This is a genomic window from Rhizobium leguminosarum, assembly GCF_010668065.1.
Taxonomy (GTDB): domain Bacteria; phylum Pseudomonadota; class Alphaproteobacteria; order Rhizobiales; family Rhizobiaceae; genus Rhizobium; species Rhizobium leguminosarum_S.
Map to the genome: position 1 here is coordinate 1 of NZ_WUEN01000016.1, position 57,671 is coordinate 57,671.

Annotated in this window: 49 protein-coding genes (1 of these 49 running past the window's edge); 32 read left to right on the top strand and 17 right to left on the bottom strand. The window is 62.1% G+C overall.

Annotated elements, in window-relative coordinates; genetic code table 11:
- Positions 1–161: 161 nt before the first annotated feature.
- From GR198_RS30145 to GR198_RS30170, 6 genes are all read left to right on the top strand, one after another.
- Positions 162–1,373: a cell wall hydrolase gene (locus GR198_RS30145; protein WP_164070114.1), complete on the top strand. Its 1,212-nt coding sequence runs from the start codon at positions 162–164 to the stop codon at positions 1,371–1,373.
- A 271-nt stretch (positions 1,374–1,644) separates the two neighbouring features.
- Positions 1,645–1,983, top strand: a complete 339-nt coding sequence (locus GR198_RS30150) for an AtpZ/AtpI family protein (RefSeq protein WP_025393373.1) — start codon at positions 1,645–1,647, stop codon at positions 1,981–1,983.
- Positions 1,984–2,045: 62 nt separating this feature from the next.
- Positions 2,046–2,798 carry a F0F1 ATP synthase subunit A gene (locus tag GR198_RS30155; protein WP_029872626.1) on the top strand — a complete coding sequence of 251 codons (753 nt, stop codon included), beginning with the start codon at positions 2,046–2,048 and terminating at the stop codon, positions 2,796–2,798.
- A gap of 67 nt (positions 2,799–2,865) precedes the next feature.
- On the top strand, positions 2,866–3,093 hold the full coding sequence (locus tag GR198_RS30160; protein WP_003545854.1) for a F0F1 ATP synthase subunit C: 228 nt from the start codon (positions 2,866–2,868) through the stop codon (positions 3,091–3,093).
- Positions 3,094–3,170: 77 nt separating this feature from the next.
- Positions 3,171–3,794, top strand: coding sequence for a F0F1 ATP synthase subunit B (locus tag GR198_RS30165; protein WP_029872627.1), 624 nt, complete (start codon positions 3,171–3,173; stop codon positions 3,792–3,794).
- A gap of 3 nt (positions 3,795–3,797) precedes the next feature.
- Entirely contained in the window at positions 3,798–4,289 is a 492-nt protein-coding gene (locus tag GR198_RS30170) for a F0F1 ATP synthase subunit B (protein WP_029872628.1), read from the top strand.
- Positions 4,290–4,676: 387 nt separating this feature from the next.
- Here the strand turns inward: GR198_RS30170 and GR198_RS30175 are convergent, their stop codons facing one another.
- Positions 4,677–5,366 (bottom strand): ribonuclease HII, encoded by a 690-nt coding sequence (locus GR198_RS30175; RefSeq protein WP_029872629.1) that lies wholly within the window; start codon positions 5,364–5,366, stop codon positions 4,677–4,679.
- Positions 5,367–5,621: 255 nt separating this feature from the next.
- Positions 5,622–6,779 carry a PA0069 family radical SAM protein gene (locus tag GR198_RS30180; protein WP_164070116.1) on the bottom strand — a complete coding sequence of 386 codons (1,158 nt, stop codon included), beginning with the start codon at positions 6,777–6,779 and terminating at the stop codon, positions 5,622–5,624.
- Positions 6,780–6,918: 139 nt separating this feature from the next.
- On the opposite strand from GR198_RS30180, the gene GR198_RS30185 reads away from it, so the two are divergent.
- Positions 6,919–7,437 (top strand): glycosyltransferase family A protein, encoded by a 519-nt coding sequence (locus GR198_RS30185; protein ID WP_029872631.1) that lies wholly within the window; start codon positions 6,919–6,921, stop codon positions 7,435–7,437.
- 181 nt (positions 7,438–7,618) lie between these two features.
- Complete coding sequence (locus GR198_RS30190) at positions 7,619–7,933, top strand: hypothetical protein (RefSeq protein ID WP_029872632.1); 315 nt, start codon at positions 7,619–7,621, stop codon at positions 7,931–7,933.
- A gap of 30 nt (positions 7,934–7,963) precedes the next feature.
- Here GR198_RS30190 and moaB read toward each other — a convergent pair whose 3' ends face one another.
- The 4 genes from moaB to GR198_RS30210 all read right to left on the bottom strand — a co-directional run bounded on the left by moaB (position 7,964) and on the right by GR198_RS30210 (position 12,461).
- Positions 7,964–8,515 (bottom strand): molybdenum cofactor biosynthesis protein B, encoded by a 552-nt coding sequence (gene moaB, locus GR198_RS30195; protein ID WP_029872633.1) that lies wholly within the window; start codon positions 8,513–8,515, stop codon positions 7,964–7,966.
- Complete coding sequence (locus tag GR198_RS30200) at positions 8,515–9,426, bottom strand: 4-(cytidine 5'-diphospho)-2-C-methyl-D-erythritol kinase (RefSeq protein ID WP_164070118.1); 912 nt, start codon at positions 9,424–9,426, stop codon at positions 8,515–8,517. The genes moaB and GR198_RS30200 overlap by 1 nt, the downstream gene beginning before the upstream one ends.
- Positions 9,427–9,477: 51 nt before the next feature.
- Positions 9,478–11,310 (bottom strand): tetratricopeptide repeat protein, encoded by a 1,833-nt coding sequence (locus GR198_RS30205; RefSeq protein WP_029872635.1) that lies wholly within the window; start codon positions 11,308–11,310, stop codon positions 9,478–9,480.
- A 134-nt stretch (positions 11,311–11,444) separates the two neighbouring features.
- Positions 11,445–12,461 (bottom strand): polyprenyl synthetase family protein, encoded by a 1,017-nt coding sequence (locus GR198_RS30210; protein ID WP_029872636.1) that lies wholly within the window; start codon positions 12,459–12,461, stop codon positions 11,445–11,447.
- Between the two features lie 108 nt (positions 12,462–12,569).
- Between GR198_RS30210 and GR198_RS30215 the strand changes: the two genes are divergently transcribed.
- Together GR198_RS30215 and GR198_RS30220 are read left to right on the top strand one after the other, a co-directional pair.
- A complete protein-coding gene (locus GR198_RS30215; protein WP_003545870.1) occupies positions 12,570–12,797 on the top strand; it encodes a putative signal transducing protein in 228 nt (75 codons plus the stop codon).
- 6 nt (positions 12,798–12,803) lie between these two features.
- Complete coding sequence (locus GR198_RS30220) at positions 12,804–13,574, top strand: tRNA1(Val) (adenine(37)-N6)-methyltransferase (RefSeq protein WP_029872637.1); 771 nt, start codon at positions 12,804–12,806, stop codon at positions 13,572–13,574.
- Positions 13,575–13,631: 57 nt separating this feature from the next.
- On the opposite strand, the gene GR198_RS30225 is transcribed toward GR198_RS30220, so the two are convergent.
- Positions 13,632–14,972 carry an Nramp family divalent metal transporter gene (locus GR198_RS30225; RefSeq protein WP_164070120.1) on the bottom strand — a complete coding sequence of 447 codons (1,341 nt, stop codon included), beginning with the start codon at positions 14,970–14,972 and terminating at the stop codon, positions 13,632–13,634.
- A 185-nt stretch (positions 14,973–15,157) separates the two neighbouring features.
- On the opposite strand from GR198_RS30225, the gene GR198_RS30230 reads away from it, so the two are divergent.
- The 11 genes from GR198_RS30230 to GR198_RS30280 all read left to right on the top strand — a co-directional run bounded on the left by GR198_RS30230 (position 15,158) and on the right by GR198_RS30280 (position 30,107).
- A complete protein-coding gene (locus GR198_RS30230) occupies positions 15,158–16,018 on the top strand; it encodes a S49 family peptidase (protein WP_029872639.1) in 861 nt (286 codons plus the stop codon).
- A gap of 18 nt (positions 16,019–16,036) precedes the next feature.
- Complete coding sequence (locus GR198_RS30235) at positions 16,037–16,228, top strand: membrane protein (protein ID WP_003556931.1); 192 nt, start codon at positions 16,037–16,039, stop codon at positions 16,226–16,228.
- 553 nt (positions 16,229–16,781) lie between these two features.
- Positions 16,782–18,644: an adenylate/guanylate cyclase domain-containing protein gene (locus GR198_RS30240; RefSeq protein WP_164070122.1), complete on the top strand. Its 1,863-nt coding sequence runs from the start codon at positions 16,782–16,784 to the stop codon at positions 18,642–18,644.
- A gap of 190 nt (positions 18,645–18,834) precedes the next feature.
- Complete coding sequence (locus GR198_RS30245; RefSeq protein WP_029872641.1) at positions 18,835–19,791, top strand: glycine--tRNA ligase subunit alpha; 957 nt, start codon at positions 18,835–18,837, stop codon at positions 19,789–19,791.
- Between the two features lie 139 nt (positions 19,792–19,930).
- Positions 19,931–20,482 (top strand): LemA family protein, encoded by a 552-nt coding sequence (locus GR198_RS30250; protein WP_029872642.1) that lies wholly within the window; start codon positions 19,931–19,933, stop codon positions 20,480–20,482.
- Between the two features lie 88 nt (positions 20,483–20,570).
- A complete protein-coding gene (aroA, locus tag GR198_RS30255; RefSeq protein ID WP_029872643.1) occupies positions 20,571–21,833 on the top strand; it encodes a 3-phosphoshikimate 1-carboxyvinyltransferase in 1,263 nt (420 codons plus the stop codon).
- A 38-nt stretch (positions 21,834–21,871) separates the two neighbouring features.
- Positions 21,872–23,806 carry a DUF2207 domain-containing protein gene (locus tag GR198_RS30260; protein ID WP_029872644.1) on the top strand — a complete coding sequence of 645 codons (1,935 nt, stop codon included), beginning with the start codon at positions 21,872–21,874 and terminating at the stop codon, positions 23,804–23,806.
- A 65-nt stretch (positions 23,807–23,871) separates the two neighbouring features.
- Complete coding sequence (gene purD, locus GR198_RS30265) at positions 23,872–25,149, top strand: phosphoribosylamine--glycine ligase (RefSeq protein ID WP_029872645.1); 1,278 nt, start codon at positions 23,872–23,874, stop codon at positions 25,147–25,149.
- A gap of 99 nt (positions 25,150–25,248) precedes the next feature.
- Positions 25,249–25,710 (top strand): plant virulence effector HPE1-like domain-containing protein, encoded by a 462-nt coding sequence (locus GR198_RS30270; protein ID WP_029872646.1) that lies wholly within the window; start codon positions 25,249–25,251, stop codon positions 25,708–25,710.
- 492 nt (positions 25,711–26,202) lie between these two features.
- Entirely contained in the window at positions 26,203–28,023 is a 1,821-nt protein-coding gene (locus tag GR198_RS30275; protein WP_164070123.1) for a methyl-accepting chemotaxis protein, read from the top strand.
- A 260-nt stretch (positions 28,024–28,283) separates the two neighbouring features.
- The gene (locus tag GR198_RS30280; RefSeq protein WP_029872648.1) at positions 28,284–30,107 is read left to right on the top strand and encodes a methyl-accepting chemotaxis protein; all 1,824 of its coding nucleotides are present in this window, start codon (positions 28,284–28,286) and stop codon (positions 30,105–30,107) included.
- Positions 30,108–30,185: 78 nt separating this feature from the next.
- On the opposite strand, the gene GR198_RS30285 is transcribed toward GR198_RS30280, so the two are convergent.
- Positions 30,186–30,674 carry a DUF523 domain-containing protein gene (locus GR198_RS30285; protein ID WP_164070125.1) on the bottom strand — a complete coding sequence of 163 codons (489 nt, stop codon included), beginning with the start codon at positions 30,672–30,674 and terminating at the stop codon, positions 30,186–30,188.
- A 294-nt stretch (positions 30,675–30,968) separates the two neighbouring features.
- Complete coding sequence (gene glyS, locus GR198_RS30290) at positions 30,969–33,083, bottom strand: glycine--tRNA ligase subunit beta (protein ID WP_164070127.1); 2,115 nt, start codon at positions 33,081–33,083, stop codon at positions 30,969–30,971.
- A gap of 219 nt (positions 33,084–33,302) precedes the next feature.
- On the opposite strand from glyS, the gene GR198_RS30295 reads away from it, so the two are divergent.
- The 5 genes from GR198_RS30295 (at position 33,303) to ubiA (ending at position 39,974) form a co-directional block, all read left to right on the top strand.
- Complete coding sequence (locus GR198_RS30295; RefSeq protein WP_164070129.1) at positions 33,303–35,612, top strand: Tex family protein; 2,310 nt, start codon at positions 33,303–33,305, stop codon at positions 35,610–35,612.
- A 133-nt stretch (positions 35,613–35,745) separates the two neighbouring features.
- Positions 35,746–37,005, top strand: a complete 1,260-nt coding sequence (locus GR198_RS30300) for an SAM-dependent methyltransferase (protein WP_164027060.1) — start codon at positions 35,746–35,748, stop codon at positions 37,003–37,005.
- Between the two features lie 67 nt (positions 37,006–37,072).
- Complete coding sequence (locus GR198_RS30305; RefSeq protein ID WP_131630207.1) at positions 37,073–37,654, top strand: histidine phosphatase family protein; 582 nt, start codon at positions 37,073–37,075, stop codon at positions 37,652–37,654.
- A 388-nt stretch (positions 37,655–38,042) separates the two neighbouring features.
- Complete coding sequence (locus GR198_RS30310; RefSeq protein ID WP_164070130.1) at positions 38,043–38,855, top strand: MipA/OmpV family protein; 813 nt, start codon at positions 38,043–38,045, stop codon at positions 38,853–38,855.
- A gap of 159 nt (positions 38,856–39,014) precedes the next feature.
- Positions 39,015–39,974, top strand: a complete 960-nt coding sequence (gene ubiA / locus GR198_RS30315; RefSeq protein ID WP_164070133.1) for a 4-hydroxybenzoate octaprenyltransferase — start codon at positions 39,015–39,017, stop codon at positions 39,972–39,974.
- Between the two features lie 97 nt (positions 39,975–40,071).
- Here the strand turns inward: ubiA and GR198_RS30320 are convergent, their stop codons facing one another.
- Positions 40,072–40,638 (bottom strand): DUF6101 family protein, encoded by a 567-nt coding sequence (locus GR198_RS30320; RefSeq protein WP_018486292.1) that lies wholly within the window; start codon positions 40,636–40,638, stop codon positions 40,072–40,074.
- A gap of 300 nt (positions 40,639–40,938) precedes the next feature.
- Between GR198_RS30320 and GR198_RS30325 the strand changes: the two genes are divergently transcribed.
- On the top strand, positions 40,939–44,268 hold the full coding sequence (locus tag GR198_RS30325) for a DUF1217 domain-containing protein (protein WP_164070134.1): 3,330 nt from the start codon (positions 40,939–40,941) through the stop codon (positions 44,266–44,268).
- Positions 44,269–44,286: 18 nt separating this feature from the next.
- Here the strand turns inward: GR198_RS30325 and GR198_RS30330 are convergent, their stop codons facing one another.
- The 3 genes from GR198_RS30330 to GR198_RS30340 form a co-directional block, all read right to left on the bottom strand.
- Positions 44,287–45,717 (bottom strand): FAD-binding oxidoreductase, encoded by a 1,431-nt coding sequence (locus GR198_RS30330; protein WP_164070136.1) that lies wholly within the window; start codon positions 45,715–45,717, stop codon positions 44,287–44,289.
- Between the two features lie 32 nt (positions 45,718–45,749).
- Positions 45,750–46,724, bottom strand: coding sequence for an L-threonylcarbamoyladenylate synthase (locus GR198_RS30335; protein ID WP_164070138.1), 975 nt, complete (start codon positions 46,722–46,724; stop codon positions 45,750–45,752).
- A 206-nt stretch (positions 46,725–46,930) separates the two neighbouring features.
- Positions 46,931–47,539: a DUF6656 family protein gene (locus tag GR198_RS30340; RefSeq protein WP_164027056.1), complete on the bottom strand. Its 609-nt coding sequence runs from the start codon at positions 47,537–47,539 to the stop codon at positions 46,931–46,933.
- Between the two features lie 403 nt (positions 47,540–47,942).
- Here GR198_RS30340 and GR198_RS30345 point away from each other — a divergent pair, with 403 nt between their 5' ends.
- A complete protein-coding gene (locus GR198_RS30345) occupies positions 47,943–49,187 on the top strand; it encodes an aromatic ring-hydroxylating oxygenase subunit alpha (RefSeq protein WP_029872660.1) in 1,245 nt (414 codons plus the stop codon).
- Between the two features lie 220 nt (positions 49,188–49,407).
- Complete coding sequence (locus GR198_RS30350) at positions 49,408–49,887, top strand: BA14K family protein (RefSeq protein WP_029872661.1); 480 nt, start codon at positions 49,408–49,410, stop codon at positions 49,885–49,887.
- A gap of 160 nt (positions 49,888–50,047) precedes the next feature.
- On the opposite strand, the gene GR198_RS30355 is transcribed toward GR198_RS30350, so the two are convergent.
- Positions 50,048–51,043, bottom strand: coding sequence for a transporter (locus GR198_RS30355; protein ID WP_164070139.1), 996 nt, complete (start codon positions 51,041–51,043; stop codon positions 50,048–50,050).
- Positions 51,044–51,252: 209 nt separating this feature from the next.
- Here GR198_RS30355 and GR198_RS30360 point away from each other — a divergent pair, with 209 nt between their 5' ends.
- Complete coding sequence (locus GR198_RS30360) at positions 51,253–53,031, top strand: acyl-CoA dehydrogenase (protein ID WP_164070141.1); 1,779 nt, start codon at positions 51,253–51,255, stop codon at positions 53,029–53,031.
- A gap of 9 nt (positions 53,032–53,040) precedes the next feature.
- On the top strand, positions 53,041–53,796 hold the full coding sequence (locus GR198_RS30365) for a crotonase/enoyl-CoA hydratase family protein (RefSeq protein ID WP_164070143.1): 756 nt from the start codon (positions 53,041–53,043) through the stop codon (positions 53,794–53,796).
- A 38-nt stretch (positions 53,797–53,834) separates the two neighbouring features.
- Here GR198_RS30365 and GR198_RS30370 read toward each other — a convergent pair whose 3' ends face one another.
- The 3 genes from GR198_RS30370 to GR198_RS30380 are packed head-to-tail and all read right to left on the bottom strand — an operon-like array spanning position 53,835 to position 56,880.
- The gene (locus GR198_RS30370) at positions 53,835–54,845 is read right to left on the bottom strand and encodes an MBL fold metallo-hydrolase (protein WP_164070145.1); all 1,011 of its coding nucleotides are present in this window, start codon (positions 54,843–54,845) and stop codon (positions 53,835–53,837) included.
- A 2-nt stretch (positions 54,846–54,847) separates the two neighbouring features.
- Positions 54,848–56,098, bottom strand: coding sequence for a class I SAM-dependent RNA methyltransferase (locus tag GR198_RS30375; RefSeq protein ID WP_164070146.1), 1,251 nt, complete (start codon positions 56,096–56,098; stop codon positions 54,848–54,850).
- Complete coding sequence (locus GR198_RS30380; protein WP_246706294.1) at positions 56,095–56,880, bottom strand: TlyA family RNA methyltransferase; 786 nt, start codon at positions 56,878–56,880, stop codon at positions 56,095–56,097. The genes GR198_RS30375 and GR198_RS30380 overlap by 4 nt, the downstream gene beginning before the upstream one ends.
- A 93-nt stretch (positions 56,881–56,973) precedes the next feature.
- Here GR198_RS30380 and GR198_RS30385 point away from each other — a divergent pair, with 93 nt between their 5' ends.
- On the top strand, positions 56,974–57,671 hold the 5' portion of the coding sequence (locus GR198_RS30385) for a DUF4424 domain-containing protein (protein WP_164070148.1). The gene runs 298 nt beyond the window's last position; 698 of the gene's 996 nt are visible here — the first part of the coding sequence; its start codon is at positions 56,974–56,976; its stop codon lies off the right edge, out of view.

Sequence of the window (57,671 nt, forward strand, 5' to 3'; positions counted from 1 at the left end):
CCCTCCCCCTTGTGGGGAGGGGTTGGGGAGGGGCCTTTTGCGAGGCTACGACACATCTCATCCCCCCAAAAATTCCGGCACATTAGAATATACAAAAATTCTCATGGGCACATTTCGGCACAGCCTGTTAACCGGACATCAAGGTTAATGCGGGATTTTTAATGGAATGTTCCCGCGTTCCATGCCCGGAGTCCGTGTTGCGTCGAAAGAGCCCTTCCCGTAGCAAGCTGCGTCTCATTCCCGAGAATTGGGTGTCGCCCGTAATCTTCGGTCTCGCCGGCTGGCTGATTTTCCCGAGCGTCGCATCCCATGCCGATCTCGCCGCCATGCTCGCCGGCCTCGATCATGAGGGGGAGAACTGGCGCATGGTGCTGACCAATTCGCCGGCCGGCTCCATCCACCAGGCCGAGCTCGCCTTCGCAGAGCCGATGGTGACGGGTTCGATCTCTGCCGGTGCCGGCATGGTGCTGCCCGATGGCCGCAAGGTCGCCTTTGCCGCCAAGGATAAGGGCCACGAAGACACGCCGGACGAGGATCGCGTCAACCGCGGCAGCAAGAAGGGCCGTGTCGTCGCCGTCGAGAAGATGCAGCCGCCGAAGGATTTTTCCGCCGGCTCGATCCTTGAGCGCACCAAGATGCTCTTTACCCCGAGCTTCGATCTCAAGGACAGGTCGGCCTTCGTCAAACCGAAGATCCAGGGCAAGGAAATCGAGATCGCCACTTCTTTCTATAAGAAGCAGCCTGTCGTGACCGATAGTGGCGTGCCGGCCATGCTCGCAAGCCTCGTCACCAGCAGCAAGGCCGACGTGCTGGCCACCGCCTATGCGCCGGCAGCACCTGACTATGCCCGCCAATCGCCCTTCGATTCCATCCTGGCCGAACAGGACAGCGGACGCTTCGTTCCGGAGATCGGCCCGCGCGATCATGCTTGGGCCGCAAGCGTGCTGGCGCCGAGCGTCTTTTCCGCCCGCGAACAGCAGTGCCTTGCCTCCGGCATCTATTTCGAGGCGCGTGGAGAATCGGTGAAGGGGCAGGCGGCCGTCGCCCAGGTCATCCTCAACCGCGTCCGCAACCCTTCCTATCCGAAGACCATCTGCGGCGTCGTCTACCAGAACGAGGATTGGCGCAACCGCTGCCAGTTTTCCTTCGCCTGCGACAGCATCAAGGACAGGGTGAACTCGGAATATCACTGGCGAGTCGCCCGCGATGTGGCGATGGCGGTGACATCAGGCAAGATCTGGCTGCCGCAGGTGGGCTCGGCGACGCATTACCATGCCGTCTATGTCAGACCGAAATGGGCAAAGACCATGGAAAAGGTCGGCCGCATCGGTCTTCATGTCTTCTACCGCACCTATGGCGGCGGCTGGAGCTGAGATAAATCGCCGGGGCAAGCCGATTTCCGGCCCGGAAAAGCGGATTCTTTCCGTCGAATTTGCGCGATCGACCCGGAGTCGATTTATCTCTTTGATTTGATGGAATTATTTTCTCGCTGGACAGAAGCTGTCTACGCCTTGACTATGCTAATCCCTAAAACTATGTTGCGCGCGACTTCAGAACGGGCCGGAAGGGTCTCAACCTTCGCGTCCGGGGTCCGAATGACCGGGGTAGCGGGAGTGCGGGCGACGGACAGGCGAGGAGAGATCCATGGCGGATGACCGCGAGGAAAGTCTTGAAAAGCGCCGTGCGCAATTGGGAGCGAAACTCGCGACCAAGCGCGTCGAGACGGGACAGGACGAGGCTAGGGAAGCCCGCGCCGAGGTAAGCCGCAAAGGTTATGCCCAGGCGATGAAGCTTTCCAGCGAGTTCATTTCCGCAATCGTCGTCGGTGCTCTGCTTGGCTATGTCCTCGACCGTTTTGTTGGCACGGCGCCTTGGGGTTTGATTGTTCTTCTGCTTCTCGGATTTTGTGCCGGCGTTCTGAACGTGCTGCGTTCTGCGGGGGTGGTGGCCCATCCCCTGGACGACAAGGACGACAAGAAATAAGGACCGGTTCCGGTCCAGTGCAATGACCCCGCGTCCTGCGGGCCAAAGAGAGAGAACAAGCGGTGTCTAACGATCCGACTCATCAGTTCCTGATCCAGAAGATTGTGCCGATCGAAATCGGCGGAATTGATTTTTCGTTCACCAATGCATCGCTCTTCATGGCCGCTTCGGCTGCCGTTGCCGCAGGCTTCCTCTATTTCGCGACCTCGAACCGCGCCATCGTGCCGGGCCGCTCGCAGTCGGTCGCGGAAATGTCCTATGAATTCATCGCCAACATGCTGAAGGAAGGCGCTGGCAAGCAGGGAATGAAGTTCTTCCCGCTGGTCTTCTCGCTCTTCATGTTCGTCCTGACGGCCAACCTGCTCGGCATGTTCCCGTATTTCTTCACGGTGACGAGCCAGATCATCGTCACCTTCGCGCTCGCGCTCTTGGTTATCGGTACGGTTCTCGTCTACGGTTTCTACAAGCACGGCTTCCACTTCCTGAATGTCTTCGTGCCCTCGGGCGTGCCGGGCCTTCTGCTGCCGCTGGTCATCTCGATCGAAATCATCTCCTTCCTGTCGCGACCGATTTCACTCTCGGTTCGTCTCTTCGCCAACATGCTCGCCGGTCACATCACGCTCAAAGTGTTCGCAGGCTTCGTCGCCTCGCTCGGAACCATGGGTGCTCTCGGTATCGGCGGCGCCGTTCTTCCCCTCATCATGACCGTCGCCCTGACCGGTCTCGAGTTCCTCGTCGCCTTCCTTCAGGCTTACGTCTTTGCGGTGCTGACTTGCATGTACCTCAACGATGCAATCCATCCGGGCGGGCACTAAGGATAACGACATCGACGTCAAAGGGCGTCAGTCATTCGCCGCAACAACCATTTCAAAGGAGTTCAACATGGAAGCGGAAGCAGCAAAGTACATCGGTGCAGGCCTGGCTTGCTTTGGTATGGCCGGTACGGCTCTCGGCCTCGGCAATATTTTCGGCAGCTACCTCTCCGGCGCTCTGCGCAATCCGTCTGCCGCTGACAGCCAGTTCGGCCGTCTGGTATTCGGCTTCGCCGTTACGGAAGCTCTGGGCATCTTCTCGCTGCTCGTCGCTCTCCTCCTCCTCTTCGCCGTCTGATATCGGCGAATAGATGGATCACGGCCTGCGACCGCAAGCCGTGATCCTTTGCATTTGCAGTCCACCTGGAGGTGAGCATGTTTTTTGTGACCCCGGCTTACGCTGAGGAAGCACCGGCGGCAGCGACGGGTACGGATGCGCATGCCGCTCCGGCCGCAGGCGAGGTCCATACCGAGACTGGTGTTGCCGAAGGCGAACACGCCCGCGGCCCTTTCCCGCCTTTCGATTCGACGACCTTCGCGTCCCAGCTGCTCTGGCTGGTGATCACGTTCGGCGTCTTCTATTTGCTCATGCAGAAGGTCATCGCGCCGCGCATCGGGGCCATCCTCGATCAGCGTCACACGCGCATTTCCCAGGATCTGGAAGAGGCAGGCCGCCTGAAGGCCGAAGCCGACGCCGCCGTCCAGACCTATGAAGGTGAACTGGCCGCTGCCCGCGCCAAATCCAACGCGATCGGTTCCGCCGCACGCGACGCCGCCAAGGCCAAGGCCGAAGAGGAACGCCGCGCTGTCGAGGCGAGCCTTTCGGAAAAGATCAAGGCTGCCGAGCTGCGTATCGGCGAGATCAAGGCCAAGGCCTTCGCCGACGTTGGCACCATTGCCGAGGAAACGGCGGCTGCCGTGGTCGATCAGCTGATCGGCGGCACCGTTGCCAAGGCCGATGTCGCCGCCGCCGTCGCGGCTGCCAAGAAGGAGGCTTGATCGATGGAATTTGCCTTTGACGCGACTTTCTTCGCCTTTGTCGGCCTCGTCCTCTTCCTGGCGCTGGTCGTTTACCTGAAGGTTCCGGGCATGATGGCACGGTCGCTCGACGACCGCGCCGACCAGATCCGCAACGAGCTGGCCGAAGCCAAGCGCCTGCGCGAGGAGGCCCAGCACTTGCTCGCCGAATACCAGCGCAAGCGCAAGGAAGCGGAAGCCGAAGCCGCCCACATCGTTGCCGCCGCCGAGCGCGAGGCCGAAATGCTGACCGCCGAAGCGAAGAAGAAGACGGAAGAATTCGTCGCCAATCGCACGGCGCTGTCCGAGCAGAAGATCAAGCAGGCCGAGGTCGAGGCGATGAAGGCGGTGCGTTCCGCCGCTGTCGATCTCGCAATCGCGGCCGCTGAAACCGTACTTGCCAAGCGGGCCGACGCCAAGATCCAGTCCGAGCTCTTCGGCAATGCCGTCGGCCAGGTCAAGACGCGGCTCAACTGAGCTGCTTCGAATAGATTGAGAGGGGAGGCCGGGCATGTCCCGGCCTTTTCTTTGTTGGCAAGGCTTGGTTTTTGCTCGGCCTCGCGCAGAGGATCTGTTGCGGATCTTCGGTTAAACCCACTGCAGTCCGGTGCCCCTCATCCGCCTGCCGGCACCTTCTCCCCGCCTGCGGGGAGAAGGGGATCTGCCGCACCCTTTCCGGTCCCACCACCTTCTCGCAGGGCACGTCCCCTCGCCCCGTTTACGGGGAGAGGGTTAGGGTGAGGGGCAGCCATCAGCGTAAACCAGAAAGCAGAGCATGAGGAAAGTGGAATTGGCCGACTTTGTCAGCAGTCTGACAGCTGGTATATCGCGGCCTTCTCATTTGCTCGGCCTTCTCTGGGCGATCTATTCGGAAAGCAATTCGTCCGTCTCGGGACCGTTCTCGGTCTTGCGCAACGGTCTGAAGCTCATCCGGTGGAGCGAACAGGGGCCGTGCCTCTCGATGCCGGCGCGGTGTTGCGCCGTGCCGTAGCCCACATGCGCGGCAAAGCCGTAATCCGGAAACACGCTGTGGGCCCGCGCCATCATCCGGTCACGCGTCACCTTGGCGACGATCGAGGCGGCGGCGATCGAGACCGAGCGGGCATCGCCCTTGACTACGGCCTGTCCGGGGCAGTCGAGGCCGGGCGGCACGTCGAGCCCGTCGGTCAGCACGTAGCTTGCCGGAATGGCGAGGCTGCAGATGGCGCGGCGCATGGCGTCGAGGCTTGCCTTGCGGATATCCGTCTCGTCGATGCGCGTCGAACTGGAGGAGGCGATGGAGACGGTCGCAGTCGCCAGAATCTGCACGAACAGTTCCTCGCGCCGTTGCGCCGAAAGCTGCTTGGAATCGTTGAGACCCTCAGGGATGCGCCGGGGATCAAGGATGACGGCTGCAGCAACGACGGGTCCCGCCAGCGGCCCGCGGCCAGCCTCGTCGGCGCCGGCGACCGGCCAGTGGCCGGCCTTGCGGGCTTTGAGTTCCAGTCGGAAATCCGGCACGAGCGGAGCCGTGTCGAAAAGCAGGGGAGAATCGGGTGGCGTGCGAGGTTTCATGCGGCTGAACCTCGCACGCCAACCCGATTTCCCGCAAGTCCCCGGATCAGGGCGGCGGCCGGGGACTGGCCCCGACGGATGGTGGCGGTCAGGGCCATCCGCGGGAATTGCGCTCGGAGCTCGAAAACAGGGCGGTTTTGTCGAGATGCCGATGCGCAAGCTTGAAGCAATTCCAGGAAAAGTGCGGCGCGGCTTTCCGTCCGGAATTGCGTAAAAGGTTAGAGGAAATTTCAGGAATTGCGTAAAAACAAAAGGTTAGAGCAGCGATAGCTGTACGCCGCTGCCATCCGGCGGTACGAACAGATCGTCGCGCAGCGGCACGCTGCGGCGCGTCAGGCCGAAACGCCGGGCCGCCATTTCAAAGCGCCGGGCGATCTGCCAGGCATAGGGACCGGCGCCCTTCATGCGCTTGCCGAATTCGGCATCATAGTCCTTGCCGCCGCGCATCGAGCGTACCAGCGACATCACATGCCGGTAACGATCGGGATAATGCTGCAGCAGCCAGTCGCGAAACAGCGGGCTGACCTCGAGCGGCAGTCTGAGGATGACATAGCTCGCCTCGGCGGCGCCGGCAGCCTTTGCCGATTCGAGGATACGCTCCAGCTCGTGGTCGTTCAGCGCCGGGATGAGCGGGGCGGCCATGACCGCCGTCTGGATGCCGGCTTCCGCAAGGGTGTGGATCGTCTCCAGCCGCCGCGGCGGCGTGGCGGCACGCGGCTCCATCGTCCGGGCGAGCTTGCGATCGAGCGTAGTCACCGAGATGCCGACGCGCACCAGGTTCTTAGCCGCCATCTCCTGCAGAATGTCGATATCCCGCAGGATCATCGCCGACTTGGTGACGATCGATACCGGATGGTTCGCCTTGTTCAACACCTCGAGAATGCCGCGCATGATGCGCCATTCCTTCTCGATCGGCTGATAGGGATCGGTATTGGTGCCGATCGCGATCACCCGCACCTTGTAGCCGGGCCTGGCGAGTTCCCGCTCCAGAAGTTTTGCCGCATCGGGCTTGGCAAAGAGCTTCGTCTCGAAATCGAGCCCTGCAGAAAGCCCCATATAGGCGTGTGTCGGCCGGGCGAAACAATAGATGCAGCCGTGCTCGCAGCCGCGATAGGGATTGATCGAGCGGTCGAAGGGAATGTCCGGCGATTCGTTGCGGGTGATGGCCGTGCGCGGTTTCTCGACCTGCACTTCCGTCTTGAACGGCGGCAGCTCTTCCCATGTCTGCCAGCCATCGTCGACAGTCTCCCGCTGCAGCGCCTCGAACCGCCCTGTCGGGTTCAGTCCCGCCCCACGCCCGCGCCGCCGATCGACCTCGACTCTCAGGCCGGAGGACACGATCATCGCATCGGCAATATCTGCCGTATTGGCAGGCGCGAATGCGGCCTGCCCTGCCAGGGACTGCTCTCTCATCGGATTCTCCCGCGGCGGAAAGCCATCGCCTCCGCCCGTTTTGCTGATTAAATTCCTATCCGCAAAACCAGAACAATGCAAGAACAAAATGAGGAAAACGATGCTGGCAAAATTTTGTGCGGCGCATTATAAATAGTCAATGTTGACGGTTGTTCTCGAATGTCAGGATCAGGAATCTGAGCTGGCGCAGACTTTATCGGTATTGGTGGCAGGCGCGGTGGAGGGGCTGGTGAGCGATGTGGTCGTGCTCGATCACGGCTCGCGCGACGGCACCTCGCGGGTGGCCGACGCCGCCGGCTGCCGCTTCCATTCGCAATGGGATATCAAGGACATCGTCCGCTCGGCGCGGGGCGAATGGCTGCTCTTCGTCGAGCCTGGCGCAAGACCCCAGGCCGGCTGGATCGATGAGATCGCCGAATATATGGCGCTGAACAAGCTGCCGGCGCGCTTCACCGCTTCACGCGGCTACCGGCGCCCGTTCTTCCAGCGTGTCGGCCGGGCCGTGCCGCCGCTGGAGCTTGGTTTGCTGATGCCGAAGAAGCTGGCGCTCGCCACCGCCAAAAGCGGCATGCGGCTCACCGAATTCGTCAAGGGCCAGAAGCCGCGCCGGCTGGCGAGCGAACTCATTCCCTCCTGGGTCGCCCGCGCTGCGCGGTAGGGCTGCTACCCTCTACATGAGCAAAAGATGGCGCCCAATAGGATTTCGCGCTATAATTCAAACATGGCGCCGTCGAAGCGCCGCGCTTCGCAACGGAATGGCCATGGAATGCCGGTGAACGGCAGAACAGGTCAGCGAAAATCTCCTCTTCTGCCGGGCTCCCGGCGAAAGGAGGTGCGTCATGGTACGCAGTATGATCTACGGCCTGCTGGCCGTCATATTGCCGACATTGGTGATCGCGCATCCGCATTCGGCAGCATCGCAGGTGATGCGCAGTTGCGCAGGCCGACCCGAAATCGTCAATTTCCTGGACAAGAACTTCGCCGAAAAGCTCACGGCAGTCGGACTGATCAACCAGAACGCCATTCTCGAGGTCTATGCCGCCGAAAGCGGCACCTGGACACTCATCGTCACGGATGTTCACGGCATAAGCTGCGTTCTGCTGTCGGGTGATAGCTGGGACACGATGCCCGTCCTGCCGGGCCTGGCCACATAGTGAATGCCCCTGGTGCGCCAGGGGCATGCCCTACTTCGCCGCGCCGCGTTTCAGGTGCTCGTCCAGACGCGGCATGATCTCGACGAAATTGCACGGCACGCTGCGATAGTCGAGCTGTCCTTTCAGAATGCCGTCCCAGGCATCCCGGCAGGCGCCGGGCGAACCCGGCAGCACGAAGATGAAGGTGGCGTTGGCAACACCTGCCGTGGCGCGCGACTGGATCGTCGCCGTGCCGATCTTCTCGTAGGAGATCCGGTGGAAGATGGCGGAAAAGCCGTCCATCCGCTTTTCGAACAAAGGTTCCAGCGCTTCTGGCGTCACATCGCGGCCGGTAAAGCCGGTGCCGCCGGTGGTGATGACGACGTCTATGTCTTGGTTCTCAGTCCAGGCCTTCACCTGCGCGGCAATCTTTTCGCGATCATCGGGCACGATCCCCCGGTCGACCAGCCTATGCCCGGCCTCCGTAATCCGCGCCGCCAGCGTGTCGCCTGACTTGTCCGTCTCCGGCGTGCGGGTATCCGAGATCGTGAGAACCGCAATGCCGACCGCGATGAAGGGCCGCTTTTCGTCCAGACCTGCCATCATGCGCCTCCCGAAACCGTTTCCGTCGCCTGGAAATACCAGCCAGGGCGCTCGTCGTGAAGAGCTGCCGCCGCATCTTCGGCAGCAGTCATGCTCGCAAAGATGCCGAAGCAAGTGGCGCCGGAACCGGACATGCGGGTCAACAGGGCGCCGTGAGCTTGCAGCATCGACGAGATCTCCGAAATCTCGGGCACGAGTTCGCGCGCCGGCGGCTCCAGGTCGTTGCGGGCAGCAGCAATTGCCGCGAGCCAGTCGGCAGTCTGAGGCGGGCTCAGTGCCAAGCTCAGGGCCGGATTGTTCTTTGTCGCCAGCCGGCGGAAAACCTCAGGCGTCGAGACGCCCTTCAGCGGATTGGCGAGCACCATGGCAAAGGCCGGCAGATCAGGCACAGCTTCGATCTTTTCGCCGATGCCGCGGGCAACCAGCGGCCGGCTCTCCAGGCACATCGGCACGTCGGCGCCGAGCTTCAGCGCCAGCGCGGCAAGCGTTTCCGCGCATAACGTCGTGCCCCAGAGCCGCATCAGCCCGCGCAGCGTCGCAGCTGCATCGGCCGAGCCGCCGCCGATGCCGGAGGCGATCGGCAGGTTCTTTTCGAGATGGATGCGGACCGGAAAGGCGAGGGGACCGATTGCCTCGCGCAGGAGATCGCGCGCCTTCAGAACCAGGTTGGTGCCGCCATCGCCGGCAAGTGTTTCTCCGAATCGCCCCGACAGGCTGAATTCGTCGGCCGGCGACCGCGTGAAGCCCAGCCGGTCGCCGTGGTCTGCGAAGGTCACCAGCATATCGAGCAGATGATAGCCATCCGGCCGCTGGCCCGTCACATGCAGGGCCAGGTTGATCTTCGCACGAGCTTCCTCGGTGATGCTGGAGCATGATGCCGAAAAGTGTGAGCGGTTTTCGGACGACATCATGCTCTATTTCTTTGATCTCACGCCGGCGATGCCCTTGTCAGGCATGGTCCGTCAGGATTTCTTGTCGACCGGCGGCGGGGTGACGGGCGCCGGATCCGGCTGCTTCTTGTCGGCCGCCTTGGCATCGTCACTGACGGGAGGCAGGCCGTTGGCGACCTTGTCCTTGATCTTCGGGATCTCGGCAGCTTCGGGCTCGGAGGCGAGCGCCCGGTTCCACTGGTAGACGGCCTCGAGCTTGCGCCCGACGCGCCAGTAGGCGTCGCCGAGATGGTCGTTGATCGTCGCGTCGCCGGCCTTGATCTGTGCGGCCCGCTCCAACTCGTCGACGGCATCGTCGAAGCGGTTGAGGCGGAAATAGGCCCAGCCGAGCGAATCGATGATGTAGCCGTCGTCAGGGCGAAGGTCGACGGCCTTCTTGATCATGCCGAGACCTTCGTCGAGGTTCCGGTTCATGTCGATCCAGGAATAACCGAGATAGTTCAGCACCTGCGGCTGGTCGGGATTGAGCTCCAGCGCCTTGCGGAAGTTCGGTTCCGCCTGGTCCCACTTCTTCAGCCGCTCATAGGCAATGCCGCGCTGGAAGAAGACGCTCCAGTTGGCGCGGCCGGGAATGGGGCCGATCGTTTCGACGGCCTTGTCGTAATTCGTGGCCATCGCCTGGTAGTCCTTGGCGTCGGAGAGCACGCTGCCATAGGCGAGGTAACTGCGGATGTCCTTCGGGTCGGAGGCGATCAGCGCCTGCAGATGCTTGCGCGCCTCGTCCACCTTGCCGCCCTGGGCAAGGGCAAGGCCGAGCTGCAGCTCGGAGATACGCCGCATCGGCGAACTCTCCGGCACCTTCTTGTAGAGCGCGATGGCGCGGTCCATCTGGTTCTGCTTCTCGGCAATGCCGCCGAGCAGCACCAGCGTATCGGCGCTGTTCGGATCGAGCGCATTGGCCGTCTGCAGGTAAAGCGAGACGATGTCCTCGGCGCCGTCGCGGTTCAGCGCGCCGCCGACCGAGAAGAGCACGCCGGCGGCACCTTCTTCGGCCGTCTTGACCTGCTGCTCCTGCTTCTCGTTCTTGTCGATACTGTCGCGCAGCGCGTTCAGCGGCGCATAGTTCGGCAGCAGATTGTCGCCGACGGAAACGGCGTCGAGCGCCTTCTGCTTATTGCCTTGTGTTGCTTCGAGGCGGGCAAGCGCCATCACGGCGCGCATGAAGGTGTCGGGCGCGGTCGCGCCGCCCTCCTTGTCGAGCACGGCATCGTTCAGATGCTTGCGGGCGGATTTCACGTCGCCGATGGCGATGGCGATCGCGCCGGCATTGTAATTCTGGAAGATGCGGAACCAGTCCGGCCCCTTCATCTTCTCGACCATCGTGAGCGCTTCCTTGCCGCGGCCGGCGCCGACGCGGGCCCAGGCGAGCAGCAGGTCGTTCATCATCCGGTCGAGATCGTTTGGCCCCTTATATTTCAGGATGGCCTCGGCGGACTTGTAGTCGTCGCGGCGCACGGCATCCATGCCGCGTACGATCGTGGTGATACGCTCGACGGAAGGATCGCCCTTCAGGTCATTGGCATATTTGACGCCGTCCTTGATATCGCCATTGAGCAGCAGCGAGATCATCAGCCGCTGGCGAATCTCGGGATTGCCGGGCTCGATCTGCAGCGCCTTCTTGTAGAGTTCGATCGCCGTTTCATAGTCATGATCGACATCGGCCGTGCGCGCGGCGAGAAAGGCGCCGGAGAAAGTGGTGACGCTATCCGCATCGAAGTGAACGGCCGTGCCGGCATCGTCTGTCTTGGCCGCATCCTCGGCGTTTGCGCCGCCGACACCGCTGAGCGAAAGGACAGCGGCCAGCGCTGCGCTCGTAAGAAGACGGATGGCAATTCTCTGCCGCATTAGGAAACCTTTCTTCGACAGCGTCCCGACAAATGGTGCCGGCCGCAAAACCAGTTGCGATCACTGATTCATAACAGGATGGCTTTTTTGAAGCGGCGCTGCAAGAAAATCAGCCTGCGATCAAGGACGTTTGATCAATTGACGCGCTCGATGCAGAAGTCGATCACTTCCATCAGGGCGGATTTCCAGACCGTATCGGGAAGGGGCGCAAGCGCATCGCGCGCGATCGTGCCGTAATGGATCGCGCGGCCGATCGTGTCGCTGAGCGTGCCGTATTTGGTGATCAGTCCCAGCGCTTTTTCGAGGTTGGCGTCGGTGCTGTTGCCGGCCTCGATCGCATCACGCCAGAAGGCGCGCTCATCCTCGGTGCCGCGGCGATAGGCGAGAATGACCGGCAGGGTGATCTTGCCCTCGCGGAAATCGTCGCCGACATTCTTGCCGAGATCGGCCGCCTTGCCGCCATAGTCGAGCGCATCGTCGACCAACTGGAAGGCGAGCCCGAGATTCATGCCGTAGGATTTCAGCGCATTGCGGCCGGACCGGCCTGCCTCGGCGACGATCGGCCCGACTTCGGAGGCGGCGGCAAAGAGAGCGGCCGTCTTGGCGCGGATGACCGAGAGATAATCGTCCTCCGTCGTCTCCATGTTCTTGGCGACGGAAAGTTGCAGCACCTCGCCTTCGGCGATCACGCAGGCGGCGGAAGACAAGACGTCGAGCGCATCGAGCGAGCCGACATCGACCATCATCCGGAAGGCCTGGCCGAGCAGGAAGTCGCCGACCAGCACGCTTGCCTGGTTGCCCCAGATCATCCGCGCTGTCGATTTGCCGCGGCGAAGATCGCTTTCGTCGACGACGTCGTCATGCAGCAGCGTTGCCGTATGCATGAACTCGACCGATGTGGCGAGCTTGACGTGGTTTTCGCCCCTGTAGTCGAACAGTGACGCGGAAGCCAGTGTCAGCATCGGCCGCAGCCGCTTGCCGCCGGACGAGATCAGATGGTTCGCCACTTCGGGGATCATCTGCACATCGGAGCCGGCCTTAGACAGAATGAGCTGGTTTACTCGCTCCATATCCGCCCTGGTGAGATCGACCAGCGGCTTTATGGATGCCAGTTTGTTTTTGCTTTCTTCAAGCGGTATGACCACGCCCAACGACCCGGACTCCTATTCATTCATTGCATCTGACAATAGAAAGGGGCGATGGACGCGGCAAGGGGTGAATTGTCGCGCTGGGCGAAATTGGAAGGAAAACGACGGCAAATGCATGAGCTTATCCGCGCCAACGATCCCGTTCTTCTCTCCTATGCCGAGAGTTTGATGAAGGATGCCGGAATTCACTGCTTCATCGCCGATCAGGGCATGAGCGTGCTGGAAGGCTCGCTCGGCATGCTGTCGCGCCGCCTGCTGGTGGATGAGGAGATGGCCGATCAGGCGCGCCGCATCCTCACCGATGCCGGTCTCGGCGGCGAGCTGCGCGAGCGGAAGTGAGCTCCGATGACCGCCACTGACACTGTCGATGCCTTTCATCGCGGCGGCTTCCATGTGGTGCAGCCGAAGGGCAGGGGCCATCGCTCCGGCATGGATGCGATGCTGCTTGCGGCTCTGGTCGCCGACGGTCGCCCGGTCAGGGTTGCCGATCTCGGCGCCGGCGCCGGCGCTGCCGGCCTTGCCGTCGCCTCGCGCCTTGCCGATGCAGAAGTGGTGCTTTTCGAACGCTCGGCCGAGATGGCCGATTATGCCCGCCGCAGCATCCTGTTGCCCGACAATGCCCATATCGCGGACCGCGTCAGCGTCGTCGAGGCCGATGTGACGCTGACCGCCAAGGCACGCAACGATGCGGGGCTCACCGATGAGAGCTTCCACCACGTCATCATGAACCCGCCCTTCAACGACGCCGGCGACCGGCGCACCCCGGATGCGCTGAAGGCCGAAGCCCATGCGATGACCGATGGCCTGTTCGAAAGCTGGATCCGCACGGCCGGCGCCATCATGATATCAGGCGGGCAATTGTCGCTGATCGCCAGGCCACAGTCGATCGCCGAGATCATCACGGCCTGCGGCCGGCGCTTCGGCGGCATCGAGATCACCGCCATCCATCCGCGTCCGGGTGAAAACGCCGTGCGGATCCTGGTGACCGCAATCAAGGGATCGCGGGCGCGGCTGTCGCTGCGGGCGGCCGTCATCATGCACGAAGAGGGGAGCCACAAGTTCTCCCCTCTCGTCGATGATTTCAACAATGGCCGGGCGGCCTATGCCAGGCTTTAGGCTGGTTTAGTTCCCACGTCATTCCTGGGAAACCGCTTCCCGTTTTCCCGAATTGCTTCAGCCGGTGACGAAGTCGAGGAGCAGCTTGACGTTCAGTCCGGCGATCACGACCGCGATCAGATAGGCAAGCCCACTCAGCCAGCGCGGCGCCACGAGTTCGCCCATCTTGGCCTTGTTGGCGGTGAACATCACCAGCGGGAAGACGGCGAAGGAAAGCTGCAGGCTGAGCACCACCTGGGTGAGGATCAAAAGCTCCGCCGTGCCCTGGTCGCCATACCAGATGGTGACGATCGCTGCCGGCACGATGGCGATGGCCCGGGTAATCAGCCGGCGCACCCACGGCTTCAGCCGGATCTTCAGGAAGCCTTCCATGACGATCTGGCCGGCAAGCGTCGCCGTCACCGTCGAGTTGAGACCGCAGCAGAGAAGCGCGATGCCGAACAGCGTCGGCGCGATGGCGAGGCCGAGCAGCGGCGACAGCAGCGAATAGGCATCGCCGAGTTCGACGACGTCGGTCTTGCCGTGCGCATTGAAGGCGGCGGCTGCCAGGATCAGGATCGAGGCGTTGATCAGCAGCGCGAAACAGAGCGCAACCGTAGAGTCAATCGTCGCAAAGGTCAGCGCCTCCCTCTTTTCGGGAACCGTATGGCCATAGGCCCGCGTCTGCACGATGCCGGAGTGGAGGTAGAGATTATGCGGCATGACGGTCGCACCGAGAATGCCGAGCGCCAAGTAGAGCATCTCCGGATTGGTGACGATCTCCGTCGTCGGGAAGAAGCCGGTGAGGACCGCGCCCCATTGCGGGTCGGCCAGCAGGATCTGCACGCCGAAGCAGACCGCGATGACGCCGAGCAGCGCGATGATGAAGGCTTCCACCCAGCGGAAGCCGAGCTTCTGCAGGAAGAGGATCACGAAAACGTCGAGCGCGGTGATCAGCACGCCGAGTTCGAGCGGGATGCCCATCAGCAGGTTGAGGCCGATCGCCGTGCCGATCACCTCGGCGATATCGGTGGCGATGATGGCGATTTCAGCAAAGGCCCAGAGCGGCAGCGAGATATATTTCGGAAAGGCGTCGCGGCAGGCCTGCGCGAGGTCGCGGCCCGACGCGATCGCCAGGCGCGCGCAGAGCGATTGCAGCACGATCGCCATCAGGTTGGAAAGCAGCGCGACGGTGAGCAGCGCATAGCCGAATTTCGAGCCGCCGGCGAGCGAGGTCGCCCAGTTGCCGGGGTCCATGTAGCCGACGGCGACCATGTAGCCCGGCCCGGCAAAGGCTGCCGCCCTTCGCCACATCGAGCTGTGACGCCCGGTTCCGACGGTGCGGTAGACATCCGACAGCGACGCTTCTCCGCGTTCGTGCCGCCAGCCGCTCTTTGTATTCGGATTGAGCGCGTCCATGCGATTTCCACCTGTTTTATCGTGCGTGCACTATGACGAATTAGAATGATAATGCAAGTCATTCGCAACAACAAATTCAAGCCCGCTGTTTTCAGGCCCAATGTTTTCAAGGACGCAGCCATTGTGTTTGTCGTTCCAGCGCATACATGGGTGACGATCGTGCGACCCGAAGCGAAGGATGGGAAATGGCCGGATTCTTGAGAAAACTGATGCCGAAACGGTTCCGCAAGGACGGCATCACCATTCCGGTCGTTCGCCTGCAGGGGGCGATCATCAGCGGCGGCGGCCAGTTCCGGCCGACCCTCAACCTCGCCAATGTCTCTCCGGTTCTGGAAAAGGCCTTCGCCATGAAGGACGCACCGGCAGTCGCCATCTCCATCAATTCGCCGGGCGGCTCGCCCGTCCAGTCGCGCCTGATCTTCACCCGCATTCGCGAGCTCGCCCGCGAGAAGCAGAAGAAGGTTCTGGTCTTCGTCGAGGATGTCGCCGCCTCGGGCGGTTACATGATCGCGCTGGCCGGCGACGAGATCATCGCCGACGCCACCTCCATCGTCGGCTCGATCGGCGTCGTCTCCGGCGGTTTCGGCTTTCCCGAACTGCTGAAGAAAATCGGCGTCGAGCGACGGGTCTATACGGCGGGCGAAAACAAGGTGATCCTCGATCCTTTCCAGCCGGAAAAGGAAAAGGATATCGAGTATCTGAAGAGCCTGCAGCTCGAAATCCATCAGGTCTTCATATCCATGGTGCGCGAACGTCGCGCCGGCAAGCTGAGGGACGATGCGGCGGTGTTTTCCGGCCTGTTCTGGAGCGGCACACGCGGCCTCGAACTCGGCCTGATCGACGGCCTCGGCGACATGCGCCAGGAGCTGAAAAGGCGCTACGGCCAGAAGACCAAGCTGGAGCTCGTCACCGCCGGCCGCGGCCTGTTCGGCCGCCGGATTCCCGGTGTATCGCCGGTCTCGCTCGAAGGTGCTGCATCCGGTCTCGCGACGGGGCTTGTCGAAGCGGCGGAAGAGAGAGCATTGTGGAGCCGTTTCGGACTTTGAAGGGAGCAAGAGAGGGGCATGCCGCAACTAATTACCATCCTGATCCTGGTCTTCTCAGCCTGGTGGCTCTACCGCCGCTTCGTCTCCGATGCCCGCAAGCTCGCCGAAAAGTCGCGCCGCGCTGAAAAGGAGCGCCAGACCGGCGCGATCGGCACGCTGGTCAAGGACCCGGCGACGGGAGAATACCGGCTGAAGCGCGAGGGAGAATAAGAGGCGTCGCCATTACCTCTCACCCAGCGCTTGCTCCTCATCCGGCTGCCGCCACCGCACGGGGCCGAGCCGCGGGTCTCGACCCGTCCTTCGGATCCCGTAAACGGGGCGAGGGGAATATGCCGGACCGGATTCCTCGATCTCGACGCAGCGTTTGGCACGTCCCCTCACCCCGCGAGCGGGGAGAGGGTTAGGTGAGGGGCAGCCGAATTCCTCTCCCATATCGGCATTCGACGCTTCTCCGCCGCCGCAGAAGTCCGCTATAAGGTAGCAACTGCCACCAAACGCTGGTTCCTCGAGTTGTCAACGGCGCGGCCGAATCTAGCACCGCCCGAACCGTACCCATCGCCATCATCGTTGCGTCTCGACTGCCATGCGGCCTCAGCCTCACGCACCGTGTGAAAAAACGGAGCTGCGTCACGCTGTCGTAAACCAGCGAAGCAAACGGAAGGCCAAGACCCAACTCCTTTGGATCGACTCTGCGGCCGCGCGTGAAACATGCGGCAAAATCATGTACATTGTTTAGCGCGGAATTCCTGTTGGGAGCTAAGACATGGAACGCAGATTATCTGCAATCCTGGCCGCCGACGTAGTCGGATACTCCGCGCTTATGGAGCAAGACGAAGCAGGAACCTTTGACCGCCTTCGCGCCCGACGCACTGAGCTTTTTGAGCCCGAGATTGCGGGGCATCATGGGCGGGTCTTCAAGCTCATGGGCGACGGCCTCCTCGCAGAGTTCGGCAGCGTGGTCGACGCTGTCGAGTGTGCCGTATCTCTCCAGCGCGGAATGGCGGAGCGCAACGCTTCTGTAGCGGAGGAGGAGAGGCTCAACGTCCGCATTGGCATCAACCTCGGCGAAGTGATCATGGACGGCGATGACCGCTATGGCGAAGGCGTGAACGTCGCGGCCAGGCTGGAGCAACTCGCTCCCCCAGGTGGGATCTGTGTTTCGGGCAAGGTGGCGAAGGAAGTCGAGAATAAGCTCGCGTTTGTCTTCGACTCTGCCGGGCAGCGGAAGGTTAAGAACATCGAAGAGCTTGTCGACGTCTACTACGTACGCATCGACACCGCCCCACGCCGACGCCTTCCGCACAAGCGCGGGATCGGCCGTCCGTGGTGGGCACTTGGAGTCGCTGCAGCCATTGTGGCCGTCGTGGCCGCCTGGATGGCGCTCTACTATCCACTGACAGCGAGCTCCCCTGCAGCCTCCAGTGCGATCCCATCCGTCGCCGTGCTTCCTTTCAAGGATCTGAGTGCCGACAAGAGCCTGGGATACTTGGGAGAAGGGGTGGCGAACGACCTCATCGCTATCCTCTCGCGCTTTGCTGATATAGCTGTCGTCTCGCGAACGTCGTCGTTCGCGTATGAGGACAAGGAAGGTGACGTCCGCCAGATCGGCAAGGAGTTGGGCGTCGGCTATATCGTCGAAGGCAGCGTGCGCAAGGAAGGCGATAGGGTGCGCATCGTTGCGGAACTCATCGACGCTGAGACGGGGGACCATATCTGGGCAGACCGCTTCGACAAGGCCGGAACCGACCCATGGGCGCTTCAGGATGAGTTGACCGGCAAGATCGTGGGGGCGATGACGGGCGAATGGGGAGCCATACGTAAAGCGGACTACAGTCAGGCCTGGGGTAAAGACAGCACCAACCTGGCTGAATATGACTACTATCTGCGTGCGGAAAGCCAATTGAATCTTTTCACGAAGGAAGGACTCCAGCGATCAGGTGAAATCTCGCAGCAGGGGCTGCAGGTATTCTCCGACTCCCCCTTATTGACCGTCGAGTTGGGGTGGTCTCACTGGATGAAAGTTGGGCTGCTTTTCAGCCCTGACCCGCAGGCTGATCTTCAGGAAGCGGGCCGACTGGCCGACAAGGTCCTCTCAAACAAGAACCTGAGCCCCCAAGTGGCGCGATTGGCACACTGGCTCCGCGCGTGGCTTCTGACGCTCAAGCGGGACCATGATGGGGCTGTTGCGGAAATGAACAAGGCCATTGCGGCGGCACCATACAATGCCTTCACCCTCACGGATGCAGGAAGTATTTTTCTACAGGCCGGTCAACCCGAGAAGGCGCTGGAACTGACCGACGCTGCAGCCGCTCGGGATCCGGGATTGTCCTGGTTCTTTAATTACGTGCGAGGCTTCATCTTCATCGTTCTTGGTAGAAACGAAGACGCAGTTGAGGTGCTGAAGACAACGGAATTTGCCGACGCGCCACTGCAACTCGCCATTGCCTATATGCGTCTTGGACGTCAAGCTGATGCCAGAGCTGCCGTCCAGAAGATGCTCAAGTCAACTCCGACTGCAACGATCCAGTCGTGGCGGCAGGCCTGGAACTTCCGAGATCCTTCCATTCTCGATCAAGCCGCCGCAGACCTTGCGCGCGCCGGTCTTCCAAGCGGCCGCGCTCAATAGCCAAACGGATTGATGTTCAGCCTTCACATCTGTCTCTGCGATAAGTCCCCTTTCCACCCACGGCGTTCTCAGTCGGGCCAAAAAGGCGAAGCTGGTGGCAGTTGCTCCCGAATAGCGCAAAAGTCTTGACCCCTGCCACCCTCCATGGCACCTGTCGCGCCGATAAATCCCACGCAATCGGTGCCGTTCGATGTCAGCTATCCCAGACCATATGAACCCGAAGCGCTCCTTCCAGGCGCTGATCCTGACCCTGCACAGCTACTGGGCGGACAAGGGTTGCGCGGTGCTGCAGCCTTACGACATGGAAGTCGGCGCCGGCACCTTCCATCCGGCCACCACGCTGCGTGCCCTCGGCCCGAAGCCGTGGAAGGCGGCCTACGTCCAGCCGTCACGGCGCCCGTCCGACGGTCGCTATGGCGAAAACCCGAACCGGCTGCAGCATTATTACCAGTACCAGGTGATCCTGAAGCCGAACCCGCCCAACCTGCAGGAGCTTTATCTCGGCTCGCTGGCGGCGATCGGTCTCGATCCGCTGCTGCACGACATTCGTTTCGTCGAAGACGACTGGGAAAGCCCGACGCTTGGCGCCTGGGGCCTCGGCTGGGAATGCTGGTGCGACGGCATGGAAGTCTCGCAGTTCACCTATTTCCAGCAGGTCTGCGGCATCGAATGCTCGCCTGTCGCCGGCGAACTGACCTATGGTCTCGAACGCCTCGCCATGTATGTTCAGGGCGTCGACAATGTCTATGATCTGAACTTCAACGGCCGCGACGGCGACGAGAAGATCAGCTATGGCGACGTCTTCCTGCAGGCCGAGCAGGAATATTCGCGCCATAATTTCGAATTCGCCAACACCGAGATGCTGCATCGCCATTTCGTCGATGCCGAGAAGGAATGCCGGGCGCTGCTCGATGCCGGCGCCCCCGGCGACAACGCCAACCAGCGCCTGCACAAATGCGTCTTCCCGGCCTATGACCAGTGCATCAAGGCAAGCCACGTCTTCAACCTGCTCGACGCCCGCGGCGTCATCTCGGTCACCGAGCGCCAGAGCTACATCCTGCGCGTACGCACCCTCGCCAAGGCCTGCGGCGAAGCCTTCCTGCTGACCGACGCCGGCGGCGTCAATCTCTCCAAAGAGGCGGCGTAACGCAACAGCTCACCAGCCGTATCGTCCATATAAACGGCTGGTCGGGTACCCCGAATCCTCGCGGATATCGGCGTTTGACGGCAGCCGGCAAAACCGCTTAGTCTCCGCCTCAACATTACTTCGCTGCGGGGGATTCGCGATGTATATTGCGCTTGGCGTCATCGTTCTGGTCGCGCTCTATCTCGTCTTCATCTACAACGGCCTGGTTCGCGCGCGGCAGATGGCGGAAGAAGCCTGGTCGGGCATCGACGTGCAGCTCAAGCGCCGCGCCGACCTGATCCCGAACCTGATCGAGACGGTCAAGGGTTATGCCGCCCATGAAAAGTCGACGCTTGAAGAGGTGGTTGAGCTCCGCAATAAGGCGCAGGCCGTTCCATCAGGTGATGTCGCCGGCAGGGCGCAGGCGGAAGGTCTGCTCGGCCAGGCGCTCGGCCGGGTCATTGCGCTCGCCGAAGCCTATCCGGATCTCAAGGCCAACCAGAATTTTGCCGAGTTGCAGGCCTCGCTGGAGACCATGGAAGGCGAGTTGCAGATGGCACGGCGTTATTACAATGGTGCCGCCCGCGACCTGAACGTCAAGGTCGAAAGCTTCCCGTCCAATCTCGTTGCCGGTCAGTTCGGTTTTGCCAAGCGGGAATATTTCGAAATCACCAACGAGGCCGACCGCGCCGTCCCCACCGTGAAATTCTGACGATCCGGCATTTTGCCTTTGCCAGAAAGCGACTAAGAGCAAGGGCAGATCGCGGCCGGTAATGGTCGCCTTATGACGGAAGAACAGCATGACACGCACAGCCAAACTCACGATCATCCCGCCGGGCAGGCCGCTTTCAGGCCGCGCCATGCCGCCGGGCTCCAAGTCGATCACCAATCGCGCGCTTCTGCTCGCCGGCCTTGCCAAGGGCACGAGCCGGCTGACCGGGGCGCTGAAGAGCGACGACACGCGTTACATGGCCGAAGCGCTGCGCGCCATGGGTGTTGCGATCGACGAGCCTGACGATACCAGCTTCGTCGTCACCGGCAGCGGCAGGCTGCTGGCGCCGAAAGCGCCGCTCTTCCTCGGCAATGCCGGCACGGCGACCCGCTTCCTGACGGCGGCTGCGGCTTTGGTCGACGGCACCGTCATCGTCGATGGCGACGAGCATATGCGCAAGCGCCCGATCGGCCCGCTGGTCGAGGCGATGCGCACGCTCGGCATCGACGTCACCGCCGAGACCGGCTGCCCGCCGGTTACCGTCAGGGGCACCGGCCGCTTCCAGGCCGACCGCATCCGCATCGATGGCGGCCTGTCCAGCCAGTATGTCTCGGCGCTGCTGATGATGGCGGCCGGCGGCGACCGGCCGGTCGACATCGAACTCGTCGGCGAGGATATCGGCGCGCTCGGCTATATCGATCTGACCACGGCGGCGATGAAGGCTTTTGACGCCAAGGTCGAGAAGACCAGCCCGGTCACCTGGCGCGTCGAGCCGACCGGCTACCGCGCCGCCGATTTCATCGTCGAACCGGATGCCTCGGCCGCGACCTATCTCTGGGCCGCCGAAGTTCTCACCGGCGGCGCGATCGATCTCGGTATTCCCGCCGACGCCTTCTCGCAGCCGGATGCGCGCGCCTACGATATGATCGCCCGTTTTCCGCATCTGCCGGCAGAGATCGACGGCTCGCAGATGCAGGATGCCGTTCCGACCCTTGCCGTGCTTGCCGCCTTCAACGAGACGCCGGTTCGCTTCGTCGGCATCGCCAATCTGCGCGTCAAGGAATGCGACCGCATCCGGGCGCTCTCGACCGGGCTCAACCGCATTGTTTCAGGCCTTGCCCGCGAAGAGGGCGATGATCTGATCGTGCAATCCGATCCCGCACTTGTGGGCCAGCATCTGCCGGCGGAGATCGACAGCTTCGCCGATCACCGCATCGCCATGAGTTTTGCGCTCGCCGGGCTGAAGATCGACAGCATCACCATTCTCGATCCCGATTGCGTCGGCAAGACCTTCCCCGCCTACTGGCGGACGCTGGCAGCACTCGGCGTGACCTATCAGGACAAAGATTGACGAAACACGCAGCCGAGGCTGCCGGCGGGGAGACAGGGATGGGGCGTCGGTTTTTCGGATTTTGCTTTGCACTGCTGTTGATGCTGACCGCCCCAGTGGCGTTTGCCGCCGAGGTGATCGACAGTTTCGCCTCCGACATTACGCTCGAAAAGAGCGGTGCAATGACGGTGACGGAGACGATCACCGTCAATGCCGAGGGCAATCAGATCAACCACGGCATCTTCCGTGACTTCCCGCTCTATTTCACCGACGCCGACGGCCGTCGCCGCAGCGTCGATTTCGATATGGTCTCGGTCAAGCGCGATGGCGAGGAAGAACCCTGGCACACCGAATCGATATCACGCGGCATCCGCATCTATGCCGGTTCTGCCGATGTGACCGTGACGCCGGGCCGTCATCGATACGTTTTCACCTACAGGACCAACCGCCAGATCCGCTATTTCGACGATCATGACGAACTCTATTGGAACGTCACCGGCAATGGCTGGATCTTCCCGATCCGTTCAGCCACGGCAACGGTGACGCTGCCGCCTGACGTCGGTGCGACGGAGACGACCTTCTTCACCGGCCCTGAGGGCGCGACGGAAAAGGATGCCCGCGTCAGCGAGAGCGGCGCTGGCCTGGTTTTTTCCACCACCGCGCCGCTCGATGCCCACGAAGGCCTGACCTTTGCGATCCGCATGCCGAAGGGGTCGATCGATCCGCCAAGCGCGGATATGGAAAGCACATGGTGGCTGAAGGACAACCGCAATTATTTCATCGGCTTCGGCGGCCTGATCCTGGTTTTCGCCTACTACACGCGCTCCTGGCTGAAGGTCGGCCGCGATCCTGCCCGGGGTGTCGTCGTACCGCGCTGGGACGCGCCGGATGGTATTTCGCCGGCGCTGGTCAACTACATCGACAATAAGGGCTTCTCCGGCGAGGGCTGGACGGCGCTGTCCGCCACCGCGCTCAATCTTGCCGTCCGCGGTTACGTCAAGCTCGAAGACCTGAAGAATTCGATCGTTATCCAAGGCACCGGCAAGCCGCTCGGCAAGGAGAAGTTCCAGGCCGGCGAGATCGAATTGCTGAGAGTTGCCGGTGGCGCCGGCTCGACGCTGACGATCGACAAGGCCAATGGCGAGCGGGTGAAGTCCGTCGGCCAGGCCTTCCGCTCGGCGATCGAGAAGGAACATCGCGGCAAATACTACAACTCCAACCTGGCCTATACCGCCGGCGGCATCGCGCTCAGTGCCGCGGCCCTGGTGATCCTGTTCGTTTTCGGTTCGCTGGAGCCCGACACCATCGCGGTGATGCTGATCCCGATCGTCATCTCGGTCTTCGTTTCGGTCTTCGTCGCCGGCCTCGTCAGGTCGCTGCATCGCGGCAAGTCGCTGTTCGGCAAGATCATCGCCATCATCTCCGCCGCGATCGGCGTCTTCGTCGGCATCAGCATCCTGGCGACCATGGGGCTGGCGCTTGCCTCCTCGCTGGTGGAACTGCACGAAACGCCGATGCTGTTTGCCGTCGGCGGCATCGTGCTTTTGAACATCCTCTATTTTTTCATCATGGGTGCGCCGACCCCGCTCGGCGCCAAGATGATGGATGGCATAGACGGCCTGCGGCAATATCTGACGCTTGCCGAGAAGGACCGGATGAACACGGCTGGCGCGCCTGAAATGTCGCCGCGGCATTTCGAGACGCTGCTGCCCTATGCGGTGGCGCTCGGCGTCGAAAAACCCTGGTCGCGCACCTTCGAAACCTGGCTTGCGGCAGCTGCCGCCGGCGCGGCCGCCGCCTATGCGCCCGCCTGGTATGCCGGCAACTTCAACAGCGGCAGTTTCTCCGATCGTATCGGCGGCTTTTCCTCTTCGATGGCCTCGACCATTGCGTCGACGATTCCTTCGCCGCCGCCGTCGAGCTCATCCTCCGGTTTTTCCGGCGGCGGCTCGTCGGGCGGCGGTGGCGGAGGCGGGGGAGGCGGGGGCTGGTAAGCTTTCCCGCTTGACCTTTCTGCCCCTGGCCCTTAACCGCCAGACAGAAAAGGAAAGGGTCGCGCATGAAGGTTCTGTTGATCGGATCGGGCGGACGCGAGCATGCGCTCGCCTGGAAGCTGGCGCAATCGCCGTTGATGAGCGAATTCTACGCCGCACCCGGCAATCCCGGCATTGCCGAACACGCCGTCCTCGTGCCCGTTGACATCGAGGATCACGAAGCGGTCGCGGCCTTCTGCAAGGACAAGGCGATCGATTTCGTCGTCGTCGGCCCGGAGGCGCCGCTGGTTGCCGGCCTCGCCGACCGGCTGCGCGCCGATGGCCTGGCGGTCTTCGGTCCCTCCGCTGCCGCCGCCCAGCTCGAGGGTTCCAAGGGCTTCACCAAGGATATCTGCGCCCGCTACGATATTCCGACAGGCACCTACCAGCGCTTCAACAATGGACCGAAGGCAAAAGCCTATATCCGCGCCGAAGGCGTGCCGATCGTCGTCAAGGCCGATGGTCTTGCCGCCGGCAAGGGCGTGACGGTTGCAATGACGCTCGATGAAGCTTTGGCCGCGGTCGACGACTGCTTCGAGGGCGCCTTTGGCGCTGCCGGCGCTGAAGTCGTCGTCGAAGCCTATCTCGATGGCGAGGAGGCGAGCTTCTTCTGTCTCTGCGATGGCAAACATGCGCTGCCGCTCGCAACCGCCCAGGATCACAAGCGGGTGGGCGAGGGTGATACCGGCGTCAATACCGGCGGCATGGGCGCCTATTCGCCGGCGCCTGTGATGACCGCCGAAATGGTCGAGCGCACCATGAAAGAGATTATCGAGCCGACGATGCGCGGTATGGCCGAGAGCGGTCATCCCTTCTCCGGCGTCTTTTTCGCCGGGCTGATGATCACCAAGAAGGGGCCGGAGCTCATCGAATACAATGTCCGCTTCGGCGATCCCGAATGCCAGGTGATGATGATGCGGTTGAAGAGCGATCTCCTGCCGCTGCTGCTCGCCACCGCCAACGGCACGCTCGATCAGGTCAAGGCCGAATGGAGCGACGATCCGGCACTGACGGTGGTCATGGCCTCGAAGGGTTATCCCGGCGCCTACGAGAAGAATACGCCGATCCTCTCCCTGCCGGATGCAGGCGAGGGCGAGAAGGTGTTTCATGCCGGCACGGGTCTGAAGGACGGCGCATTGGTTGCGACCGGCGGCCGCGTGCTGAATGTGACCGCGTCCGGCGGCACGGTCGCGGAGGCCAAGGACCGCGCCTACGCGCTGCTTGACAGGGTGAGATGGGAAAACGGCTTCTGCCGGCGCGACATCGGCTGGCGCGCGATCGAGCGCGAAACCGGCTCGGAATGAGTATAAACCGCCGCGTTCTTTAAATTTTTACCCTTTCCCCTGACGGGATGGAAACAAAGCTGCGCTAATTTGCTCCGAAGGTGAGACGGAGTAACTTTGATGCGTCAGATTTTCCTCGGTGCGGCAATCCTGCTGATGGCAGGTTCTGCGATGGCGTCCTCGATAGAGGTGGTCGGCAAGACTGCGCCGTCCGCTGAAGGCAGCATCGTCACCGAAACCTGCGCCCATTGCCCGCCGCTCCAGGCGGAGCTCACCAAGAAGGACTATACGGTGCCGGAGCTGAAGCCCGGCGTCCTCCAGGCGAGTGAAATCCGCGATGTCGGCGGCGAAAAGAAGATCTATCGCACCGAAGGCTGGATGGGCGGCTCGCCCGTCGTCTTCGTCAGCAAGGCCACCCCGGAAGCGATGCTTGCCGCGGCACCTCCAGCCCCGCCTGCCGACGGCATCGACATGAGTGCGACGACGGCAGCCGTCATTGGCGGCGACGCCAGGCCCGTTGCGGCCGGCATGGTGGAACAACCGGCAGCCCTTAACGCTTCCGATTTCAAGCTGCGTTTCTAGGAGCAACTTCCAGGAAAAGTGCGCAGCGGTTTTCCGTCCGGAATTGCGCAAAGACAAAGAGATTAAGCAACTTCCAGGAAATGTGCGCAGCGGTTTTGCCGGGAGTTGCGCAAAACAAATAAGTTCCCTGCCCCTGCCTGATCAAGGTTTCGATCGATTGGGGTTCCACCGCCGGTGGACCGAATGCACCCTCGATGAGCAGCGAGGGTGCATTCTTGTTTCAATGCACAATCAAAAACTGAATTATTGAAGTTAAATAGAAGAATGCAACTTACGCAATCATTCGAGAAGTTATATTTCGATCTTCCCAAGTCGTGCAAATAGAAGCCATGGATCGTTAAAAGATAATTTAGTCATTCACTCTAATTTTACCAATCGAGAGGCCGGAGGACGCATGATTGCGCTAGCTGCGCGGGCGATTTGAGACGTCCGCGGGTCGGGAGTTGACCGATCCGGAATTGTTTTGAATTCACCTGCTTTGCGAGGCAAATCATGAAAAAGCTCAAGATTGCGCATCAATTGTTTGCGCTGATCGGCGTCCTAATGGCTGCTTTCGCAGTGGCCACCTATTTCGAAATACGCACCTCCGAACAGGCGATCTACGACGAGCGTTTCGACATGCTGCGCACGCAGGTCGAATCGGGCATCTCCATCCTCAACACCTTCTATGAGCGCGAGAAGGCCGGCCAGATGACGCATGAGGCCGCCCAGGCCGAAGCCTTCGAGATCCTGAAGCGCGTCTCCTTCCAGCCATCCGGTTACCTCTTCGGTTTCGACTACAACGTCGTTCAGCTTTTTCATCCGAGCCCGGTCAATCTCGGCAAGAACATGAGCGGCCAGGTCGACAAGACAGGCGCGAAATTCAGCCAGGCGTTGGTCGATAATGGCAAGGCTGGCGGCGGCCGCACCTTCTACTATTGGACCAAGCCCGGTCAGCCGGAAGACCAGGTCTTCCTCAAGGGCGGTTATTCCAAGACCTTCGAACCCTGGAAGATCGTCGTCGGCACCGGCGTCTATCTCGATGACCTGCAGCAGAAGGTCAATGCGACGATCTGGAAGGCGCTGACCGCTTCGCTGATCGTCTTCGTCTGCGGTATCGCTGCTGCCGTTTTCTTCATCCGCGGCATCTCCCATCCGCTGAAGGACATCCATAACGCCCTGCAGTCGGTCGCCGAAGAGGACGTTTCGATCGCCATCCCGCATATCGGCATGAACAATGAAGTCGGCATGATGGCGAAGGCGACGCAGTCGCTGCAGGAAAAGATCAGGGAACGTCATGCGATGTCGGATCGCGAGGCGGCTCAGCAGCTGGCGCTGGAAAGCGAGCGCGAGAACAATCTGCGTCAGCAGCAGGATGAGACGACGCTGCAGGCGCAGGTGGTAGCGACTATCGGCCAGGCGCTGGCGATGATCGCCCGCGGCGATCTCACCGTCCGCTGCGCCGATCTCGGCCAGAAATACGCCGCCCTGCGCGATAACTTCAACGATGCGCTGTCGCATCTCGAAGCCGCCATGGCCAAGGTCAGCGCCAAGGGTACCGATATCGGCACCAGCAAGGAAGAGATCCGCCGCGCTTCCAACGAGCTGTCGCAGCGCACCGAGCGCCAGGCCGCCAGCCTGGAAGAAACCTCGGCCGCCCTCGACGAGCTGACCGTCGCCGTCCGACAGACGGCTGACGGCGCCCATGAGGCGAGCAAGCGCGTCCACTCGGTCAGCACCGAAGCCACCCATAGCGATGCAATCGTCACCCAGGCGATCGAGGCGATGAGCGGCATCGAGAAGTCATCCTCGGAGATCACCAAGATCATCGGCGTCATCGACGAGATCGCCTTCCAGACCAATCTGCTGGCGCTGAATGCCGGCGTCGAGGCGGCCCGCGCCGGTGAAAGCGGCAAGGGTTTTGCGGTCGTCGCCCAGGAAGTCCGCGAACTTGCCCAGCGCTCCGCCGCTGCCGCCAAGGAGATCAAGGATCAGATCGCCCGCTCCTCCAGCCAGGTCGACCATGGTGTCCGTCTGGTCGGCGAGGCAGGCGAGGCGCTGAAGCGCATCTCCGACCAGATCAAGGCGGCCAACGAGATCGTCGCCAAGATCGCCCACAGCGCCTCCGAACAGGACACGACGCTGCGTTCGATCTCCTCGTCGATGAACCAGCTCGACGCCGCCACCCAGCAGAACGCCGCCATGGCCGAAGAGACCACGGCATCAGCCGAGACGCTCGCCAGCGATACCGACGAGCTGATCGATCTCATCCGCGGCTTCCGCGTCGGCACACCGCAGCACCGCCAGGCCGAACCGATGCGCCGGGCAAGCTGAGAATTCGACAGCAAGCAATATTCGACCGCCGGGTGAAAATCCGGCGGTTTTTCTTTGTAAGCACCTCTGGATTTTGAGGGAAATTCGGATCGCGAACTATAAAGTTAAAGCTTTTTTATAGGGTGGGCATCAATTGTTCCTTACCCGGTCGCAGCATGTTTGTTTTAGCAGCGGTAGACGCGTCCTCTTTTTCGGCGCGCTCGCACAGGCGGTAGAAAACCGCACCGGAATGCAGCCATCCATTCCCGTTGCGAGGCGTCATGAAAAATTTGAAGATATCGAAGCAGCTCATATTGCTGGTCGTCGGCCTGATGATCGCCTTTGCGATCGCCACGTCCCTGCAGATTCGCTCCTCGGTCGATGCGATCTACAAGGAGCGTTACGACATGCTGCGCGCCGAGGTTCAGTCGGCGGTCTCCGTTCTCAAGCTTTACCAGGCCAAGGTCACCGCCGGCGAAATGACGCTGGAAGATGCCCAGAAGCAGGCCTACACCACCGTCAACGGGATGAAATACGATCCGGACGGCTATTTCTTCGGTTATAGCTACGACGTCCAGATGATGTTCCATTATGATACCGCGAAAGTCGGGCAGAACCTGAAGGGTCAGCTGGACAGCAAGGGCAAGCTCTATCGCGAAGAGCTGGTAAAGCTCGGGCAGCAGGGCGGTGGCCTCGTCGAATATTATTCCACCAGCAAGCCGGGCCAGCCGGCCGGCGATTTCCGCAAGACGGCCTATGGACAAGCCTTCGATCCCTGGAAGGTCGTCGTCATCACCGGCGTCTATATGGACGATCTCGATGCGCAGATAAACAGCACGATCCTGACCGCACTCTCCGGCAGCATCGTCCTGTTCTTCCTTGCCATGGCCGCCGCCTACTTCGTCATCCGCGGCATATCGGGACCTCTCAACAACGTCCATGCCGCCCTCAAGGCTGTCGCCGAAGAGGATGTTTCGATCACCATCCCGCACACCGGCATGAACAACGAGGTCGGATTGATGGCGAAGGCAACGCAGTCGCTGCAGGAAAAGATCAGGGAACGTCATGCGATGTCCGATCGCGAGGCGGCCCAGCAGCTGGCGCTGGAAAGCGAGCGCGAAAACAATCTGCGCCAGCAGCAGGACGAAGCAACGCTGCAGGCGCGGGTGGTGACGACGATCGGCCAGGCGCTGGAGATGATTGCCCGCGGCGATCTCACCGTCCGCTGCGCCGATCTCGGCCAGAAGTATGCCGCCCTTCGCGACAACTTCAACGATGCGCTGTCGCATCTCGAAGCCGCCATGGCCAAGGTCAGCGCCAAGGGCACTGATATCGGCACCAGCAAGGAAGAGATCCGCCGCGCTTCCAACGAGCTGTCGCAGCGCACCGAGCGCCAGGCCGCCAGCCTCGAAGAAACCTCGGCCGCCCTCGACGAACTCACCGTCGCCGTCCGTCAGACAGCCGATGGCGCCCATGAGGCGAGCAAGCGCGTCCACTCGGTCAGCACAGAAGCCACCCATAGCGATGCGATCGTCACCCAGGCGATCGAGGCGATGAGCGGCATCGAGAAGTCATCCTCGGAGATCACCAAGATCATCGGTGTCATCGACGAGATCGCCTTCCAGACCAATCTGCTGGCGCTGAATGCCGGCGTCGAGGCGGCCCGCGCCGGTGAATCCGGCAAGGGTTTTGCAGTCGTCGCCCAGGAAGTCCGTGAACTTGCCCAGCGCTCCGCCGCTGCCGCCAAGGAAATCAAGGATCAGATCGCCCGCTCCTCCAGCCAGGTGGATCATGGCGTCCGTCTGGTCGGCGAGGCAGGCGAGGCGCTGAAGCGCATCTCCGACCAGATCAAGGCGGCCAACGAGATCGTCGCCAAGATCGCCCACAGCGCTTCCGAACAGGACACCACGCTGCGCTCGATCTCCTCGTCGATGAACCAGCTCGACGCCGCCACCCAGCAGAACGCCGCCATGGCCGAAGAGACCACGGCATCAGCCGAGACGCTGGCCAGCGATACCGACGAGCTGATCGATCTCATCCGCGGCTTCCGCGTCAGTGGCGAAAGCGCTGCCCCGGCCATGCATCAAGGTCGTCGCGCCGCTTAAACGGCACGGGGACAAAAGCGTTTTTATCACCAAATTCTTAGCGGCCGTCGGTTCTCCGGCGGCCGTGCCTTTTGAGGCTCATTGTTCGATACGTTCGATCAGCCGCGCGATCTCGCGATCGGAAAACACTTCGACGCCGGCTGCTTTCAGCGCCGCCGCGGTCACGCCATTGCCGGCCTGCTTGCGGCCGGAAAACGTGCCGTCATAGATGAAACCGGATCCGCAAGACGGGCTACCGTCGATGAGCAGCGCATAACGGCAGCCGGTCTGCCTTGCGAGCGCCACGGCATTTTCCGCCGCCAGCAGGAACTCTTCCGTTACGTCGGCGCCCGTCAGCTCGACAACCCGCGCCGTGCCGGCCAGCACCTCTTCGCCGGTTGCCGCCTCTGCGATCTCCGCCGGCGGCCGCGGCACCGTCATGCCTGCCGACATCTCGGGACAGATCGTCACCAGCCGCCCCTCGGCCCGCCATGTCTCGATTACCGGGTGAAGCAACGGCTTCGCCCGCCCGTCATACCGAACGGCCTGGCCCATAAGACAGGCGCTGACGAGAATCTTGCTCTGCATGTCTGCATGAATAACGCCACGGCGGCGGCAATGCCAGCGTTGGATAACCGCTCTTCAAGGGACAGCGAACCGCCCCTCATCCGCCTGCCGGCACCTTCTCCCCGCTCGCGGGGCGAAGGGGGATAGTCGCACCTCTCCGTTCCTCGCTCACCCTCGTAGGGCACGTCCCCTCGCCCCGTTTACGGGGAGAGGGTTAGGGTGAGGGGCAGATGTTTTTGAGACGGCGCAACATCGGCGCTAAACGTATTTAACCCCAGCACCCACGTGGCAAGCGCCGCGTTCGTGCTGGCAACATCACCCCGAAATCTTCGAGAAATCCGCAACCGCTCCCGTTGCCTCGCGGATCAGCCGCAGCAGGGCCAGACGGTTGGCGCGGATGGCGGCGTCCTCGTCGTTGACGAGTACCTCTTCAAAGAAGCGGTCGACCGGACCGCGCAGCTTGGAGAGCGCTTCCATCGCCGAGCGGAAATCTTCCCCGGCAACCGCGTCCGAGGCATCCTTCGAGGCGCTGGAGATTGCGCCGAACAATTCCTTCTCGGCATCGAGCTTCAGAAGCGCTTGCGAAACGCCGTCGGCGATGACGGTGCCCTTCTTTTCCTCGGCGGCGAGCAGCTGTGTCGCGCGCTTGGTGCCGGCGAGCAGGTTCTTGCCGTCTTCCGAGGTGATGAAGGCCGTCAGCGCTTCGACGCGGCGCGCCACCATCAGCAGGTCGTCGGCATCGGGCGTCAGCACGGCGTCGATGAGATCGTGACGGGCGCCCTGATCGCGCAGATAGACCTTGAGACGGTCGTGGAAGAAGGAGAGCAGGTCGCCATCCCTGGTCGTCGCCAGCAGCGGCAGCCTGACCTTGCGCTCCAGCAGGATCCTGACGACGCCGAGTGCCGCCCGCCGCAGCGCGAACGGATCCTTGGACCCTGTCGGCTTTTCATCGATCGCCCAGAAGCCGATCAGCGTGTCGAGCTTGTCGGCAAGGGCGATGGTGATCGCCACTCTATCCTCCGGCACGCGGTCCGACGGACCCTGCGGCTTGTAGTGATCCTCGATCGCTGCGGCAACGGAGGCGTCCTCACCCTGCAGCGCTGCATATTTGCGGCCCATCAAGCCCTGCAGTTCCGGGAATTCGCCGACGGCTTCGGTGCGCAGATCGGCCTTGGCGAGCACGGCGGCGCGATCGATGAGAGCCGCGTCAGCGCCGGTGATGCCAGCCAATTCCTTGGCAAGCGTGCGGATGCGGGCGACGCGCGCGCCCTGTGTGCCGAGCTTGGCATGGAACGTCACATCGAGCGCATCGAGCTTGGCCATGCGCTGGTCGAGCGGCTTGTTGATGTCGAGGCCGAACTTTGCCGCCGAAGCCGTCAGCGTCTCGAGATCCGGCAAATTGCCCTGGTCGCGCTTCCAGAAGTGCAGCGCATCCGAAAGCCGGGCCCGCACCACCTTGCCGTTGCCGTGGACGATTTCCTTGCCGCCGTCGCTTGCTTGGATGTTGGAGACGAGAATGAACTTGTTCGACAGCATCTCGCCGCCTTGCGGCCGCGTCACGAAACACTTCTGGTTGGTCTTGATCGTCAGCCGGATGATTTCGGAGGGGATCGAGAGATAATCCTCCTCGAAACTGCCCATCAGCACCTGCGGCCATTCGACGAGGCCGGAGACTTCTTCCAACAGACCTTCGTCTTCCACCAGCTCCAGCCCGTTGGCAAAGGCGATATCGCGGGCGTCGTGCAGGATGATGTCCTTGCGCCGCTCGGCGTCGAGGATGACCTTCGCCTTTTCCAGGTTCGCCGCATAATCGTCGAAGCGCCGCACCGTGATCGCCTCGGGCGCGTGGAAGCGATGGCCGTAGGTGATGTTCGAAGCGGTCATGCCGTCGATCTCGAAGGGGATGACGGTGGTCTCTTCATGCTCCGGGCCGAAGGTGCAGACGATCGACTGCAGCGGCCGCACCCAGCGCAGCGCGCCGGGCTTCGACGAGGCCTTGCCCCAGCGCATTGACTTCGGCCAGGGAAAATCGCGGATGATGCCGGGCATGATATCGGTGACGATCTCTTCCGTCGCGCGGCCGGGCTTGGAGATGACCGCGACGTAGAAATCGCCCTTCTTCGGATCGCTCACCACCTGCGCCTCGGAGATCGACGAAAGGCCGGCGCCGCGCAGAAAACCCTCGATCGCCTTCTCGTTGGCGTCGGTGCGCGGCCCCTTGCGTTCCTCGCGCACATCGGCGGAGCGGGCCGTCAGGCCGTGAATGTCGAGCGCAAGCCGCCGCGGCGTCCAGTATTCGCGCGCGCCCTCGTAAGACAGGCCCGCTTCGACAAGCGCATCGGTGACGAGCTTCTTCAGGTCGCCGGCAGCCTTGCGCTGCATGCGGGCCGGAATCTCTTCGGAGCGGAGTTCGAGAAGAAGGTTTGGCATGTCGAATTTCCTTGCCTCCCGCGAGAGGGGAGGGATGGCATGGGCGCCGGGTCAAAACGTTGCTTCTGCTAGCAAAGAATGGCGCATCTGCACAACCGCAAAATCGCCACCTTTCCGGCATGCTTATCCTGTGGATCGGCGCTCGGCCGTAAACTCCAACATTGCCTTGCCGCTTTTCGCCGCTATGGTCCCGCCACCTCTGACGAAACAGGAAATCCCATGGCCGCAGACCTCCGTTTTCTCGCAGCCCGCATCTCCGCCGAAATCAACGCCCGGCCCGAACAGGCCAAAGCCGCCATCGAGCTGCTCGACGAGGGCGCAACCGTGCCCTTCATCGCCCGCTACCGCAAGGAAGTGACGGGTGGGCTTGACGATACGCAGCTGCGCAATCTCGCCGAGCGGCTGGTCTATCTGCGCGAACTCGAAGCCCGGCGCGACGCGATCGTCGAATCGATCACCGGCCAGGGCAAGATGACCGACGAGCTGATGACCAAGGTCGCAGGCGCCGAAACCAAGGCCGAGCTCGAAGACCTCTATCTGCCCTACAAGCCGAAGCGCCGCACGCGAGCCGAAATCGCCCGTGAACGCGGCCTCGGCCCGCTCGCCGAGACGATCCTTGCCGACCGCGCCAGGGAACCGGCGGTCTTGGCCGAAGGCTTCATCACAGCTGATGTGCCCGATGTGAAGACGGCGCTCGAAGGCGCGCGCGACATCATCGCCGAAGGCATTGCTGAAAATGCCGACCTGCTCGGCAAGTTGCGCGCCCATATGCGCCAGGCCTCGCTGCTGAAGGCGAAAGTCGTCGACGGCAAGCAGGCGACCGGCGAGAAGTTTTCCGACTATTTCGACCATTCCGAACGCTGGGCGACCGCCCCCGGCCACCGCGCGCTCGCCATGCTGCGCGGCTGGAACGAGGAGGTGCTGACGCTGACGATCGAGGCCGACGCCGAGACAGCCTCTCCGAACAAGCCGGTTGAACGCATGATCGTGGCCGCCTACGAAATCGGTACCAGCCGCCCCGGCGACCGCTGGCTGATGGAGGTCGCAAGCTGGACCTGGCGCGTCAAGCTTTCCATGTCGCTCTCGCTCGACCTGATGCGGGAACTGCGCGAAAGGGCCGAGGAAGAGGCGATCCACGTCTTCGCCCGCAACCTCAAGGACCTGCTTTTGGCCGCACCCGCCGGCTCGCGCGCGACGATGGGTCTCGATCCCGGCATCCGCACCGGCGTCAAGGTCGCCGTCGTCGACGGCACCGGCAAGGTGGTGGCGACATCGACCGTCTATCCCTTCCAGCCGAGAAACGACGTGCGTGGCGCCCAGGTCGAGCTCGCATCGCTGATCCGCAAGCACAATGTCGAGCTGATCTCGATCGGCAACGGCACCGGCAGCCGCGAAACCGAAAAGCTGGTGGCCGATATGCTGGCCGAGTTGCCGGCGCCGAAGCCGACCAAGGTCATCGTGTCGGAAGCCGGCGCCTCGGTCTATTCCGCGTCGGCGACCGCCGCGGCTGAATTCCCCGATCTCGACGTGTCGCTGCGCGGCGCCGTCTCCATCGCCCGCCGCCTGCAGGATCCGCTGGCCGAACTCGTCAAGATCGAGCCGAAGTCGATCGGCGTCGGCCAGTATCAGCACGATGTCGACCAGCAGAAGCTGTCACGTTCGCTCGATGCCGTGGTGGAAGACGCGGTGAATGCCGTCGGCGTCGATCTCAACACCGCCTCTGCACCGCTGCTGTCCCGCGTCTCCGGCCTCGGCCCGTCGATCGCCGACGCCATCGTCCGGCACCGTGACAGCGAGGGCCGTTTCGAGACGCGAAAGGATCTGCTGAAAGTCGCCAGACTCGGCGGCCGCACCTTCGAGCAATGCGCCGGCTTCCTGCGCATTCCCAACGGCAAGGAGCCGCTCGATTCCTCCTCGGTCCACCCGGAGGCCTACGGCATCGCCAAGAAGATCGTCGCCGCCTGCGGCCGGGACCTGCGCGCGCTGATGGGCGATAGCGCCGTGTTGAAATCGGTTGATCCGCGCCAGTTCATCGACGAGAAATTCGGCCTGCCGACGGTCAGGGACATCATCGCGGAGCTGGAAAAGCCCGGCCGCGACCCGCGTCCGAGCTTCAAGACCGCGACCTTTGCAGAGGGCGTCAACGAAATTTCCGACCTGACGCCCGGCATGGTGCTGGAAGGCACGGTGACCAATGTCGCCGCCTTCGGCGCCTTCGTCGATATCGGCGTGCACCAGGATGGTCTGGTGCATGTCTCCCAGCTTGCCGATCGCTTCGTCAAGGATCCCCACGAGGTCGTCAAGGCGGGCGATGTCGTCAAAGTGCGGGTTGTCGAAGTCGACGCCAAGCGCAAGCGCATCGCTCTCTCTATGAAACGCGATGACGGTTCTTCAGCGCCGCCGCCGCGGGGTGATTCTCGCGCGAACCAGGGTTCCAGGCCGCAGAACGAGCGCCGGCCCGCGGCCGCGAAACCGGAGAGCCAGGGCGCCTTCGGCGCGGCACTTGCCGAAGCCATGAAGCGAAAATAAGGGTTTAGCCGGAATTTCGGCAAAAATGCAACAGTTTGGCAGCGTTCTGAACGGAGTGCTAAATCCGGCGCTTGTAAGGCGAAAGGGAGCTATTAAGTTGATGTGACCATCCTGTCACATTTGCGAGGCGTCCATGGCGTCGGCATTCTTATCGATCGTCCAGCAAATCGTCCGCAAGGGTTCGTTGAAACTTACCCTTGCCAATGGCGAAACCCACACTATCGGCGACGGCACCGGTGAAACCGTTGTCGCCCGCCTTGCCGATCAGGAGGCCGAGGACGCCATCCGGCGCGACCCGGCCATGAAGCTCGGCGAAATGTACATGCAAGGCCGGTTCATTCTCGAACAGGGCAACATTTACGATTTCCTGTCGCTGGTGAAACAGAACACCACCAACGAAATCTTCGATTTCAAGATGGCGGCACTGCTCCTCGGCCGCATTGCCTGGCAGCAGCTGAAGAGCCGTGTGCCGGTCAATCGCAACAAGCACAATGTCGCCCATCATTACGACCTGTCGGCCAAGCTATTCGATCTTTTCCTCGACGAGGACTGGCAATATTCCTGCGCCTATTTCGAGCCGCCGGGCATAGGTCTCGACGAGGCGCAGCTTGCCAAGAAACGCCATATCGCCGCCAAGCTTCTGCTCGAGCCGAACCAGCGCATCCTGGAGATCGGCTCCGGCTGGGGCGGCATGGGCATGTACCTGACAGAGGCGACCGAAGGTGCAGAGTTCACCGGCATCACACTGAGCGAGGAGCAGTTCAAGGTCTCGCGTACGCGCGCCGAAAAGCGCGGCCTTGCCGACCGGGTGCGTTTCGAACTGCAGGACTACCGCACCATGACGGGCAGGAAGTTCGACCGCATCGTCTCGGTCGGCATGTTCGAACATGTCGGCATCGGCCATTACGGCAATTTCTTCCGCAAAGTATCGGATCTCCTCGACGACAACGGCGTCATGGTGCTGCATTCGATCGGCCGCCCGAAGCCGAGCTTCGGCACCAATGCCTTCATCGAGAAATACATCTTCCCGGGCGGCTATATCCCTTCCGTCGGCGAGGTCGTGCCGCCGCTTGAAAAGGCCGGGCTGCTGGTCAAGGATATCGAAATCCTGCCGCTGCATTATGCCTATACGCTGCGCCATTGGCGCGAGCGTTTCGTGGCGCGTAAGGCCGAAGCGGTGGCGCTTTACGACGAGCAATTCTTCCGCATGTGGGAACTCTATCTGGCCGGTTCCGAAATAGGCTTCCGTTGGGACGAGCTCTTCGTCCTGCAGATCCAGATCGCCAAGAACCAGTTCGCCGTTCCCGACAATCGCAATTACATCGCGCGCAATGAAGCAAAGCTGAAGGAATTCGAGGCGGGGCGCGCTCCGCTCGAAAAGGTGACATTCTGATCCCGCGGAAGTGCCGCTTCCGCTGGCGGTTTTGCCAAGGGACAGATTCTCATGAAAGGACGTGCCGATGAGCAGTGCGTATCCCGAGATCTACTTGGTCCGCCACGGTGAAACCGAATGGAGCCTGTCCGGGCGCCATACCGGACGTAGCGATATTCCCTTGACGGCGAACGGCGAGGCGGCTGCCCGCAAACTCGCCGACCGGCTGACGGGCCTTACCTTCTCCGCCGTCTGGTCGAGCCCCTCCGAGCGGGCCCGCAAGACCTGTACGCTCGCCGGATTCGGATCGGGCGCGGTGATCAAGGACGATCTCGCCGAATGGGACTACGGCGCTTATGAAGGCATCACCACCAAGGCGATCCTTGCCGACCGCCCCGGCTGGCAGCTCTTTCGCGACGGTTGCCCGAAGGGCGAATTCGCCGCCGATGTCGGCGATCGCGCCGACGCCGTCATCCATGCGCTTCGCCAAACGGCCGGCACTATCCTGGTCTTTTCGAGCTCGCATTTCCTGCGCGTGCTGGCCGCCCGCTGGCTTGGGCTGCCGCCGGAAGACGGCTCCCGTTTCGTGCTCGATACGGCCAGCATCAGCGTGCTCGGCTACGAGCATGATCTGACCGAACCGGTCATCCGCCGCTGGAACCAGAGATAGGGAAACGGTGGGAGCGGGTTGCGACTTTCTTCGCGCCAATGGCGGCCCCTCACCCTAACCCTCTCCCCGTTCTGACGGGGAGAGGGGACGTGCCACCCGAGAGGCCTGTGGGAACGGAGAGGTCACGGCATATCCCCTTCGCCCCGCGAGCGGGGGTCCGAAGGACGGGTCGAGACCCGTGGCTCGACCCCGGTTGGTGCCGGCAGGCGGATGAGGGGCTGCTCTCGCCAATCTCCTGGCGGGATGTCGCTTACGACTGCCAAAGGCGGCACGCCTTTCATTAGCGCCCTTTGTTTCGCCGTGGTTAACATTGGGGTAACGACATCAGGATAGATGTAGCGAGCGCCGCCCTCCGCGGCTTTGTTTTTGCGTTTTCTGGAGTGTGGACGTGTCTCATCGATCAGTCGTATCGATCTCTTTGGCTATTGCCCTTTTTTCTGCTGGTTCGGTGGCCGCCCAAGAAAGCGGCCAGCACTTCTGGTCCGGCGACTGGTATCTGAGCGTTGGCGTCGCCGGCTTCTCCGCCCCGAAATTCGAGGGCTCGTCGCACAATGAATTCAAGTTCAGCCCGCTGATCTCGGTCGGCCGCCAGGGTGCTGGCCCGCGTTTTTCCTCGCGCAACGACAATCCTTCCTTCGCCCTCATCGACAAGGGCGCCTTCCGCGCCGGCATCGTCGGCAAGTTCGTGCCGTCGCGCGATGACGGCGACGGCAGCGAGCTGAAGGGCTTGAAGAAGGTCAAATGGGGGGCGGAAGCCGGCGGTTTCGTCGAGGTTTACCCGACCGACTTCCTTCGCGCCCGCGCCGAAGTCCGCCAGGGCATCCGCTCGCATGACGGCATCGTCGCCGATCTCGCGGTCGATGCCTTCACCGATATCGCCCCCGACCTGCAGCTATCAGGCGGCCCGCGCGCGACCTTCGCCACCAGCGGCTATTACGACGCCTATTACGGCGTCAACGCCAAGCAGGCGGCCGCAAGCGGGCTTGATCCCTATAAGCCGTCGTCGGGCATCCAATCCTATGGCGCAGGCGCGGCGCTGACCTGGAAGGCGACGGAAAACCTTTCGGCAAGTTCCTTCCTCGAATATAAGCGGCTGGCGGGTCCCGCCGCCGACAGCAGCCTCGTGCGCGAGCGCGGCTCGAAGAACCAGGTCCTGATCGGCGTCTCGGCGACCTACAAGTTCAATTTTTCCCTGCAGTGATTGACGCGGCTGCGCATCCCTCTCAGATGCGCAGCGCTGTAACACTTTGAATTGCAGGATAATTTCATCCCGGGATCGATTCTGATCTAGGGATGATGCAAGTGGCAGCGCAATGATCGCTTCTTGACCGGATCGGCCGCCCGCCGCTAGATGAGCGGCATGCACGATACCGGCGACTTCAACGATCGCGTCTCCGACGCACCTTCCGATAACTGGGTCTACCGGATCCTGCCGCCATGGCTTTGGCCCTATGCGCAGCTCGCACGCTGGGATCGCCCGATCGGCTGGCAGCTCCTGATGTGGCCGTGCTTCTGGTCGGCGACCCTTGCCGCCAATGCGGCGATCGGCGAGGGGCTCTATTCCGGCAGCCTGCTGGTGTCTCACCTGTTCCTTTATTTCATCGGCGCGGTCGCCATGCGCGGCGCCGGTTGCACTTATAACGATCTCGTCGACCACGAGATCGACATGGAAGTGGCGCGCACGCGGTCGCGTCCGCTGCCCTCCGGTCGCGTCACCCGCCGCCGGGCGAAGATCTTCATCGGCTTGCAGGCGCTGGTCGGCCTGTTCGTGCTGCTGCAGTTCAACTGGCTCAGCGTCTTCCTCGGCGTGCTCTCGCTCGGGATCGTGGCGTTTTATCCCTTTGCCAAACGCTTTACCGACTGGCCGCAATTCTACCTCGGGCTTGCCTTTTCCTGGGGCGCGCTGATGGGCTGGGCCGGCATTCTCGGCGGCCTCTCCTTTGCCGCCATCCTGCTCTACGCCGCCTCCGTCGCCTGGACGATCGGTTATGACACGATCTATGCGCATCAGGACAAGGAGGATGACGAGCTGATCGGCGTCCGCTCCACCGCGCGCCTGTTCGGCGACAGGACGCGGCAATGGCTGATCGGCCTTTATGGGCTGACGCTGGTGCTGATGTTTATCGCTTTCGCTCTCGCCGGCGCCAATCTTATCGCGTTTCTGGGTCTGCTCGGTGCGGCCGGCATGTTCGCCTGGCAGATCGTCCGGCTCGATATCAACGATGCCGACCAGTGCCTGGCGCTCTTCAAATCGAACAAGCGCGTCGGCCTGATCATCTTCTTCGGCCTCTTCGTCTCGCTGCTGTTTGCCATTCCCTGATTGGGACGATGGCTGGAACGATTAAACCCGGCGCAGGCGCCGGGTTTCAAAATGGTTCTGATATGCTATCGCCAAAATCGAACTTTCGCGATTTCGGTCAGTTGCGGGCGATGATTTCCTTGCCTTCGATCTTCATGGCGACGCCCAGCCGGCCGGTGGTGCGGCGCACGAGGAAGCGCGGACGGCGATTGGCGAAGTAGGAATGACGGCGGCGCGGCTTGAGGTCGCTGGTGCGCAAGGCGCCGATGTGGTCTTCGAGCGGCCGGGCGACGCCGTCGGCCTCGACCATCAGCATCGGAATGCGGAAGGCTTCGGACCAACTGCGCCAGTCGGCGGCGATGTCGCTGAGATCATGGGCGACGAGCAGCGGAATGCAGAGCTCCGGATCGGTGTGATGGAGTTCGAGAGTGACAGTGACATCGCCGTCGCCATGGTCGATGGCGCGGGCGGCGACGCCCTTGAAAACACGCTTCGGCAGCGCAATCGAGAGCGGCAGGCCGCTGGAGGGGAGGACCTTGCGCAGGACCGCACCGCGTTCGTCTATGGTGATATTGACGTCATCCGAACAATCGTGGATGGCGTAGCTGACCTGCTGGGGAAAGCGGGACGGATCGAGGCGTAACGTCGTGCCAGCCCAGGCGGGCTTCATAACGGGATTGTTCATTTCATTCTACCCTTGTCTTACCTGAGAGCCGATTTCCGGTCTTCTCCTTGGGACTTTTCGTCCTCTATGGCCGACAATAGGCAGCCGCCCTTCCGTACAGCTTAAAAATTGCGGTTAAGAAAACTTTGCCTCCTCTGATGGTTATCAAAACCGAATCCGGCAGGGTTTCCGGAAGGTGAACGATGTGGTGTCCCGAAGTGATACATCCTGAGGTAAGCCTCAGGTAAGCTTTCCATGGCAAAATGTGCTCACCAGCATTTCGTCGTTCTTTTAGAGATTTTGCCGAAAAGGGCGCTTTCCATGATCACGGCTTCCCTCGCTTACACGATCCTGTCGCGGGACATGACGTCGAGCCTCAATAAGGTCGCGTCGCAGACGACGGTCAAGAAGGATGCCCAGTATTACGCCGACCATATCAACAAGGTCACCAATGTCGACGACTTCCTCGGCGACTACAAGCTCTACAGCTATGCGATGAAGGCCTACGGCCTCGAGGACATGACCTACGCAAAGGCCTTCATGAAGAAGGTGCTGGAAAGCGATCTCACCGATCCCGACAGCTACGCCAACAAGCTCTCCGATACGCGCTACCGCGAATTCGCCGCCGCCTTCAATTTCAGTGCGCCGGAGAAGGATGTGCAGACGGATGCGCAGGAGGACGATCTCATCGGCCTCTACAAGCAGTCCTTCGCCGATGCCGAAAAGGCCGCGAGCGCCGAGAGCAGCTATTACGGCACAGCGATCGACGGTGTGACGACCGTCGACGACCTGGTCAACAACACCCGGCTGCGCACCTATGTGCTGAAGACCTTCAACATCGATCCCACCTATGCGTCGAAGGATTTTCTGCGGCAGGTGCTGACCAGCGATCTCAGCGATCCCACGAGCGTCGTCAATACGCAGGGCGGCGACAAGTACAAGGCGCTTGCCGCCCAGTTCAGCTTCAACGCCGACGGCACCGTCACCGGCACAGCCCAGACCGCCGCGCAGAAGGCCTCGGTCATCGAGTCCTACACGCTGAATTCCCAATCGGTCATCATCGACAATTCGGTCGGCTCCGACGTCTACTATGTCGGCAAGACGGCGGCCGAATACAACAAGGCCTATTACACCGCGAAGATCGGCACGATCACCAATGTCGACGACCTGGTCGCCGACAAGCGCCTGACCTCATACATCACGACGGCCTACAGCATGGGCGCCGACTTTACCGCTGCAGCGCTGCGCGCGGTGCTGACCGACCCCGGCTATGCCCAGCTGATGGGCTTCACCAACGTCTACAATGCTTTCAATTTCAAGGCGGACGGTTCGACGTCGAACACGGCGCGCGCCCAGTCTATCGCCCAGGCGAACAATCTGCAGTCGGCTGCGTCGAACACCGGCAGTTATTATACCTTGACCTCGCAATCGAGCAGCATCACCAATGTCGACGACCTGCTCGCCGACAACGTGCTGGCGCGCTATATCAAGGATGCCTATGGTCTCGGTACGAATTTCAGCAATGCCGACCTGAAGAACATCCTGACGGATTCGGCCTATGCCGCGGCTCAGGGCCATGCCGACCTCAATGCCGACTTCAATTTCCAGGCGGACGGTTCGATCAACGGTTCGGTGATTCAGACGGAAGCGCAGCGCAAGTCGACCACCGACAAGTCGGCGGCGAACGCCGCACATTTCAACGGCATGATCGGCAATGTCATCAATGTCGACGACATCATGTCGGATGCCGTTGCCGTCAGCTACATCAGAAACAGCATGCAGATCGCAGACAGCGTCTCTGATGCGACCTTGAGGACCTTCCTGGTCGATCCCGCGGCTGCCAGCGCCCAGGGCTATAGCGACGTCCACGATCTTTTCAATTTCAAGACGGACGGTTCTGTCGCCACCCTTTACGCCTCGCAAAGCGCCTCGCAAAGCGCGAACACCACCAGCAAGGCGAATGACGCGGCCGTCTACTATCAGGCGACCATCGCCGGCATCTCGGACGTCGATCAGTTGCTGGCAGACCAGAAACTGAACAATTTCGTCCGCAATGCCTTCGGCATCCCATCGACGGTCAGCGATCTCGATCTCAGGAATATCCTGACCGACCAGAGCGGCACCGGCACTTATGCCGACGTTGCCGCTGCCTTCAACTTCAAGGCGGACGGCACGCTTGAAGATGGTATGCAGGCGCAGACGGCCGCCCAGATCAGCAATACGAAAATTAGTGCGACAGCGCGGACCAACGACTATTCCGCACGCATGGGGGCGGTCGCCAATGTCGATGATCTTATTGCCGATGACGGCATCACCAATTTCCTGAAGAGCACTTACAATCTGCCGTTCAATATCTCGAACGCCGACCTGAAGAGCATCCTGACCGATGCGACGGCGGCTGCAGCAGCCGGTCACGCCGATCTCAATGCCGACTTCAACTTCGCCGCCGATGGATCGCTTCCTGTCGTCAGCTCGGTCCAGACGGCCGACCAGGCGCAGACCACCAACGACAACTACGCCGCGCGCTACGACGACGAGCGCGATGAGGCGATCGACGAGGTCGCTGCCAATTACAAGAGCCTGATGGCGGATACCAGCCGCCTGCAGAATTTCTCCGACATCAAGAGCGTCAATGATTTCCTGCGCACCAATTCGGCGGTCGATTTCAGCAAGAGCAACGACAATCTGCCGGATCTCTTCCACGTGGCGCTGCAGGCCTTCGGTCTGACCGACCAGGAGGTGTCGCGCTCGATGATGCGCAAGATCCTGACGAGCGATGCCTATGATCCGAATGGCTATGTCGCCTCGCTCAAGGATGAACGTATCACCAATCTTGCCCGCGCCTTCAATTTCGGCCCCGACGGCAAGGCGGCATCACCCTTCCAGGCACTGCCCGACGCGACCATGGCCAAATACGCCACCGACTATAGATCGCATATCACCATGCTGATGAAGGACGGTCCGGTGAAGGACAAGGCGGCGAAGGACGCGACGGCTGAAGTCGACTATTTCGCCAAGGGCATGGCGAAGGTGAAGTCGCTTGACGATTTCCTGGATGACAGCCGCCTGACCGATCTGGTGCTGAAGGCGAACAACCTTGACCCCAAGGATTACGACAAGGCGACGCTGAAGAAGATCTTCACGTCCAATCCCGACGACAAGAAGAGCTACCTCAACGCCACCGTCGATGCGCGATTCAAGGATATCGTTGCCGCCTTCAACTTCGACAAGGACGGCAACCTGACCCGCGCCAAGATCGGTACCATCCAGAACAAGGCGGCCGAGGAGCATACGCAGGAGCTCTACGTTCAGCAGACGATGGAAGCCCAGGAAGGCGAAAGCAATGACGGCGTCCGCCTGGCGCTCTATTTCGCCCGCAAGGCGCCGAGCATCACCTCGATATATGGGATCCTCGGCGACAGGGCGCTTTATCAGGTCGTCACCACAGCCTACAGCCTGCCGTCGCAGATCTCGGGCATGGATGTCGCCAAACAGGCCGATCTCCTCAACCGCTTCGTCAAGCTCGAGGATCTCCAGGATCCGAAGAAGGTCGACAAGCTGCTGCGCCGGTTCACCGCGATGTACGACGTCCAGAACGCCACCCAGCAGTCGCCGGCGCTGATGATCCTGACCAACGGCGGTACGCAGTAGGCCTGATGGCGTGCAGCCTCACGGATCGAGGCTGACGACCTTTCCCGGGTTCATGATATTGGCGGGGTCGAAGGCGCGCTTGATGCGGCGCATCAGCTCGATTTCGATCGTTGGGCGGATCGCCGCCAGTTCGTCGCGCTTGAGCTGGCCGATGCCGTGCTCGGCCGAGATCGAGCCGCCATGGGCCAGCACCAGCCCGTGGACGATATGGTTCATCTCGCGCCAGCGGGCGATGAAGGCGGCCTTGTCGGCACCGAGCGGCTGGGAAATATTGTAATGAATATTGCCGTCGCCCATATGGCCGAAGGCGCAGATGCGGGCGCCCGGCATCGCCGCCATCACCGCTTCTTCGGCCTCGGCCATGAAATGCGGGATCTTCGATACCGGCACCGAAACATCGTGCTTGATCGATCCGCCTTCCGGCTTCTGAGCGTCCGACATGCTTTCGCGCATGTGCCAGATCGCCTTCTGCTGCGCGACCGATGCAGCGATTGCGGCATCGAGCACCAGCCCAGCCTCGAAGCCCTGTTCCAGCACGCCATTCATCATCCGTTCCGCCGTCTCGGCCGAATCCGATGTCGAAATGTCGATCAACACGTACCAGGGATAGGCCGCGTCCAGCGGATCGCGCACGCCGTCGATGTGGCGCGTGGTGATCTCGACGCCGAAACGCGGCATCAGCTCGAAACCGGTGAGCGAGGCGCCGCAGAGGCTGGAGGCGAGGTTGAAGAGGGCAAGCGCATCCGTCACCGAATTCAGGCCGGCGAAGGCCACCTGATGACCGAGCGGCTGGGGAAAGAGCTTCAGCACCGCGCCGGTGATGATGCCGAGCGTGCCTTCGGCACCGATGAAGAGATCGCGCAGGTCGTAGCCGGTATTGTCCTTCTTCAGGCGGCGTAGCCCGTCCCAGATTTCGCCGGTCGGCAGCACCACTTCGAGGCCGAGGCAGAGCTGGCGCATATTGCCATAGGCAAGCACGGCCGTGCCGCCGGCATTGGTGGAAAGGTTGCCGCCGATGCGGCAGGAGCCCTCCGAGCCGAGCGACAGCGGGAAGAGCCGCCCATGCGCCTCGGCCGCCTTCTGCACCTCGGCCAGGATGGCGCCGCCATCGGCCACCAGCACGTTCGCCACCGGATCGACATCGCGGATCCTGTTCATGCGCTCGAGCGACAGGATGACATCCGACTTGCCCTGACGCGGCGTCTGGCCGCCGACGAGGCCGGTATTGCCGGTCTGCGGCACGATCGCCGTTCCGGTCTCCGTCGCAAGCTTCATGATCGCGGAGACTTCCTCGACCGAACCGGGTTTCAAAAGGAGAGGGGAGGAGCCGTGATAGAGCCCGCGGTTTTCGATCAGATGCGGCGCAAGATCGGCCTCGCTGCGAAGCGCGTATTTTTCGCCGACGATAGCAATAAAGCGGTCGAGATCCTCGTTGGAAATGCTGCTCATCGGGCTCGATTCTCCATCCTATTCCCGGTCCTTCAGTCGCGGGGCGCGGCTGCCCGCTGCAGGCGGTCGTTGATCGCTTCGCCGAGCCCCTCCTCGGGAATGGGCGAAAAGGCGATACTCCGGGCGCCGCTGGCATCGGCCCGCTTCATATAGTCGAAAAGATTGGCGGCTGCCTCTGCAAGGTCGCCGCGCGGGCTGAGATCGAGGACGATCCGCGCACTGTCCGCGCCGGAGACCGCAGCACTGCCGAAGGCGATCAGCGCTTCGCCCGGTTCGACTGCCGTCGCATTGAGGCGCACCGATGCACCCGGCGCGTAATGCGAGGCGAGCATGCCCGGCGCCTCGATGGCCGCCGATGCCGCCTTCGCCCGCAGCAGCGGTTGGCCTGCAACACGCTCGATCTCGCGCGCCGCCAGTCCACCCGGCCGAAGCAGCCTGAGTTGGCCGCCCTCTGCCTTGACGATCGTCGATTCGACGCCGACAGCACTCGGGCCTGCATCGAGGATCAACGGGATTTTCACTCCGAGATCGGCTTCGACATGGGCGGCACTCGTGGCGCTGACCCCGCCTGAGGTATTGGCGCTGGGGGCTGCGAGCGGCCGTCCGAAGGCGCCGATCAAAGCGCCTGCAAACCCCTTCGGCACGCGGATGCCGACGCTGTCGAGCCCGGCAGTCGCCAGCGAATGGATCGGGCTTTCCCGCTTCAGCGGCAGTACGAGGGTGAGCGGGCCGGGCCAGAAGGCTTTGGCGAGCGCCCGCGAGACCGGGTCGAATTCGGCATGTTCCTCGGCCATCGCGAGATCGGCCATATGGCAGATCAGCGGGTTGAAGCGCGGCCGTCCCTTTGTCTCGTAGATGCGGGTGATGGCCAAAGGATTGGTGGCATCGGCTGCCAGGCCGTAGACGGTCTCCGTCGGGATGGCGATGGCAAAGCCGTCGGCAAGAGCGGCTGAGGCCGCCTCCAGCGCTGCCTGCCTGTCTACCGTGATATCGATCGTGCGTGCCATGTCCTGCCCGTGTTCGTTCTGGCAGTCATTAGGCTTTCCGCCGCCTGCGATCAATCGCGTTGTTCATCTATGCATGTCGCCCAAAAGTGTGCAGCGGTTTTGGGGCCGCGGCATGCATCAGGCAAGGAATATGCATGTCGCCCAAAAGTGTGCAGCGGTTTTGGGACAACGACATCATCAAGCAAGGACCTAAAGCGCGTCGCGCTTTAGAGTTGGCGGATGATTTCGCGCAGCTGTTCGTTGCGGGCGCCGAGCAGCAGGATGTTGCGGATCGCCGCCTGCGGATCGTGGGTGCGGAAGAGCAGGCCGTTGCCGCGCACCGACCGGTCGATGGTCATCTTTTCCGCGGAGTTCTCGCCAGGCTTGATCGCGACGGCGAAATACATGCGGGAATAACCGACATCGATGCGTTCGAAGAAATTATCGTTCTCGCCGATGTCGGAATAGAAATTCGAGATGTAGAAGGCCCAGCTCACGTCTTCGTAATGGGCGAATTTCGTCCGCGCGGCGGTGACGTGGCAGTAGCCGAGATGCGGGCTGTCCTCCAGCGTCCGGTGGAAGATCATCTTCGGAAACTGGATCGAGTGATGAAAGCCGTTGATGTGCTGATGCGTCTTTTCGCCGGCCACCTGCAGCTTGCGGCCGGTCTTTGCGGCGACCTCATCATGGCTGAAATACCGCTTTTCCTCTGCCAGCCAATGTCGCCGCTCGCGGGGGATGCGGCCGGTGCGCAGGAATTCGGAATGCGCGGCAATCAGCTGCGGCTCTTGCGATCTGCTCGCATCTTTCGCGTCGAAATAACGGAGTCTGGCCATGGTTCGCGTTCTTCGGTCGGTCGGTGATCATCAGGAGGATAGGACCGTATGCTTAAGGCGATGTTAAAAAATGGCCCCGCAGCCGCCCGGCTAAAGGGCAAATCCCGGCAGATGTCGCAAACGCGACTGACATCGATATCAGGCAGTCGACCTCTTTGCGGAGCGGGTCTTTACGCCATGTCGCAATTGAGGATAATTGCCCGGAGAGTCGGGCGATGTCATCGACCGGGATCGGCAGCTTGCGGCTTGCCGCATCCTGTCGTCAATTTCGAAGCCGATGTCGCATTACAACCACGCGGCAGGCAGGCTCGGTGATTAAATGACGCCATGAGAGAAGGAAGCGGGCGCGTTTCCGCCGGCCTTCTTGCCGGAAGGCGGCAGCCGGGTGCACGAGGACATGAAGATGGATATTCGCAGCAACGTTTTGCGTCAGCTCAAGAGCCGCCGTGAGGGCTTCAGCCTCGAACAGCCGTTCTATATCGACGAGGATTATTTCCAGCTCGACATGGAGATGATCTATTATCGCGACTGGCTGTTCATCGGCCATGATTGCGAGCTGCCGAAGCCGGGCGCCTATTTCACCGTCCAGATCGGCAGCTATCCCGTCGTTATCGTCCGCGGCCGCGACAATGTCATCCGCGCCTTCCACAACAGCTGCCGCCATCGCGGCTCGCGCGTCTGCACCAAGGAGCACGGCTCCTCCGTGCGCCTCGTCTGTCCCTATCATCAGTGGACCTATGATCTCGAAGGCAAGCTCGCCTTCGCCCGCCACATGGGCGATGATTTCGACAAGACTGGCTTCAACCTGAAGCCCGTCCATTGCGAAATCGTCGCTGGCTATGTCTTCATCTGCCTTGCCAATAACGCCCCGGATTTCCAGCCGGTGCGCGACAAGATCGAACCCTATGTCGCGCCGCACCGGATCAGTGAGAGCAAGGTCGCCTTTCAGAGCACGATCATCGAGAAGGGCAACTGGAAGCTTGTCTGGGAAAACAACCGCGAGTGCTATCACTGCGCTGCCAATCACCCCGAGCTCTGCCGCACCTATCCCGAAGCTCCGAGTGTCACCGGCACGGATGGCGGCGCGGATGATCCCGAGATCGCCGGCCATTGGGCGCGCTGCGAGGCCGCCGGCCTGCCGAGCAAGTTCCAGATTTCGCCGGACGGCCAGTTCCGCACCGCCCGCATGCCGCTGATCGAGGATGCCGAGAGCTACACCATGTCGGGCAAGCGCGCCGTCCAGCGCCAGCTCTCCGACGATATTTCGATCAGCCATATCGGCGCCATGCTGCTCTTCCACTACCCGACGACGTGGAACCATCTGCTCGGTGACCACGCCATCTCCTTCCGCGTGCTGCCGCTCAGCGCCAACGAGACAGCGGTGACGACCAAGTGGCTCGTCCACAAGGATGCCGTCGAAGGCGTGGATTATAATCTCGAAGAACTGACCCACGTCTGGACCGAGACCAACGATCAGGATCGCCGCATCGTCGAGGAAAACGCCTTCGGCATTCACTCGCCCGCCTATGAACCCGGCCCCTATTCCGCCTTGCACGAGGGCGGCGTCATGCAGTTCCTCGAATGGTATTCGAACTTCATGGTGAACCGTCTGCAGGGTGACCAGGCGAAAATTTCCGCCGTGGCCTAATGCATGTAGCCCGGAACTGTTACGGTTCCGGGATAACGGCATGCATGAACAAAGGACTGAAGTGCGTTCCGGGCGACATCATCGGCCTCCCGGTTAATGCCCGGTTCAGATCGATTTCTGTACACATACGGAAGCAGCTGGCCCCCGGCCGCTTTCGGAACCATTCCGGCACGAAAGCGTTGCTGAGCAGGCGGTTATCGCTGTTGAATGGGAGAGAAGAATGTTCGGTTTGAGTAACAAGATCGCGACCGCAGTTCTGGCGGCCGCCGTGGTGCTGACGGGCTTTGCGCCGTCGCAGGCAATCCAGATGCCCACCGCCCCGCAGGTGGAAAAATCCTCCGCCGTCGAGAACGTGCAGTACCGCCGCTATTATCGCCCCGGTTACCGTCCGGGCTACCGTCCTGGCTATCGTCCCGGTGCCTACTACCGGCCCGGCTATTACGGTGGCTATCGCGGCTATTCCTATTACCGCCCGGGATACCGCCGTTATAACGGCTACTGGTATCCGCTCGCCGCCTTCGGCGCCGGCGCGGTCATCGGCGGCGCTATCGTCGCGCAGCCGCGTTACGTCGCGCCCGCTCCCCGCATGGGTTCGAGCCACGTCGCCTGGTGCGCCAACCGCTACCGGTCCTATCGTGCCTACGACAACACGTTCCAGCCCTATAACGGCCCGCGCCAGCAGTGCTATTCGCCGTATTGAGGCTGGGACGGACAACGTCCCCACACTGCCCCTCACCCTAACCCTCTCCCCGTAAAAACGGGGAGAGGGGACGTGCCATGCGAGAGTTTCGCGGGAGACGGAGAGGTGGCGGCAGCCGGATGAGGGGCTGCGCGCCCTCAGAATGCCGAAAATTTCACCCTCAAAGAATATCCACGCGCCTCAACAGCCACCAGGCAAAGGCAATGGAGGCGACGATGAGGACGACGGCGTATTCCGTGCCGTAGTCGCCGACGGCGAAGGGCAGGTTTGCCGTGTTCATGCCGAAGAAGCCGGTCACCAGGGTCGGCGGCAGCAGGAAGGCCGTCATGATCGACAGCAGATAGAGGTGGCGGTTGGTTTCGGAGGACTGTTTCGAGTCGATTTCTTCGTGCAGCAGGCGTGCCCGGTCCTGCAGCGCATAGATATCGTGGTCGACCGTTTCCAGCCGGCTCGTCAGCCGCCGCGCCACGTCGTCGAAGCCGAAGGGCATCTCGTCGTCGTCGGCCGCCGCCGCCCGGCGCATCAGCGCCAGCACGGTGCGCAGATGCCGATGCAGCCTGACCACGGTGCGCCGCACCGGCGCCAGGCGTCGGCGTTCATCGCGCTGCGCGCTGTCGTAGACGATATCCTCGATCTGGTTCAGCTCCTCGGTGAGCTCGATGACGATCGCGATCAGCGTGCGCTGGAACTCGATCACCAGCAGTTCGAAGAGATCGACCGGCCGGGAAAATTTGCCCGGATTCCTATCGATCAGCGCCCGCGCCCGCTCGACGCTGCGCAGCGGCTGCAGCCTTGTGGTGATGAGGAAGCGGCCGGACATGGCGAAATGCAGCCAGCCGAGATTGTTGGTATCCTCGGCGAAATCGCGCTGACAGTCGACGAGCGTGCCATAGAGCATCTGCTCGTCGACGGTGATGGCCGCATGCGTATCCCGCGTCGTCAGCGCCGATTTCGCGTCCTCCGTCAGCCCCTCCAGCGTATCGAGCAAGGCCGGCACGCGGGCGTCGACAAGGTTGAGGTGCAGCCAGTAGAAACAGTTGTCGGCGGTCAGTTCCGCCACCGTCGCACTATTGTTCAGCCGCACCGCCGTCTTTTCACCCGGCGAGAAGCGATAGCCCCAGACGAAACCGGGTATGTTGACGGGCAATGTATCCATTGTTCGCCGATCCTTTGCGAAGGCGATGTCATTCCTTAGAGTGTCTCCATGACGTTCATTTGTGCAAGGGTGCAAGCGCAAAGCGTCATGTCAGGCGATTTATCGCATGGCGGCCGAGGAAATCGAAATTGACGTTTACGTAAAAATCAATTAGCCCTTGCCTCGGAGGGGCTTTGCCCAAGTGCAGGCCGGTCTGCGGAGGAAAAACCATGTACAAGGCGCCCGTCGAGGAAATCGCGTTCACGTTGAAGCATGTAGCCGGCATGGGCGAGGCGATTTCAAAAGGGCTGCTCGGCGATCTCGGCGAGGATCTCGTCGACGCCATCCTCGCCGAAGCGGGACGTTTTGCCACAGAAGAGGTGGCGCCGCTCGCCGACATCGGCGACCGCCAGGGCGCCCGCCTGATCGATGGCGAGGTCCGGCTGCCGGACGGCTGGCGCGATCTCTACCGCCATTGGATTGCCGGCGGCTGGAACGGCCTGACGGCGCCCGAGGCTTTCGGCGGCCAGGCCCTGCCGCATATGCTGAATGTCGCAGCACTCGAAATGTGGAATTCCGGTTCCATGGCCTTTGCGCTCGCTCCGACCCTGACGATGGGCGCCATCGAGGCGGTCAGCGCCCATGGCAGTGCTGCGCTGAAAGACAAATATCTGGAAAAGATGGTCTCCGGCGAATGGACCGGCACCATGAACCTGACGGAGCCGCATGCCGGCTCCGATCTCGGCGTGCTGAAAGCCCGCGCCGAGCGCCGCGATGACGGCAGCTACCGCCTGTTCGGCCAGAAGATCTTCATCACCTGGGGCGAGCATGACGCGGCCGACAACATCATCCATCTGGTGCTCGCCCGCCTGCCGGATGCGCCGGCCGGCACACGCGGCATCTCGCTCTTCCTGGTGCCGAAATTCCTGGTGAACGACGATGGCTCGCTTGGGCCCCGCAATGATCTCTTCTGCCATTCGCTGGAGCACAAGCTCGGCATCCATGGCTCGCCGACCTGCACGATGATCTATGGCGACGGAAAATTCGGCGGTGAAAAGGGCGCTGTGGGCTGGCTGGTCGGCGAGGAGAACAAGGGACTGGCCTGCATGTTCACGATGATGAACAATGCCCGCCTTGCCGTCGGCATGCAGGGCGTGGCGATCGCGGAGGCCGCCACCCAGAAGGCGCTCGCTTATGCCAGGGAACGCACACAGGGCAGGGCGCCGGGTTCAGGCAGTGCCGGCATGAGCCCGATCGTCGAACATCCCGATGTCGCCCGCATGCTCCTGACCATGAAGGCGCTGACGCAAGGGGCGCGCGCCATCTCCTATGTCTGCGCCCATGCGATCGACATGTCCCATCGGGTAGGTGACTCCAGCCGCCACTGGCAGGAGCGCGCCGCCCTGTTGACGCCGATTGCCAAATCCTTTTCGACCGATGCCGGCGTCGACGTCGCCTCGCTCGGCATCCAGGTGCATGGCGGCATGGGCTTCATCGAGGAGACGGGTGCGGCGCGTTATCTCCGTGATGCCCGCATCGCCCCGATCTATGAGGGCACCAACGGCATCCAGGCGATCGACCTCGTCACCCGCAAGCTGCCGCTCTCCGGCGGCGATCAGGTGAAGGGCTTCATCGCCGAGCTTAGAGAGATCGCCGACGACGTCCGCCGCTCCAATCTTAATGGTTTCGGCGAGACCGCTGTGAGGCTCGACGCGGCGATCGCCGATCTCGAGCAGGCGACCGCCTGGCTGACAAAGACGCTTGCCGATGACAAGGCCGCCGAGGCGCTCTCCGGTGCCACCCCCTATCAGCGCCTATTCGGCCTCGTGCTCACCAGCTGTTATCTTGCCAAGGGCGGTCTCGCTGAGGGAGTCGATGGGGCAGGCGAGGGCCGCATCGCGCTCTGCCGCTTTGCCGCCGAAAACCTGCTTGCCGAGACCGCAGCCCTGCGCGACAGGGTCGTCAATGGCGCGGCAAGCCTTGCCGCCGCCCGTATCCTGCTTGCCTGAGGAGACCCAATGACCGATCACATCATCGTCGAGCAGCCTTCCGCCCATCCCGGCGTCCAGTCCATCCGCTTCAATCGGCCGGAGAAGAAGAACGCCATCACCCGCGCCATGTATCGCACCATGGCCGATGCGCTGAATGCGGCCAATGCCGATCCCGGCATCCGCGCCACCGCTTTGCTCGGCACCGAAGGCTGCTTTTCGGCCGGCAACGATATGAACGATTTTCTCGCTGCCGCGATGGGCGGCCGCGGCCTGGAGCAGGAAATCCTCGATTTCCTCTATGCGCTGGTGAATGCCGAAAAACCCGTCGTCTCGGGCGTCGACGGCCTTGCGATCGGCATCGGCACGACGATCCATCTCCATTGCGACCTGACCATTGCCTCCAGCCGCAGCCAGTTCCGCACCCCCTTCGTCGATCTGGCGCTGGTGCCGGAGGCCGGTTCCAGCCTCGTCGCGCCGCGCCTGATGGGGCATCAGCGCGCCTTCGCCCTGCTGGCGGCGGGCGAAGCATTCTCCGCCGAGGAAGCGAAGGAAGCCGGCCTGGTCTGGAAGGTCGTTGAGTCAGGTGAAGTCGATGCCGTGACGCTTGGCCTTGCTGCAAAGCTCGCGGCCAAGCCGCCGGAGGCGCTGCGCATCGCCCGCGATCTCATTCGCGGCGACCGCGGCGAGATCATCGCCCGCATCGACGAAGAGGCCCGCTATTTCTCCGCGCGGCTGAAAAGTGCCGAGGCCCGGGCGGCCTTCGAAGCCTTCATGCGTCGCTGAGCGCCGCCAACACCAGTCCGGGAGCAAACGGATACCGATTAGACCGCCGGCACATTGAATACCTCGCCGGCCCTGAGCGGCCGGAACCGTTCCGGGGGGATCTCATGCTCGCGCATTGCGTTTTGCAAGGCTCTTGCCGGCGCATCGACCGCTTCATTTGTCAGTTGGAACGTGGCGAAGTGATGCCCGGCCACATAGGCCGCATTTGCCAACTTCATCCCGATCACCGCCTCTTGCGGATTCTGGTGCTGCCCTTTCATAAACCATCGCGGCTCATAAGCGCCGAAGGGTAAAATGGCCAAACGAAAGCCGCCATGCTTCTGCTGTGCCGCCTCGTAGTTGATGCCGTTGTGAAAGCCGGTATCTCCGACGTGGTAAATTTTTCCGGCTGGAGTCGACAAGACGAACGACGCCCAGAGTGCCATCCGGCGATCGGCGGTTCCGCGCGCGGACCAATGGTGTGCAGGCTCGGCATCAATGCTTATTCCGGCGTGCGAAATGCGCTCGCCCCAGTCCATCGATGTCGTCTGTATATCGGGCACGGCACGGCGAATGATCGCGTCATTGCCGAGTGGCGTCACGACACGCGGCCGATGCTTCGCACCCAACCGCTTGAGCGTTGCGATATCGAGATGATCATAATGATTGTGCGATACCAGCACGAGATCAATCGGCGGCAAATCATCGAACGCGATGCCAGGTTGGACGACGCGCCTGGGTCCGGCAAAAGCGAAGGGACTCGCGCGCTCTGACCATACCGGGTCGGTAAGGATATTGAGCCCAGCGACCTGCACGAGCATTGTTGCATGGCCAACCATGGTCACCCTCAGATCCTCGCCGTCTACGCGTGGATCCGGCTTGGCCGCCGGGTATGGACTTGGGACCGACTGCGGCCAGCGCTCACGGCCACCGCCGAATTGCCACCGCAGCAGATCGCGGAAACCAAGGGGCTCAATACCTTCTGGATTGAAGAAATGCGTGCCGTCGAAGTGATCGGACACGGGGCCGTTATAGTAGGGGTTGCGTCTTTTGGTCTTTCCGACAGACACGCCTATTTCTCCAGCGTCGCCACCACCTCGACATGCGAGGTCCAGAGGAACTGGTCGATCGGCGTCACCCCGGTGATGCGGTAGCCGCCCTCGACAAGGATCGCGAGATCCCGGGCCAGCGTCAGCGGATTGCAGCTGACGGCGACGATCTTCTTCACGCCGGAGCGGGCGAGCTCCTGGCACTGGAACTCGGCACCGGCGCGCGGCGGATCGAAGACGACGGCGTCATAGGGCTTGAATTCCTGTGTCATCAAAGGACGGCGGAAGAGATCGCGCTTTTCGATGGTAACCGGCTTCAGCCCCTGCGTGTTGCGCGCGGCATGATCGAGTGCTGCGAGCGCCTTTGCCTCGGCTTCGACGGCGTGCACGCGGCCGATACGCGCCAGCCGCAGTGAAAACGTGCCGGAGCCGGCAAAGAGATCGGCGATCCGCTTCGACTTGCCGGCATGGGCAATGACCAGTTCCGCCATCGCCTCTTCCGCGGGCTTCGTCGCCTGGGTAAAGCCGCCCGGCGGCGGTGAAACCTGGACGCCGCCGAATTCGACCATCGGCTTCGACGGCTCGACGAGGATTTCGCCGTTCAGCGAAACACGGGCGATGCCGCGCAGGCTGAGCGCGGTCTCGATCGCCTTGCGCCGCTGCGGGTCGGAGAGTTTCTTCACGTCGTCGACGGAGATGTCGAGGCCGGAAAGCGTTTCGAGCACCGCGACGCGGAAGGGTTCGGCGCTGGTCGCCAGCGATGCAGCAATCGCCCTGATCGCCGGCAGCCGGGCGATGATTCCTGCCGACGAGATCGGACATTCCTCGATGGCGACGATATGGTGGCTTTCAGCCTGGTTGAATCCAACAAGCATGTCCTTTTCGGTCTTGCGTGCGGCAAAGACCACGCGCCGCCGTTCGCCCGGCTGGGCCGGAACGATCTCGCCGACCACTGATGTCAGCCCCTTGGATTTCAGCGCGTCGATGACCAGCTGGCGCTTGAAGGCGCGGTAGGGCGCATCTGCCATATGCTGCAGCGTGCAGCCGCCGCAGGTGCCATTGACACCATCCGGACCGAAATGCCGGCAAGGTGGCTCCTGCCGGTCGGGCGAGGGCGTCGTGATCGACATGATCGTGCCCTGGCTCTTGACCCGGGCAATCGCCACCGTTTCGCCGGGCAGGGAAAAGGGTACGTAGACAGGTCCGCCGGCGCTGCTGGCGATGCCGTCGCCCTGGGCGCCGAGCTTCTCGATCGTGACGGTTTCGGTGCTCACGGTTTCAATCCTGCCAGAAGGAATTCCTGATTGCCGTCGCCACCGGAAATCGGGGAGGGGATGAGGCCGAGGCTTTTCCAGCCCATGTCCTCGACGAACCAGCGCTCCAGTTCCGCCGCGACGGCGGGAGCAGACGAGGGGTCCTTCAGCATCCCGCCCTTGCCGATCGCCTCGCGCCCGGCCTCGAACTGCGGCTTGACCAGCAGAACGGCGACAGCGCCCGGTTCGGCGATCTCGAGCGCCGGCGCGAGCGCGAGCTTCAGCGTGATGAAGGAGACGTCGGAAACGATGAAGGTGGCGGGATGGTCGATATCGTCTGCCGTCAGGTTGCGGGCGTTGAGGCCTTCCCTGTTGGTCACCCGCGGATCGCCTGATATGCGCGGATGCATCTGCCCATGACCGACATCGATCGCGGTGACATGGACGGCGCCGCGCTGCAGCAGCACCTCGGTGAAGCCGCCGGTGGAGGCACCGACATCAAGACAGTGATGGCCGGCGGGATCGAGCCGGAAATGGTCGAGTGCTGCGGCAAGCTTCAGTGCGGCGCGCGAGACATAGTCCTGCGCCGGATCGTCGATCTCGATTGCCGCGTCTGCGCCAAACAGCGCGCCGGCCTTCGTGACCACCTGGCCGCCGATCCTGACGGTGCCGCGCTGGACGGCGTCGCGGGCGCGTGAACGGCTGGCAAAGAGGCCGAGAGAGACGAGAAGCTGGTCGAGGCGTTGGGTGTTTTGATCTGACATCGGCTGTGCATGACCGGCAAAGCCGCCGGTTGCAAGCATTTTGTTCCCAAGACCGTCATTGACCCTCAAAAGCTTTCGGCGATAATCCTGCCGCGGCGATCGCGGGGCGTGCCGCAGACACGGGGGTGCTCTATGCTGAAGCTCTTCACTCTTCTTGTCGCGGCGGGGATCGCATCGCCCGCGCTCGCGAACGATACTCTGGCCGAGATCAAGACCGGCGGGCTGATCTTTGCCCAATCCGACGATGTCAGCATGGCGGAAGAGGATCTCTTCATCTCCGCTTCGGAAGTGCGTGTCGACTACGTCTTCGAGAACAGCTCCGACAAGGATGTCGAAAGCCTGGTCGCCTTTCCGATGCCTGACATTGCAGGCCAGGTGGACAACAATTCCGCCATCGCCGATTATGACAGCGATAATTTCCTGCATTTTTCCACCCTGCAGGACGGCAGTCCGATCACCGCCAAGCTCCAGCAGCGCGTCGTCTCGCTCGGCATCGACGTCACCGACGAGTTCGCCAAGCAGGGCATTCCCGTTCTGCCCTACAGCCAGAAGACGACCGAGGCGCTCGCCAAGCTTCCCGAAACCGTCCGCAAGGACTGGATCGTCCGCGGCCTCGTCTATCCCATGGGCGCCGGCGAAGCCAAGGTCGATCTCGTGCCGCTCTGGACGCTGCGCTCGACCTATTGGTGGCGCACCACCTTTCCGGCAAAGAAAAAGGTCAGCGTAGCACACCGTTACAAGCCGGCCGTCGGCGGCACCGTCGCCATTAGCTTTCTCGAAGATGGCGAGCCGAAGGGTGAGCGCTTCGAGGAATATTCCCGCAAATACTG

What these genes read in the sequence shown, in the direction of transcription:
- GR198_RS30345 (WP_029872660.1), top strand. Translation starts at nt 47,943, where the DNA reads ATGGATATTCGCAGCAACGTTTTGCGTCAGCTCAAGAGCCGCCGTGAG.
- GR198_RS30350 (WP_029872661.1), top strand. Translation starts at nt 49,408, where the DNA reads ATGTTCGGTTTGAGTAACAAGATCGCGACCGCAGTTCTGGCGGCCGCC.
- purD (WP_029872645.1), top strand. Translation starts at nt 23,872, where the DNA reads ATGAAGGTTCTGTTGATCGGATCGGGCGGACGCGAGCATGCGCTCGCC.
- aroA (WP_029872643.1), top strand. Translation starts at nt 20,571, where the DNA reads ATGACACGCACAGCCAAACTCACGATCATCCCGCCGGGCAGGCCGCTT.
- GR198_RS30380 (WP_246706294.1), bottom strand. Translation starts at nt 56,880, where the DNA reads ATGCTTGCAACCGGCGGCTTTGCCGGTCATGCACAGCCGATGTCAGAT.
- GR198_RS30305 (WP_131630207.1), top strand. Translation starts at nt 37,073, where the DNA reads ATGAGCAGTGCGTATCCCGAGATCTACTTGGTCCGCCACGGTGAAACC.
- GR198_RS30230 (WP_029872639.1), top strand. Translation starts at nt 15,158, where the DNA reads ATGGCCGGATTCTTGAGAAAACTGATGCCGAAACGGTTCCGCAAGGAC.
- GR198_RS30275 (WP_164070123.1), top strand. Translation starts at nt 26,203, where the DNA reads ATGAAAAAGCTCAAGATTGCGCATCAATTGTTTGCGCTGATCGGCGTC.
- GR198_RS30165 (WP_029872627.1), top strand. Translation starts at nt 3,171, where the DNA reads ATGTTTTTTGTGACCCCGGCTTACGCTGAGGAAGCACCGGCGGCAGCG.
- GR198_RS30240 (WP_164070122.1), top strand. Translation starts at nt 16,782, where the DNA reads ATGGAACGCAGATTATCTGCAATCCTGGCCGCCGACGTAGTCGGATAC.
- GR198_RS30200 (WP_164070118.1), bottom strand. Translation starts at nt 9,426, where the DNA reads ATGATGTCGTCCGAAAACCGCTCACACTTTTCGGCATCATGCTCCAGC.
- GR198_RS30300 (WP_164027060.1), top strand. Translation starts at nt 35,746, where the DNA reads ATGGCGTCGGCATTCTTATCGATCGTCCAGCAAATCGTCCGCAAGGGT.
- GR198_RS30220 (WP_029872637.1), top strand. Translation starts at nt 12,804, where the DNA reads ATGACCGCCACTGACACTGTCGATGCCTTTCATCGCGGCGGCTTCCAT.
- GR198_RS30250 (WP_029872642.1), top strand. Translation starts at nt 19,931, where the DNA reads ATGTATATTGCGCTTGGCGTCATCGTTCTGGTCGCGCTCTATCTCGTC.
- glyS (WP_164070127.1), bottom strand. Translation starts at nt 33,083, where the DNA reads ATGCCAAACCTTCTTCTCGAACTCCGCTCCGAAGAGATTCCGGCCCGC.
- GR198_RS30260 (WP_029872644.1), top strand. Translation starts at nt 21,872, where the DNA reads ATGGGGCGTCGGTTTTTCGGATTTTGCTTTGCACTGCTGTTGATGCTG.
- GR198_RS30215 (WP_003545870.1), top strand. Translation starts at nt 12,570, where the DNA reads ATGCATGAGCTTATCCGCGCCAACGATCCCGTTCTTCTCTCCTATGCC.
- GR198_RS30320 (WP_018486292.1), bottom strand. Translation starts at nt 40,638, where the DNA reads ATGAACAATCCCGTTATGAAGCCCGCCTGGGCTGGCACGACGTTACGC.
- GR198_RS30365 (WP_164070143.1), top strand. Translation starts at nt 53,041, where the DNA reads ATGACCGATCACATCATCGTCGAGCAGCCTTCCGCCCATCCCGGCGTC.
- GR198_RS30235 (WP_003556931.1), top strand. Translation starts at nt 16,037, where the DNA reads ATGCCGCAACTAATTACCATCCTGATCCTGGTCTTCTCAGCCTGGTGG.
- GR198_RS30295 (WP_164070129.1), top strand. Translation starts at nt 33,303, where the DNA reads ATGGCCGCAGACCTCCGTTTTCTCGCAGCCCGCATCTCCGCCGAAATC.
- GR198_RS30170 (WP_029872628.1), top strand. Translation starts at nt 3,798, where the DNA reads ATGGAATTTGCCTTTGACGCGACTTTCTTCGCCTTTGTCGGCCTCGTC.
- GR198_RS30160 (WP_003545854.1), top strand. Translation starts at nt 2,866, where the DNA reads ATGGAAGCGGAAGCAGCAAAGTACATCGGTGCAGGCCTGGCTTGCTTT.
- GR198_RS30270 (WP_029872646.1), top strand. Translation starts at nt 25,249, where the DNA reads ATGCGTCAGATTTTCCTCGGTGCGGCAATCCTGCTGATGGCAGGTTCT.
- GR198_RS30360 (WP_164070141.1), top strand. Translation starts at nt 51,253, where the DNA reads ATGTACAAGGCGCCCGTCGAGGAAATCGCGTTCACGTTGAAGCATGTA.
- GR198_RS30225 (WP_164070120.1), bottom strand. Translation starts at nt 14,972, where the DNA reads ATGGACGCGCTCAATCCGAATACAAAGAGCGGCTGGCGGCACGAACGC.
- ubiA (WP_164070133.1), top strand. Translation starts at nt 39,015, where the DNA reads ATGCACGATACCGGCGACTTCAACGATCGCGTCTCCGACGCACCTTCC.
- GR198_RS30180 (WP_164070116.1), bottom strand. Translation starts at nt 6,779, where the DNA reads ATGAGAGAGCAGTCCCTGGCAGGGCAGGCCGCATTCGCGCCTGCCAAT.
- GR198_RS30340 (WP_164027056.1), bottom strand. Translation starts at nt 47,539, where the DNA reads ATGGCCAGACTCCGTTATTTCGACGCGAAAGATGCGAGCAGATCGCAA.
- GR198_RS30145 (WP_164070114.1), top strand. Translation starts at nt 162, where the DNA reads ATGGAATGTTCCCGCGTTCCATGCCCGGAGTCCGTGTTGCGTCGAAAG.
- GR198_RS30245 (WP_029872641.1), top strand. Translation starts at nt 18,835, where the DNA reads ATGTCAGCTATCCCAGACCATATGAACCCGAAGCGCTCCTTCCAGGCG.
- GR198_RS30150 (WP_025393373.1), top strand. Translation starts at nt 1,645, where the DNA reads ATGGCGGATGACCGCGAGGAAAGTCTTGAAAAGCGCCGTGCGCAATTG.
- GR198_RS30280 (WP_029872648.1), top strand. Translation starts at nt 28,284, where the DNA reads ATGAAAAATTTGAAGATATCGAAGCAGCTCATATTGCTGGTCGTCGGC.
- GR198_RS30190 (WP_029872632.1), top strand. Translation starts at nt 7,619, where the DNA reads ATGGTACGCAGTATGATCTACGGCCTGCTGGCCGTCATATTGCCGACA.
- GR198_RS30335 (WP_164070138.1), bottom strand. Translation starts at nt 46,724, where the DNA reads ATGGCACGCACGATCGATATCACGGTAGACAGGCAGGCAGCGCTGGAG.
- GR198_RS30175 (WP_029872629.1), bottom strand. Translation starts at nt 5,366, where the DNA reads ATGAAACCTCGCACGCCACCCGATTCTCCCCTGCTTTTCGACACGGCT.
- GR198_RS30330 (WP_164070136.1), bottom strand. Translation starts at nt 45,717, where the DNA reads ATGAGCAGCATTTCCAACGAGGATCTCGACCGCTTTATTGCTATCGTC.
- moaB (WP_029872633.1), bottom strand. Translation starts at nt 8,515, where the DNA reads ATGGCAGGTCTGGACGAAAAGCGGCCCTTCATCGCGGTCGGCATTGCG.
- GR198_RS30205 (WP_029872635.1), bottom strand. Translation starts at nt 11,310, where the DNA reads ATGCGGCAGAGAATTGCCATCCGTCTTCTTACGAGCGCAGCGCTGGCC.
- GR198_RS30285 (WP_164070125.1), bottom strand. Translation starts at nt 30,674, where the DNA reads ATGCAGAGCAAGATTCTCGTCAGCGCCTGTCTTATGGGCCAGGCCGTT.
- GR198_RS30355 (WP_164070139.1), bottom strand. Translation starts at nt 51,043, where the DNA reads ATGGATACATTGCCCGTCAACATACCCGGTTTCGTCTGGGGCTATCGC.
- GR198_RS30185 (WP_029872631.1), top strand. Translation starts at nt 6,919, where the DNA reads ATGTTGACGGTTGTTCTCGAATGTCAGGATCAGGAATCTGAGCTGGCG.
- GR198_RS30325 (WP_164070134.1), top strand. Translation starts at nt 40,939, where the DNA reads ATGATCACGGCTTCCCTCGCTTACACGATCCTGTCGCGGGACATGACG.